Origin of the sequence: Syntrophothermus lipocalidus DSM 12680 (genome assembly GCF_000092405.1) — a bacterium.
Taxonomy (GTDB): Bacteria; Bacillota; Syntrophomonadia; order Syntrophomonadales; family Syntrophothermaceae; genus Syntrophothermus; species Syntrophothermus lipocalidus.
Genome location: NC_014220.1, coordinates 576,532 through 634,202, shown reverse-complemented (window position 1 = coordinate 634,202; position 57,671 = coordinate 576,532). Strand labels below are relative to the sequence as shown.

Here is a 57,671-nt window from a genome sequence, read left to right as displayed (position 1 = left end):
ATTTCCTCTGGATCCATATTCATTCCCATCAATACCTCTAGAACCATGATAGCTCCAGACAATCCATGAGAATACCTGTTAACCAGGTTGCCTATATCATGAAGATAGCCGGCAATAGCGGCCAGTTCCGCTTCCCGCTGTGAATAGCCTAAAGAGTTCAGTATATCGTAACTCAGAAACGAAACCAATTCCGCATGTTTCTGGTTATGCTCTATGGCCCCAATGTTGCCAATAAATTCGTTGCCCCGGGCCATGTATTCGTTGACAACCGTATTGTTTTTAATAGCCTCCAAAGTAATCAAACCATTTTTTCGCAACTAAGGTTCCTCCTCCAGCCGCCTTAAGAGATCCCGAGCCTCAGAGTGGACCCGAGCAGTAGAAGGTATGGAACTCAACAGGCGTTTGGCTTCTTCTTTCTTTCCTTGCTCCACCAGCTTCTTCGCCTTCAGGTAGTCCTCTCTGTACCGTTTCTGCTGCAAGGCTACCGCCATTTTCTCCCTAGCTTTCTCGGGATCGATTTTCTCCATCTCCTTGTACTTGGCAACCGCTTCATCATATTTGCCCTGAGCTAACAAGACATCGCCCTGCATGGTTATCTCTTTCACCCTGAGTTTCTGCGGGAACTCTGCCATCTCGAGGCCGTAAACGGTTAGCAAAACTATCATCCCCAGGCTTGCCAAAATCCACGCCGGGCTAAACCTCTTCAACCGGCGCCACCATGCCAGAAGCAAGAGAAAAGGCAGGCCAAACAAAACCGTAAACTTTATGAAAAAGCGAGTAGGGGTGTAGATACACAGCGCTATCACTACTGCCAATAAAAGCAAGAACAGAACAGGTGATGGTTCTCTTGCCATGTTCTTCACTTCATGCACCTCAACGCTTCAAGGCTCTGTACCCTATGTCGCGCCGGTAATGGACACCCTCAAAATGCACTTTAGGAATTTCTTTATAAACCTGGTCTATGGCAGACTTGATGTCGGGCCGCCTGGCCACGATACCCAAAACCCGCCCGCCGTCCGTAACTAGCCGGCCGTCGGCGGTTTTGGCAGTACCGGCGTGAAACACCAATATGTCAGGAGACAGCTCCTGGAGCCCTGTTATCTCGTGCCCTCGGGCATAGCTTCCGGGGTATCCGGCAGAGGCCAGAACCACACATACACAAGCCTCATCGCTAAATGTCACCTCAGCCTGTTTGAGGTTGCCCGTAGCCACAGCTTCTAGAGCCGGGAAAATATCTGTGTCCATTAAAGGAATCACTACCTGTGTCTCTGGGTCACCGAACCGGGCGTTGAATTCCAGCACCATAGGTCCTCGGTCGGTTACCATAAGCCCAGCGTACAGCACCCCCCTATATGGGATGCCCTCCGCCACCATAGCCCTGGCTGTGGGAACCAGGATGTCACGCATGACCACCCGATGCAGTTCAGGAGTGTATACCGGAGCCGGAGAATAGGCGCCCATCCCGCCAGTATTAGGCCCCTGATCGTGGTCAAAAACCCGCTTGTGGTCTTGAGCAGCAGCCAGGAAAACCACTTCTTCCCCATCCACCAGCGCGAACACACTGACTTCTTCTCCATAGAGACACTCTTCTACTACAACCCTGTCTCCCGCCGATCCGAAGACCTTGTGCACCATAGCCTGTTCTAAAGCCTCGAGAGCTTCTTCCTGATTTTCAGCTACCACTACTCCCTTGCCAGCCGCCAAACCGTCTGCTTTCACTACCAGTCGAAGCCCAGGCTCTTTCATCCGATCACGGGTATAAGCTGCGGCTTCTTCTATCCGCTCAAACACGCGGTATTCGGCGGTAGGAACTCCGTACTTATGCATGAGATTCTTGCTAAATACCTTGCTTCCCTCGATCCTGGCTGCCCGGGTTGAAGGACCAAACACTTTCAACCCTTCAGCCTGAAAAGCATCTACTATCCCTGCCATCAACGGGGCTTCCGGCCCCACAACAGTAAGGTCAATCCCTTTTTCCAGGACAAACTGCATCAACCCTCTAATATCAGTAGGGTTTATGGCGACACATTCGGCCTGCTCGGCTATACCAGCATTGCCGGGTGCCGCGTATATCTTCTCTACGTCGGGGCTTAATGCCAGTTTCCATACCAGGGCATGTTCCCTGCCCCCTGACCCTACTACCAAAACCTTTTTCCCCATACCTTACCCTCTTTTCCCGCTTGATGAGCCTATTATATCCTGACTAATTCTAATGCTTGAAGTGCCGTACGCCAGTGAAAACCATGGCTATCCCGTGGCGGTTGCACTCCTCTATACTTTCCTGATCGCGTATGGACCCACCTGGCTGAATGATAGCGGTAATACCATACTGGGCTGCCAGCTCCACCGTATCCTTAAACGGGAAGAACGCATCCGAGGCCAAAACCGCCCCCTTCGCCCTTTCCCCGGCTTGTTCTAAAGCCAGGCGAGCTGCTCCTACCCGGTTCATCTGGCCAGCTCCGACCCCCAGAGTCAACCCGTCTTTGGCCACTACAATCGCGTTAGATTTGACGTGTTTTACCACTTTCCAAGCAAACAACAAATTCTCCATTTCTTCCGGTGTAGGGACCCGGTCTGTCACGACGGTGAGCTCTGCAGGCAGAAGTTCGTGTCTATCCGCTTCTTGTACGACGAACCCGCCTTCTATCGATTTGACTTCCAGTCCAGACTGGACCTCTACCGGCAAGGCCAGAACCCGCAAATTCTTCTTTCTCCTCAGAATCTCCAGAGCTTCTTCGTCATAACCAGGGGCTACAACCACCTCCATAAAGGGTTCTGCCACCTTTTTGGCGGTATCCGCATCAACCACCCGGTTGAAAGCGATTATGCCACCGAATGCAGACACCGGATCGGCCGCAAAAGCCTTCTCATAGGCAGAAACAAGGTCATCGGCTACCGCGGTTCCGCAAGGATTCGTGTGCTTGATAATCACGCATGCCGGCTTGTCAAACTCTCTGACCAAAGCCACGGCTGCCTGAGCATCGATGATGTTGTTATAAGAAAGTTCTTTACCATTTAGCTGCTGGGCATTGGGTAACCCGTCACCCTGGAGATAGTACCTGTAGAAAGCAGCCTTTTGGTGCGGGTTTTCTCCGTAGCGCAACTCGTAGACCTTTTCTCCTGCGAAGGCAACCTCTTCCGGGAATCCAATCCCTAGAAGCCCAGCCAGGTACGAAGACACCATAGCATCGTAAGCGGCAGTGTGGCTGAATGCCGCGAACGCCAATCTTAAACGATGCTGTTCGTCTAAGTCGCCTTTCCCCTTAAGCTCGTCTAAAACCCGGCCGTAGTCTTCTGGCCTAACCACAACTATCACATACCGGTAGTTCTTGGCCGCAGCCCGTATCATGGCAGGCCCGCCGATATCGATGTTTTCAATAGCCTCTTCCAGGGTTACTCCTGGGCGCAAGACCGTTTCCTGAAAAGGATATAGGTTCACCGCTACGATATCGATGGTTTGAATTCCGTGCATTTGTAATTGTTCAAGGTGATCGGGGCTCCTTTTCGCCAGGATACCCCCGTGCACTGCCGGGTGTAATGTCTTTACCCTGCCATCAAGAATCTCTGGAAATCCGGTAACTTCGGCCACCTTTACCACCTTGATACCCGCCTGCACCAGGGTATCGTAAGTTCCTCCGGTCGACACTATTTCGTATCCCAGCTCCTCCAACCCCCGGGCGAACTCTACCACCCCGTCTTTGTTGGAAACGCTTATCAATGCTCTTTTAGCCATTCTCTCTGCCTCCTTGTACTCATAACCTCACGGCTGCGTATCCTGATCCCCGTGCTCGTCCCCGATGATCCGAACCCGCCTGCCTTCTACGACCACCCTTCCTTCTGCGATGAGTTGTAAAGCCTTAGGATATATACGGTGTTCTTCCTTCAAAATGCGGGCCTCCAAAGTCTCTACCGTGTCGTCGAAGTACACCGGAACCACGGCTTGGAGAATAATAGGGCCGGTATCGACTCCCTCGTCAACGAAGTGCACAGTACACCCGCTGAAGCGGACGCCGTAGTCTAAGGCCTGTTTTTGGGCGTGAAGTCCGGGAAAAGCAGGTAATAGAGCGGGATGGATGTTTACCGTCTTCAGGTGATACTCGTTTAAAAAAGTCTTGCCCAACAACCGCATGTACCCGGCAAGAGCCACTATGTCAGCCTCAACCTCCTGACACGCTCGAACCAAGGCTTTTTCGTATTCAATACGCGAAGCGAAACTTTGAGGATTTATGTACAAAGCTTTAATGCCCCGTTTGCGAGCCCGTTCCAAGGCCTGAGCATTCTCGTTATCGCTTATCAGCAACACGACCTGGCCGTGCAACCTGCCTTCGTCAACAGCTTGGCAAATGGCTTCAAAATTGCTTCCCCGACCTGAAGCCAAAACCGCCAGACGTAATTTGGGTTCCTGAGAATTACGGGTTGTCATCAAATTGTGAGAAATCGTCATTTTATTACTACCCCTTCGATTCCGGGAATAATCTTACCTATTACTATAGGTTTTTCTCCCTCTGACTGCAACAAGCTAACAGTTTGATCAATTTCAGCTTCATCTACTATCAGTACAAAACCTATCCCCATGTTGAATGCGCGATACATCTCTTCTTCATCCACGTTACCGGTTTCTTGTATCAACCGAAAAACCGGCAAAACCGGCAGTTTGCTCTTGTCGATAAGTGCCCCCCATCCCTCGGGGAGAATACGTTTGAGATTCCCCGGAATCCCGCCCCCGGTAATATGGGCCATGCCTTTTACATCCACTTCTGACATGAGCCTGAGGATACTGCGAACGTAAATGCGCGTGGGGGTCAGAAGTTCCTCCCCCAGCGTTTTCCCTAAAATCTCAACTTCTTGGTCCAAACCGAATTTGGCCTTTTCGATAAGCACTTTCCTCGCTAAAGAATAACCATTTGAGTGCAGGCCGGATGAAGGCAACCCGATAACAACCTGCGAACCACCAACCCGACTCCCGTCTATCAACCGGGGACGATTAACTACCCCTACCGCGAACCCGGCCAGGTCGTACTCATCCTCCCCGTACATTCCCGGCATTTCTGCCGTTTCCCCGCCGACCAGGGCACACCCGGCCTCAACACAACCCTGGGCCACCCCTTTGACCAAGGCTTCGACAACTTCTGGAACCAGTTTGCCTACTGCTACATAATCCAAGAAAAACAGGGGTTCAGCCCCGTGGACCAGGATGTCGTTAACACACATCGCCACCAAGTCGATGCCGACGGTATCGTGAATCCCCATCATCTGGGCAATACGCAGTTTGGTTCCTACCCCGTCCGTACCGGAAACCAGAACCGGTTCGGGGAACCGGGCTAGATCAAGAGCAAAAAACCCGGCAAACGCCCCGATATCCGCTAATACTTCCGGCCTGTTGGTCATTTTAACCCAGGGCCGGATAAGTTCTACCGACCGGTCAGCTGCTTCTAAATCCACCCCGGCCTTTTTATAAGTAAAACCGTCCGACATAAGCTCACCCCTCATCTTAATCGTCGACCGGTATCGGGTATTCGCCATTGAAACAGGCTGCACACATTGACTCCCTGCTGTTCTCTATAGCCTCAAACATCCCTTCGACACTGATATAATGAAGGCTATCAGCTCCGATAAACTCTCGAATGGCTTCTACATTCATTTTCGCGGCTATCAACTCTTCCCGGCGAGAGGTATCGATACCGTAATAGCATGGACAAATGGTAGGCGGGGAAGCAACCGCCACGTGTACCTCCTTGGCCCCTGCTCCTTTTAACATACTCACTATCTTCTTGCTGGTCGTACCCCTGACAATCGAATCATCTACCAGGATAACCCGCTTGCCCCGCACCGTCTCTACTACAGGATTCAGTTTTAGCCTCACTCCCGTATCCCGCATTTTCTGAGTAGGCTGGATAAAAGTCCTGCCAATATACCGGTTTTTCATCAGGCCTTCCTCGAACGGTATCCCCGACTCCTTGGAGTAGCCCAAGGCAGCAGATGTCCCCGAATCAGGCACGGAAATCACGATATCAGCTTCAACCCGGTTTTCCCTGGCCAACTGGCGTCCCATGGCTCGCCGCGCCCGGTTCACGTTTGTCCCGTCGATAGTACTGTCAGGCCGGGCAAAATAAATGTATTCGAAAATGCAGTGAGCCCTTCTCGTTGAATACAGGGCCTTGTGTGAAGACAACCCATTGCTGTCGATTATTACTATCTCGCCAGGTTCTATGTCACGGATGAACTTGGCCCCTACGGTATCAAGAGCACAAGACTCGGAAGCAAGAACATAGTTACCCTCCAGTTCTCCCAAGCAGAGTGGCCTGATGCCCATCGGATCCCTGAATCCTACCAACCGATCCTCGGTAGCCAAAACCACCGAGTACGCTCCCTTTATGTCGATCATGGCTTTAACCAGAGCATCTTTCAGCGGATTCTGAGAATAACGGGCTATTAGATTGGCTATTACCTCCGTGTCGGTTGTGGTCTGAAATACCGAACCCAGAGTCGCCAGTCGGGTCCTCAACTCGGTGGTGTTCACAAGATTGCCGTTATGCCCCAGGGCCACCATGCCTTTCAAGTAGCGGAAAACCAGCGGTTGCGCGTTTGACAGGTGGCTTTCCCCGGTAGTGGAATAGCGGACATGGCCGATAGCGATGTGTCCCGCCAGCTTGGCTATCACGTCGGGGGAGAATACTTCGGAGACCAGCCCCATGGCTTTGTGCAAAATAATCTCCTGGCCGTTAGAAACCGCAATGCCAGCGCTTTCCTGCCCCCGGTGCTGAAGCGCGTATAGTCCGTAGAAAGTTATGCGGGCCGCTTCGGTAGATGTGTTGTCCCCATCCTTGAGGTATATACCGAAAACCCCGCAAGCCTCTTTCATCCAGTCGTCTAACTCATGAAACATCTTATAGCTCCCTCCCAAAGCGCTGCTGCCTCCTCTACACCCAGGTTTATTACTTCTCGCTGCCCTTTCCGGAAGAGCAGTCTATCTCCTCCCACCTTGCCCATGACCCTGGCTTCGACCCCGTGACTCTTGGCTGCGGCCAGCACATCATCGAAATGCAACCAAGAGATGGTTATCACCGCCCGCCCCGGGGCCTCGCTGAAAAGGACAGCGTCCGGCCGCCATTCTGGGTCGAGTTGTACCGTAAACCCCAGCCCCCCGGTGATGGCCCCTTCAGCCAAGGCTACGGCTAGCCCTCCATCCGAAATATCGTGGCAGGAATTCACCCACCCGCTCCTAATCACAGCCAATAGGAAATCGATGAGGGCTTTTTCCCGGACGAGATTTACTTCAGGCACCTCACCTGCTACTAACCGGTGCATAACTTTCAAATACTCGCTGCCACCCAGTTCAGTTCTAATTCCTCCGATCAACAGGATTAGGTCGTCATCGTTTTTGAAAGCCATGTCCGTGCGTTTTTCAATGTCATCGATGAGGCCGACCATCCCTACTACGGGAGTAGGGTAGATGGCTTCCCCGTTAGTCTCGTTATAAAAACTCACGTTTCCGCTCACTACCGGTATCTCTAACTCCTTGGCCGCAGCTGCCATGCCTTTTACTGCCTGCTCAAACTGCCAGAAAACATGCGGTTTTTCCGGGTTACCAAAGTTCAAACAATTGGTCAAAGCCAAAGGTTTGGCCCCTGTACAAGCCAGGTTCTGGGCCGCTTCGCACACAGCCAGCATCCCGCCCCGGAAAGGGTCTAAAAATACCATGCGCCCGTTGCCATCCGCGGTGAGAGCCACTCCTTTCTTATGACCTTTGACCCTCATTACCGCGGCATCTGCTTTTCCAGGTACTATTGCCGTGTTGATCATAACTTGGTAGTCGTACTGGGTATATACCCACTCCTTGTTGGCAATATTCGGAGACGCGAGTAGTTGCTTTAACGCAAGGTTGTAGTCCTCAGGCTCAGGCAGGCTCATCGGATCAAAAGCCTTCTTTTCTCGGTAGTAGTCGGGCTCTTCCGCCTGGCGGTAATAGACCGGGCACATCTTGGTCAGTCCGGCTACCGGCACCTCCCCTGCTACCTGGTCTCCCTCCTTTACCCTAAAGATCCCGTCACCTGTCACTCTTCCAATAACCGCCGCATCCAACCCCCACTTGTCAAATATCTCGCGAATCCGGTCTTCCTTTCCTGGTTTAGGACAGATCAGCATCCGTTCCTGAGATTCCGAAAGCATCACCTCATAAGGGGTCATGCCCTCTTCCCGTCTCGGAACCAGCAAAACGTCGATCTCTACTCCCCGGTCCCCTTTGCCCGCCATCTCGGCTACCGCACTGGTCAGTCCTGCCGCTCCCAAATCCTGCATTCCAAAAACCAGGTCTTCCCGGATGATTTCCAAGCAGGCCTCGATCAAAAGTTTCTCCATAAACGGGTCTCCTACCTGGACCGAGGGTCTCTTGTCAGCAGATTCCTCCGAAAGTTCCTCGGAAGCGAAGGTTGCCCCGTGAATGCCGTCCCTGCCGGTCTTAGCCCCGACCACCATCAACGGGCTCCCTATCTCCCCGGCTACGGCCAAAGCGATGTCGTCGATGTTGGCCAAGCCCACACACATGGCGTTTACCAGGGGGTTGCCCTGGTAGCTCTCTTCGAAATAAACCTCCCCGGCTACGGTTGGTATACCTAAACAATTCCCGTAACCTCCGATACCGGAGACCACACCCGAAAAAAGATATCTAACTCGCTCGTCCTCGATTGGGCCGAACCGCAGCGAGTCGAGAATAGCGATAGGGCGAGCCCCCATGGTAAAAATGTCGCGTACAATCCCGCCTACTCCCGTGGCTGCCCCCTGGTACGGCTCTACAGCTGAAGGGTGGTTGTGACTCTCAATCTTGAAAACCAGCGCTTGATTATCTCCGATGTCCACCACCCCTGCGTTTTCACCAGGCCCCTGGATAACCCGAGGACCTGAAGTAGGGAATAGCTTCAAGACCGGCCGGGAGTTCTTGTAGCCGCAGTGTTCCGACCACATGACGGCAAACATACCGAGTTCGAGATAGTTTGGCTCCCGGCCTAAAATGTTCCTAATCTGAGCGTATTCTTCATCAGTCAGTCCCATTTCTCGCCACACCGGCTTGTCCTTCATCACCTGCAAGCCCCCTTGAACCAATTTACCATGGAAGCGAGTATGTAATAGCCGTCGCGCCCGCCGAGAATCGTTTCAGCACACCTTTCCGGGTGCGGCATCATGCCCAGGACATTACGTTCCCGGTTCACTATTCCAGCTATGTTGGCCTTTGAACCGTTGGGGTTGGCTTTTCGGGTTTCGTTACCTTCACGATCGCAATAGGTGAACACAATCTGGCGGTTTCTCTGTAATTCCTCCAGGACCTCATCGTCACAGAAATAGTTGCCTTCCCCGTGGGCAATAGGTACCGTCAGCACTTGATCTTCCTGCAAAAGGCAGGTGAAAGGAGTATCGATTGCCTTAACTCTCAGGTTAACCGGCAAGCACCGGAACTGGAGACTGTCATTTTTCAGCATAGCCCCAGGCAGAAGACCTGCCTCCAGAAGTATCTGAAAGCCGTTGCATATGCCTATCACCAATCCACCTTTTTGGGCAAATTCGATTAAAGCCGGCATTATCGGGGAAAGGCTGGCAATAGCACCGGTTCGGAGATAGTCACCATAGGAAAACCCTCCGGGAAGAATTAAAGCATCGAAGCCAGCCACGCTGGTCTCACGATGCCAGATGTAGTCTACCTCTTCTCCCAGTACCTCTTTTACCACATGGTAACAGTCTGCGTCGCAGTTGGAGCCTGGAAAAACAACCACGCCGAACCTCATATCACTCGACCTCCACCACTTCTACCTGGTACTCTTCGATGACCGGGTTGGCCAAAAGCCGGTCGCACATTTCCACCAGTAGGCGGTAAGCCGCTTCCTTACTCTTTTCGTCTAATTTTACCTCTATATACTTGCCTACCCGAACATCATCAACTCCCTTGTAGCCTAGGACGTGAAAAGACCTTTTAACTGCATCTCCCTGTGGATCCAAAACCCCTTTTTTCAGAGTTACGTGCACTTTCCCCTTATACATTAAGGCTACCCCCTTCCATCCGCTGCAGCACCTCTATATACGCCTCGCGCTCTTTACCCAGGTCCCGGCGAAAACGGTCTTTATCCAGCTTCTCTCCGGTTTGAACATCCCACAAGCGGCAGGTATCAGGAGAAATCTCATCCCCCAGTATTACCTTGCCCTGGTGAACCCCGAACTCGAGTTTGAAGTCAACCAGTTCCAAGTTCCTCTCCCGTAGAAAAGGTACCAAAACCGAGTTTATCTTGAGGGCCATTTCCTTCATCTCTGCCAACTGCTCCGGCGTGGCCCACCCCATAGTCAGAATGTGGTATTCGTTCACCATAGGGTCGTGCAGCTCGTCCGATTTGTAGTAGAATTCGAGAATGGGATTGGGAAGAGGAGCTCCTTCTTCTAGCCCTAATCTAGTAGCCAAGCTCCCGGCTATCCGGTTGCGTACCACTACCTCCACCGGGATTATGCTCAGTTTCTTGGCCAGCATGTTACGCCCGTCCAGCAGCTTGACCAGGTGAGTAGGAATACCGTTATCTTCCAAAATCTTAAACAACACCGAAGTCACCCGGTTGTTGACGATGCCTTTGCTTTCTATAGTGCCTTTTTTCTTGCCATCAAAAGCAGTTGCATCATCCTTATACTCTATCACCACGAGGTTTTCATCGTCGGTGGAGTACACCCTCTTGGCCTTGCCTTCGTAAATCAACTCTCGTTTTTCCATCCTCATCACTCCTGTTCTAGTCTAATCTAGTCCGCATCGCCTGAATATCTCATCGACATGCCTGGTATGGTATGAGTAGTCAAACAGCTGTTCCAACTCGCTGTCTTCAAGTCTCGCCTTTATCTCTTCATCCTCTTCTAGCAGTCGCTTCAACGGGACCTTTTCAGCCCAAGCTCGCATGGCGTTCCGCTGAACCCAGCGATAAGCCGTTTCCCGGAGCACCCCCTTTTCTATCAAAGCCAGCATTACCCGCTGGGAAAAGACCAGTCCCAGCGTTTTCTCCAGGTTGACCCGCATGTTATCTTCATAGACCACCAATCCATCGACCACATTCGTAAACTTGTCCAGGATGTAATGCAGAAGAATGCAACTGTCGGGGATAATCACCCTTTCCACTGAGGAATGGGTTAAGTCCCTTTCGTGCCAGAGAGCCACGTTCTCCAAAGCTGCGAGGGCATTTGCTCTAATGACCCGAGCCAACCCGGCCACCCGCTCGCTCATCATGGGGTTTCGCTTGTGAGGCATGGCTGAAGACCCTTTTTGTCCGGAATAAAAAGGTTCCTCCACCTCCAAGATATCGGTGCGTTGGAGGTTTCTGACCTCGGTCGCCATCTTTTCCAGCGAACTGGCGACTACCGCCAGGGCGGCCATGAATTCTGCGTGCCTGTCCCTCTGGATAACCTGGGTCGAAACCGGGCAAGGTTTAAGCCCCAAGCTGGAACACACATAATCCTCTACCGCCGGGTCGACGTTGGCAAAGGTGCCAACCGCCCCTGAGATTTTTCCATAACTGACCACCTCTCGCGCCTGCTCTACGCGCCGGCGATTGCGCTCCATCTCGGTATACCACAAGGCCATTTTCAGTCCGAAGGTAATCGGCTCGGCATGAACCCCGTGCGTCCTTCCCATCATCAAGGTATACTTGTGCTTCTTGGCCTGCCTTCCAATGGCGTTTGTCAATCCCTCAACTTTCTCAAGAATCAGGTCCGTTGCCTGCCGCATCTGTAAAGCCAACCCGGTATCCAGAATATCCGAGGAAGTAAGCCCCAGGTGTATGTACTTCGACTCTTCTCCCACGTACTCTGCCACACTGGTCAAAAAGGCGATGACATCGTGCCTAACCTCGTTCTCGATCTCCCTTACCCTACGTATATCGAAAGCGGCTTTTGCTTTGATATTTTCAACAGCTTCCTCTGGAATCCGCCCTAGCTTAGCCCACGCCTCGCAAGCTAAGACTTCAATCTTAAGCCAGTTGGCTAGCTTGTTCTCCTCTGACCATACTCTGCCCATCTCAGGCAGGGTGTACCGCTCGATCACCGTCCTACCCCCTCGTTTGCAGGTATCTTTCGATGCCCAGTTCCTTTAACCGGGCGTCTTTGGCCTTTACTTCTTCGGCTTGTCTCTGCCTGAACTCCTCAAGCCGTTCCCTCAGACCCGGATCCTTTAGCGCCAAAATTGATACTGCCAGCAAAGCTGCGTTGGCGCTGGCATTTATACCCACTGTAGCCACAGGTATCCCCCTCGGCATCTGAACGATGGAATACAGAGAATCTACCCCCGAAAGCGTGCTGGTTTTAATCGGTACTCCGATAACCGGAAGCGTGGTAAAAGAAGCAATCACCCCCGGCAGGTGAGCTGCACCCCCTGCCCCGGCGATAATTACTTCAAGCCCCCGGTCAATCGCCGTTTCCGCATACTTAGCGGTCTCCCGGGGAAGACGGTGAGCCGAACACACGGTGACCTCGTAAGCAACCCCAAACTCGTCCAGGATCTCAGCCGCCGGTTTCATCACTTCGAGATCGGAATCACTGCCCATAACGATACCGACCTTAGCCACGTTTTCACCCCTTGTGTCAAGTATCGATAATTCACCTTATTTGCCTCAGCTTGAAACCGAGGGTATAAAACATTTAGCCCACGCAGGTAGAGTTCGCATCGCCTTTTCTTTAGCGAAACCTACCCGCCTGGGCTTCTATCCCTCCGGTGTAACGCAGCGTGCGTCTGTGCCACTTGGACCAGTCCGTGCCCAAAGCACGCGGAACCCTAGGCACACTTTCGCCATATTTGTTTACACCCTGATATTAGCAAAAGCACGGAACCTCTGTCAACGATTCGACAGCAGGCCTTATAAGCTTTCAAGGCGGTTCTTCAGGGCCTGCAACTCCCTCTTCGCTTCCTCGAGGTCATCTGTTGCGCCTGCAACTCTCCCCCATTTGCGCCTCAGCTTTTCCACCTCCTCCTCAAGCTCAGCTACCTGCCGAGCCAAAAGTCGAGCTAATACCCGGTACTCCAATTGCATCGTTTCCCTCCTCAAGTGGCTTCTTGCCTGATACATAGTATTCCCCAAAAACCGCTACCCAGACCAACTCATGGTCATCGGAAGCAGGAACAGAGCAACAGGAGAAAGAACAGTTAAAAGAGGGGGTGGTGACAGCGGCGAGATCACGCTCGGAACAGGAAAAGACATTAAAACAAATACGAGAGGCACAGGACGGGAACACCCAAGCCCGGGAGCTTCTCATTTCCCAGCACTTGGGGTTCATAAAAGCGCTGGTACTGAAAAACGTGGCTTCTAACGAAGATATAATAAACCGGGATGAGTACAGTGTAGCTCTCATTGCCTTTAACGAAGCCATCAGTTCCTACAAACCAGGCCTACGGTCGTTCCAGTCCTTTGCAGCAGACGTGATAAAAAGAAGGCTCATCGATTACCGGCGTTCAACGGAAAAGCATCGAAAGCGCATCATATACGTAGACGATATAAGCAACCCTCTGCCCGACCAAGATGCTCTGGTAAACGGGGAAGAACTCGAAATCCGCATGGAAATGAAAGACTTTGTGCAAAAGCTTGCTCAGTATGGTGTAAGCCTACGGGACCTGGTGCAAGTGACTCCTAAACACCTTGATTCGCGCCGTTTGTGTGCGCAACTAGCCCAAACCATAACCGACAGACCTGATATGCGCGACTACTTCACCAAATATGGTACCATCCCGGTACAACGGCTGTCTGAAGCGAGCGGTATCAGCCCCAAAACGGTGAAGCGCCATCGCAAGTACATAATCGCCCTTTGCCTGGTACTGCTGAGTGATCTGGAAACGATGAAGCGGTATGTAAAGGGCCTGGGGAAAGGCAGTGATGCTCATGCCTAAAGCTATGGTGGTTGAAACTTATCCAGGCCGGGCAGTTATCATGACAGAAGAATGCGAGTTCAAAGAAATCAAGACCACCCGGCCTCTTCAAGTAGGAGAAGAAATCGAATACAACAGGTCCGACATCTTCGTCAACCGGCGAGCGACTATAGCCTTGGCTTGGGCGGCCTCTTTTATCCTATTCTTCCTTTTGATCTACTCGGTAACCGGACGCTTGATGACGGGAAGGCTTTATGCCTGTATAGGACTTGATATAAACCCCAGCCTCGAGCTGAGCGTAGACCGCGGTTTGCAAGTAGTCGAAGCCAGGTCCTTCAACCAGGACGGAGACAGGATCATAGCTGCGGTCAAGCCCAAAGGCCAGGAACTGGGAACTGTCTTGGCCGCTGTTGTCCGCCAGTCTAAGACCGCCGGCTACCTCCGGCAAAGCGGTAACGTTATCGGGATCGGCCTCAGCATGTACTCCGAGCCTGAAAAAAGCGCGGAACTTTTGGCTAGAATTGACCGGGATCTAGAGCAGGAGTTAGCCGCAAACCGCAGTCAAGCTAAAATCTACTACTTCACCATCGATAAAAAAACCAGGGAACAAGCGATTAAAGAGAAGGTGTCCCCGGTTCGCTATCTTCTTCGGCAGAAGGCTCGAGAGCAAGGTCTGTCCCTGCAGCAAAAGGACGTGAGCTTGCACAACCCGTCGGTTGAAAGAATTGCCCGCAAAACAGCAACTAAGATACGCGTCCAGGAACAAGACTCGTCTGTAAGGGTCAAGAAAGGCAAACAGAACCATACCACGCAGAAAAAGCCCCTAACCCGTGGCGAACAGCCGTTGATCCTGAAAAAGGAGTCGCTCGAAAAGAGTAAAGGCTTGAGGCGCAATGCCATAGAAAATTTCACGAAACGGGCTTCGCAAAACATGGAGCCAGGCCGTCCCCGGTTAATCAAGAAGAATGCTCAAGACTGAGTCTTGGGAACATTCTGTATTGGCCGGGGCCCCAAAATTAGCTGTCGTCTACGAAGTAATTAATAGAACCACCCAACAGAGGTGTGGTAATTCTAGGAAAAGGAGATGACAAATCGGTATGTTGAAGCGTGTGTTTATCGTCGCGTTGGTCTTGCTGCTGGTCGGAAACGGAGCGGCATGGGCTAGGCCGGCAGGGCACAACGGTCCGGATAAGGTTGCGGGAACTGTTGCCGTAAGTTCCGAGACCGAAACCGAAGCCTTGGCCCCGCAAGATTCGACAGCTAGTGACCAAGACCTATCAAACCCGGACCAAGAGGCAACAGAACGTTTGAGAGCTACTCTCCGCGAGAGAATTCAATCAATGCAAATGAATCGTGACCGGACTCAGGAAAGCTGGAAAGTCCTCAAACAGGAGTTACAAAGCTTGAGGCACCAGTATACGATCCAGCAAGAGTCTCGGCAAGAGATCAAAAACATGTTTAAGGCCGCCATTCGCTTAGCCCGGGAACAGAATAGGATCCAAGAAGCCGAGCAGTGGCTGAGAGAGCTGGCCGAAATGGATCCAATCGATGCCTCGGTTTACCAGGAACTGGGGCAACTCTTCCGCAGTTGCGGTGACACCCAACCTAAACTCTGGTGTGTGGGCAAACAGGTTTATACCGAAGTGCCCCCGGTGATCAAAACCGGACGAATTCTTGTCCCTATTCGGGCTGTAACCCAGTCTCTAGGAGCAAATGTTGAGTGGAAAGCAGACCAGCAGATAATAGTCATTACCAAAGGCGATATCGTAATCAACCTGCAATTAGGTAAGCGCGTGGCCATCGTTGACGGAAAAGAGTATAAACTCGATCAGCCACCCGAGATCAGCGCTTCCCGAGTTATAGTTCCTTTACGTTTCGTTGCCGAAACCTTGAAAGCTCAGGTGAACTACTACCCCGAAGGGCAGATAGTCGCTATCAATCCTTAGGTCTCCTGCTTGTTAAAGGATACCCCATCAGTATAAGAAGCTTTTGCGAGTATACGCGAAAACAAAGAAGACCCTTGGTGTTCGATTCAAGGGTCTTTTTTTACTGTTCGGGACTTACAGCATCGATTCATTGTGGCCTTTCTTCAGGTATAATATCAGTATGAAAACCCAATCCTTCTTAACTCGAGCCGTTTTGAATTTTCGAATTTGAAACCGCTATTACCTTCAACCAGGTAACACGAAGATACTGGCACTGACGAAGTCAAATGAGGAGTCATTTTCTATGCCAAAAGAAGTTAACCCTCGGGCCGCTAGTTCCGCATACCAAGCAGACCTGACACTGAAATCAGAATACGTCCTCGAATACGCCGAAAAAGAACTTGGCCTGCGCCGGCGGCCAGGACAGCGCGAGATGATAAAGACCGTATCCGCGGTCATAGAAGGCGAAGAAAAGTTCGGAATCATAGAAGCGGGCACCGGAACTGGCAAAACATACGCCTACCTCATCCCCGTCTGCCACCACTGCCTGACCGAGGGTAAAAGAGCGGTAGTATCGACCGGAACCAAGGCCCTGCAGCAGCAGCTTATCGATAAAGACCTGCCTTTCGTCACCAGGCTTTTTGCTGCCGTGACCGGCCAATGCTTGCGTTTTGCTCTGCTCTATGGGAGGGCCAACTACCTCTGTCCCAGGCTGCTCAACGAAGAACTCGACAAGCAAGAAGCAACCTTACAGTTGGTGAAAGACCACGAAACCGAGTTCTACTTGGATCTGGCAGAGTGGTTGGGTGAAGGGGGAAGCGGAGTCTGGGAAGACCTGCCGAGTATCTCTGATAAAAAGAGGAGGTACTGGTTAAAGATATGCGCTGACTCGGAGGATGCCCTCTGCGCAGGCTGCGAAGAACCAGAGTGCCCGTGGTTGAAAGCCCGAAGGCGGGCTGCTTCGGCCCAGATAGTGGTGGTCAATCACTGGCTGGCGGCCGCTGATCTCGCGCTTTTCTCCGAAGCCGACCTCCGCCTGTTCGGTGAAGTTAAGCCTGCGGTTCTGGTCGTCGATGAAGCCCACCATTTCAGGGAAGTCGTAAAGATGACGGGACAAATGGTGTTTTCGCAAAGCTATCTCGGGCTTATCCTCCAAGGCTTGGAGCAGGTTGAAAAGCGAATGCCTGTTCCAACAAAACATATCACGGGCGAAACGCGCCAAGCCTGGGATTTAGCTTCCCAGGCAGTCTACGAGCTCGAGGATTGGGCTGGAACCTTCCTGGGTTCCAATGCGATAAAACCGTTGAAACCGGGGCTTGTTCCTTCAAATATTATGAATAAACTCCAAGCCCGGCTGCAAACCTTCCTGCAGATGGTACAAGAGAGAGTGGAGGGCTTCCGCCAGGAGCTGGACTCTCTAGACTCCGGTCAAGTGGACTTCGAGGAAAGCGGTATAAACGAAGAAAAGCTAAAGATCCTCAACCGGCTTGATCGCCTCGCGGAAAAAATCGAAAACATAGCCAGTGCTTTCGAACGCGGGGTCAGGACCTCGAACCACTACCTGGTCTCCGGGAGCTCAGGTGATGTCTGCTGCGTGGAAAGAAGCCAGGGTATCCGGTTTGTGTCCTGGCCTTTTGACCCCGTACCCGCTTTACAGGCTCTGTACGAGCTTTACGACAAGGTTGTTTTTACCAGCGCCACCTTGTTTCCTTCTGCATCTCCCGCTGGTGTCGAATGGTTTTTGAAAAGAAGCGGCATCCCCGGCTTGAAGGCAAAGATTGCCCGCGTCTCGAGTCCTTTCGACTACGAAAGGCAGATGAAGGCCTTTATCCTGACCGACGGTGCTCTAATGCCAGACCCAACAAATCCCCGCCGTCTCGAAGCCCTGGGGCAGGCAGTTCTTAAAGCGGTTGAAGCTACCGAAGGCGGGGTTCTCGTCCTGTGCACCTCGTATACCGAGCTCAGAGCAGTGGCCGCGCACCTGGCTCAGCACCTGCCCAAGACGAGGTGCCTCTTCGTGCAGGGAGAAGCGGGGAAGTCAGAACTGCTGCAGCAGTTTCGTGACCACGGCCAGGCTGTGCTGGTAGGAGTAGCCAGTTTCTGGCAAGGGGTGGATGTGCCCGGAGATGCATTAAGAACCCTGATCATAGCCCGCATACCCTTTCCTGTCCCCGATGATCCTGATGTCCAGGCCGAGTGCTACTTTGCCCGTCACCGCTGGTGGCAAGAGGTGTTCGTCCCCCAGGCTTCCCTGGCAATGAAACAGGGCATCGGCCGGCTTATCCGGACCGAATCTGATACCGGGATGGTAATAATCGCCGACCCCCGGGCAGCCAGGAGGCACCGGCAGCTGGTCGAAGCGTGCCTACCAGTAACGCCGTCGGCAGTAGCGTTATTTGACGCTGATTAACGCAGATTTACATTGATTATAAGAAATTCTGCGCAAGAGCCAGAAATCATACTTAGGCCGAGCTTATTCCCACTCTATAGTGCCGGGGGGCTTAGAGGTAATATCATATACTACGCGGTTGACGTGTTTGACCTCGTTCACTATGCGGCGGGCTATTACGTCCAGAACCTCATAGGGAAGGCGAGCCCAGTCCGCGGTCATGGCATCTTCGCTCACCACCGCCCGGACCACGATAGGATAAGCGTAGGTCCTTTCGTCTCCCATTACTCCTACGCTGCGCACGGGGGGCAAAACCGCAAAATACTGCCATAGTTCCCGATCCAGCCCGGCTTTTCTTATCTCCTCAGTGACGATGGCGTCTGCTTCCCTGAGAATCGCGACTTTCTCGGGAGTTACCTCTTCCAGCACCCTCACCGCCAGGCCTGGACCTGGGAAAGGCTGTCTCCAAACTATCTCAGGCGGGAGCCCCAATTGTTCGCCTATACGACGAACCTCGTCTTTGAACAGTAACCGCAAAGGCTCAATCAATTCGAATTGCATATCTTCCGGCAGCCCCCCCACGTTGTGGTGGGTCTTAATGGTGGCAGCGGTAGCAGTTCCGCTTTCGATAACATCAGGGTACAGGGTGCCCTGTACCAGGAAATCGATCTGGCCGAGCTTTCGCGCCTCTTCTTCAAAGACCCGAATGAACTCGTGTCCGATGATCTTTCGTTTGAGCTCGGGGTCCGCTACTCCTTGGAGTTTGTCCAAAAACCGCTGGGCCGCATCCACGTATATGAGGTTCATCCCTCTTTCCTCACGGAAAGTCCTAACCACCTGTTCGGCCTCCCCTTTACGCAAAAGCCCGTGGTCTACGAAAACACAGGTCAAGTTTTTACCCACGGCGAGATCCACCAGAGCCGCCGCTACCGAGGAATCCACACCCCCGCTCAAAGCACACAGCACCTTTTTCTGCCCTACCCGCCTTTTTACCTCCTCAACCGTCTCCTGAACAAAATCCTGCAAATTCCAACTGCCGCTACATCCGCAAATTCGAAACAAAAAATTCTTCAGTATCTCGTCCCCCAGGGGAGTATGCCTTACCTCGGGATGAAACTGAACACCATAAAGTTTTCGTTCAGGATCGCTCATCGCCGCCACCGGGCAATCCCCGGTGCGGGCAGTAACTTGAAACCCCTCGGGGATATTGACTACCAAATCCCCGTGACTCATCCATACCTGCATTTGAGTCGGCAGGCCAAAAAAAAGCGCGTCTTCCCGGCACTTCTCCAGGAACGACTTTCCGTATTCCCTCACCGCAGCCGCTCTCACTTCCCCCCCCAGTTGCGACGCCATAAGTTGCATGCCGTAACAGATGCCCAGTATCGGAATTCCCAGTTCATAAATCCCGGGGTCGCACACCGGAGCACCGGGAACATGTACGCTGGCCGGACCTCCTGAAAATATAATACCTCGCGGGTTTTTGACCTTGATTTCGGCCAGTGGGGTATAATAAGGTATCATTTCGCTGTATACCGATAGATCCCTGACCCTCCGCGCGATCAATTGATTGTACTGGCCACCAAAGTCAAGCACCAAGACTGTTTCCCGTTCCACTCACTCATCCCCTCCCTGGCCCTTGGCCTTCTTCAACTCTAGTATCCTGATATCCGGTAAATTCCGGTACTTCCCTGCGTAGTCGAGCCCGTAGCCCACGACAAATTCGTCGGGAATAACAAAACCGCAGTAATCCGGAACAAACGCGGTTTTTCGGCGCGAAGGCTTGTCCAAAAGAACACACACCTTAAGACTCTGGGGGCGCCTTTTCTTAAGGACTTCGACCACGTATGTGAGCGTCAGTCCCGTATCCACGATGTCTTCCACCACCAAGACGTTCTTGCCCTCTACCGGCATCTCCAGGTCCTTCAATATCCGGACTTCTCCTGAGGACTCGGTCAAGGCCCCGTAACTCGATAGACTCATGAAATCGATGACCACAGGCACATCAATAGTTCTCACCAGGTCGGCCAAAAAAATAAACGAACCTGTGAGGATACCGACAACCACCAGTTCGTGCCCAGCATAATCGTAGGTTATGGATTGTCCGAGTTCTCTTACTCGCGATTGAATCTGCTTCTTGGTCAGCAAGACTTTGGAAGCACCCACAAGCCAAGTCCACTCCTTTTGCCTGGATTATATCAACCCCTGTTTGAAAGTGTCAAAAAAATTGAGGCCGGTTTGGCCTCAATTCAATTCAGACTTCTGTACTCGTATATCTTGATTGAAATCAAAAAACTCCACTTTCATGGTTAGACGAGCGTTGGGGTTATTCTTGCTGACCGCGCTTAAAGTAGCTCTTCTGATATATTTTTGCCTGTAGTCTACCCAGAGTTTGTAACGGAAATCCTTCAATGCGACTTCCATCAGCTCATTCTCGATGCTAGGCCTGCAGCTTATGATGAAGCACCTGGTACCTCCAACCTTCTCGAAGCCCAACTTCTCCACCTGAGAAATACTCTTAAAATTGAGGTTCGACAGTGGATCCAGTTCTGCTATTAAAACGTCCCTGGTATCGGCTTCTGCATCTTTAATGACTAGCCATTTCTTACTAGAACTATCCCAGTTGTAAGTGGTGTCTTTGATGTGATAAATGTCGATTGGTGTCTTTACCATCTCCCCCTTTATATGAGTACTTCCGGAGTCATCTTTCTCCCCTTGTATCCGGCTTACCACCTCCCTTCGGTCGTCGATGGTTAAGGTGGATTCTAGTTTGTATCTAAAACTTTTAGCCGCGGCCATATTTTGTAGGGTTTCCTCTAGTAACGTCTGGGGCTCAATGTCCCTTTCCTGTTTAGCCAAATACAACCAGTAAATGACCCCGATTATTGCAAGACTTATAAATCCAATCAACAACCAGCGCCATCTCTTGCCCATAGCCCCCGCCCTTCTTTTTGCTACATTGTATTAGCGTGACTGCCGGAATATAACCGGTTTATAGACATGGATAGAATTCCATTAAGGCGTAGACCATTATGCTTTGTTCATACTGTTGAGCGGAGCACTCCGAATCCCGCTTCTGTTCTCACCGAAGGCTCTGCATTTCATCAGCCGTAGAAGCAATTTCCTCAACAGAACCGGCAATCTGGTTGATAGCCTGGTTTTGTTCTGTCGCGGTTCGTGAAGCCTGTTGTATCTGAATGGCCTGATCAGCTATCTTCTTCGCCAGCAAGGCTATCCCCTCTGTCGCCTCGTCAATGGCCGCGCTCATATCTTCTGTAGCTGCTTTTACCTTAGGGCGATGTGAATTGATTAGAGCAAGCGATTGCTCGACAACATCGTTTCTCTTGCCAGCCGCCATTATAGCCTTATCCGCTTTACGCGCAATTTCCTCCGATTGCATCAACTCGTCCCTAATCTTATTTATTTGGTTTTCGAGCCCTTCTACCAAGTCTTTAATTCTCTCGGCATTGTCTGCAGTCTCACTTGCCAAGCTACGAATATCGCCAGCCACCACTGAAAAGCCACGCCCGTGCTCCGCAGCCGTTGCCGCCTCGATGAAGCCGTTAACAGCAAGCATGTTTGTCTGAATAGAGACATTCTCGATTGAATTAACAGTCTTGCCAATTAGTCTAATCCGCTCGCTTAGAGCCGCGATCGATTTTGCGATTTCGGGGTAACGTTCTATACATGCTCGTAAGTCCCCCCATACTCCTTGTCGCGCGTCCTTTCGCGTTGCCTTAAAAAGCTCTTCTAGTTCCTCCAGGACTTGGCTGGACTGCTCTATGTAAGACCTCATGTTCTTAACCCCTTCTTGATTAGCTTGTGTGAGCCGGACAGAAGCTTGTATTCGACTCGAAGCGCTGTCAATGGCGCCGGATATTTCGGTCAAAGCTCCCGCGATCTCATCCGCCGTCCCCCCGACTTCCTCGATACTAGCCGACAACTGCTCCGCCGTCGCTGCTACTTCTTCAGCCAGTTTGTCTAGATCAATGGTGCTCTTTAATTCCTCCATCATTTCAGCCAAAGCCTGCGTCCCGTTACTGATTTCCGCCATCGCCTTGCTCTGTTCTTTTATCGCCGTTGCCGACTCCTGGCAGCCTACTTTGATCTGCTCGCATGACACTGCTACTGTGCTGCAATTGCTGGATAATTCGTCGGCTCTGGCCTTCAAGCCCTCTATCACCTGAAGTGCATCGCCCATTATCTTAGCGTATAACTCGAACAATTCAGCGACCCGAGCAAAGTTTTGATTATTCCTTCCTGTTCGATCGTGTATGCTTTGAAACTGCTGTACCATATTCCTGATAATTCCGACAACGTCGCTGACTTCCTTCTGAAATTCTTGGACTACCGTCGTGATTTCACGAGCAGCACTGTCCGAAACTTCCGCCAAGTTACGCACCTCATCTGCCACAACCGCAAAGCCAAGTCCGTGTTCGCCTGCCCGCGCAGCCTCTATGGCAGCGTTTAAGGCTAAAAGGTTTGTCTGGTCGGCAATCATCACCACTGTTTGCACAATTTCCCCTATTTCCGAGGAATTCTGTTCCAACTCACCCACTCGCTCACCCAGCCTCGCGCTCATTTGAGCCGCTTCAGCAAGGTCGGTAAGCGTTGCATCAAGGGCAATTATTGACTGTTGCATAGACGTAACCGCCTCGTCAACGAAACCACGCAGCTCTGACGAGGTGTTCATAATCTCGTCACAAGCATTGCTCTGGCGAACGGTAGTGTTTTGAGCAGATTCTGCAGTTTCAGCCAACTCGACTGTGCTTTTCGCCAACACCTCCATCTGCCGGGCGAACTGACTCGAAGAAGCTGCAATTTCCTCAATCCCAGCTAAAAGCTGCTCGGAGGCAGCAGCAATTCTCTCGGCAGTCGCCTGTCGCTTGGCTATCGCGCGAGCCCGTGCTTTTTCTTTGCGCATTCTGCCTCCAAGATCACGCTCTGAAGCCTCGGTACGTCCCTGGGTTTTTGAAATAATCCCAGTTCTTTCTGCGGTTCCTTCAGGTGTCTCAAGTGTTCGTTTCATGCAAACCCTCCTAACCAGACAGATAAAAGCTTGTAACTCGTCATACCGGAGATCATGTACCAAACAGAATGCAGGCGACGGCAACCACCATGCCATCGCCCTTGAAACTAAGAAGGATAAGGAGGTAAGTGGTAGAACTGGAACTCAAATCCTGGTAAAGCTATCGCATTAATCTAAGTTACGGCAGTTGTGGACCGTTCGACTGTACTGAGTCTTCTTGGCCCCTTCGAGTATCAAAAAGAATCGCCCCAGGGGGGAGCCTAAGCCCCCCAAGGGCTAGGCGAGGGAGTTCGCTACTTCAATTCGTGACTCTAGTCCAGTCTATACTTCGGGCCTACTTTATTCAGCTTCGAATACTTACGTACATATTACGTACATATAAAGTGGAAACAAAACCATCGCGTCTCAGCCCATTTTGAATAATTGGAAACCGATTTTGAATACAAAAAAAGTTCAACCCTAGTTTTATTAGAGTCCCAAGCTGATAAGATCCATACCAATGGAAGGAAAACGAATACTGTTACCTATCAACTTATTGTTGTGTGAGTAGCAATAACCGTGCCAGAATGACCGCAAAAACTAGGACGGATGTGTGTAAACGTCGGCCATCCCTGCATTACATGTCTTGACAAGCACCCGCCATTAGGTCCGCAAATACCCAGTTGTTGTGTTTTCCTGACAATATAGCTGCATAACTCCTACTCCAGGTCGTTGCTGATTTGGCACACTGTAGTGGTGTTACAACCGCGTATCTTGAATTACTCTAGTAATTGAGAAGGCAGTCTCGGTTAGAGACAAACGTAGGCTGAGAAGAAAACATACACAATCACCCATAAGCGATCCTCTCTTCGCAACACGCCGGCCAGTCGGCGGCAGCTGAGTCTGCATTTATTCACAATGCCCTAAACGAATCGGGCCGGAGCAGGCTTCCATTCTTCTTTTCCAAAACGTAGTCGACAATTGCCAGCATCGCTTGCTTGTCTTCTTGCAGTCTCCCCTTAATTGGCAGATAGTTTGAAGCATGATTGCTTCTGAACTCACACCCATCTATCTCTAGGCCTTCGATTAGAATTCTCATCTCCTTTATAATATCCATGGGAGATGCCACCTTGAACTCTCCAGCCTGGACCTTCTTATGTAACACAGTCCCCGGAACAATTATCAAGGTCAGAGCCGCCAAGTAATCAGGCTTTATTTCGTTGCAAATTCTGGCCGTTCCTGCTGCGTGCGCATGAGCTCTTTCACCGGATCCAGCCAGGCCCAGCAACACCGTAACGGACAACTTGATCTTCGCCTCCACTATCCTTTTCCCGACCTCGACCATTTCATCATAAGTTACTCCCTTATTGATTTCCTGCAGTAGCTCCTCGTCTCCCGTTTCAACTCCTAGATAAGCTATCGTAAGCCCCGCATCCCTTAGGGCTCGCAGTTCATCTTTCGACTTTCGGAGAATACTCTGAGGCCCTGCATAGATGCCGACGTGATATAGGCTAGGAAAGGTGCTGTACAGAAACTCAAGAACCTCTAGGAGGTCAGGTGTGTCCATAGCCATCGCATCCCCATCAGCTAAGAATACTTTTCTAACATTTCCATAAAATATCTTTGCCATGCGTATATCGGTTTTGATTTCTTCTAGGGATCTTACCCGGTATTTCTTCCCCTTGTATGAACCGCAGAATGTGCACCCGTTGTGCGAACATCCTATTGTGCACTGCAATATATAGCTACGTGCTTCACTAGGTGGGCGGTATATGTCGCCTTCGTATCTCATGCGTTCTCAATTCCTCCCCAATCACAGCGATTGTAGTTCTTAATTGCAGCGGCGATACCGATTCCTTGCCTGCTCCCATGTTTAGCGGCAGATACCTCAAAGATTGTGTGTTTAGGTACTGTTCCTTGCAATTAACGTGCCAGCGATTTCTAATCACCTCAAATTTGCACCGCCGATTTTACATGGCAGATGCTACCGGGCGATAGAGGGTACATACTGTTACCCCCGAAAACCGAAACAGCCGTTCAAAAGGTCCCGTGCATGCAACAACTTTCACATTGAGCAACCATGTTCGGTTGCCGGCCGCCAACTCCCATCCCTAACCCGTTATGACCATGCTAGTCCCATTACCGCAAGGCCCTCTGGCCGAAAACTCGCTTTGAAACGACAGCAGCAAGATGCCATGACGTCATGCCGAACGAGTCGTACCGAAATTTTCGGCGGCCGCGCATGTTCTAACCTTCACATCCCAACCCAAGAGGGACACGTCAGTTGTTGTTTTGCTACGGCTTACCCTATCTGCGACAACTGTTGGTTGCTATTTTGCACCCATGCAGCTATCTCCGGTCCTCTTCCAAGAGGAGTTGCTAAAAAGATATCGGTCCGCATGCCTTCTGTCGGTCATTGAGGCATATCCAATAATCCGCGCTTTCTTTGGCACAATTATTGCTTTTACGACTCAAACAGAGGACAATCAGCCCTGAGTAGTCAGAGACGGGTATGGGGTTGACCTGGTATTGGAAGAGGGCTTGCCCCAAGTTCTGAAATGCTCTTGACTCGGAGCACGGGCAGGCCTATATGCCTGATAAGGAGGTGCAGACTAGGTCTTAACGTTTACCAAGAACAAAGCTGCCAGGTATCTAGAATCTCCGGGACGGGTAGGACCGTTAGGTCCTACGTTACTCTAAACAACCGGTGTTGTCAAAAGTTGGTGTCCCGACAAAAATTCTCCGAAAAGGGGTACGATGTATCTTATGTCTTCTTTCTTCCAAGATACATCGGTCTTCAAACAACGGGGAGATAAGTTTTCTATTGCTTTCCATTGTTGACTAGAGAGGGGGGACCCGTATTGTATGCAGAGCAACTTCTTAACCAAAGCGGGTACGTGTTAGAAGCTGTGGAAGGAAAAGCCGATTTATCAGATGCCGACAACATTACTAAAGAAGACCTGGTAAATATCTTGATGCGCAGCTACGACGCCATTCTTATAACCGACAGTCACGGTACAGTCGTACTGGTGAATCAAGCAACTGCTGATTGCCTGGGAGTGCAAGTCGAAGAGCTTATAGGACAAAATGTTAATGACTTGGTCAAGAGCGGGCTGTACAGCCCGTCGCCCACGATGGAAGCAATCAAGACCCGTTCTGTGGTAACGGCGTTGTTAAAAGCTCGTAACGGAAACCTTCTTGTAGCCACAAGTGTTCCTGTTCTCGACCCTCAAGGGGAAGTGCAATGGGTGGTAACTAACACACGTTTTAAGAGTTTGGTAGATAACTACATCGAGGCACTGGAATTAGAGAAGGCAAAATCAGACCGTTACAAAATGGTACTGGAGTACCTCTCAAGTGCCGTGGCTGGTGATACTAAGAGCATCGTCGCCCAGAGCCCCAAGATGCGCCAGGTGTTGAACGTCTGTGATAGTGTGGCCAGGACGGACAGCACAGTGCTCATCGTCGGTGAAACCGGAAGCGGCAAGGAGGTCCTCGCGAGATACATCCACCGCATCAGCGCTCGGGCCCAGGAACCTTTCATCCCTGTTAATTGTGCGGCCATCCCTCACGAATTGATGGAATCCGAATTCTTCGGTTACGCCCCCGGAGCCTTCACAGGAGCAAGCAGCACGGGTAAGCCGGGGTTGTTTGAGATGGCCGACAAGGGCACTCTTTTTCTAGACGAAATCGGAGAACTACCTCTCTCGATGCAGTCTAAGTTACTAAGAGTGCTGGAAACACAGGAAGTCCAACGCGTCGGAGGAACGTCTCTCCAAAAAGTTGACGTGCGCCTGATTGCCGCCACCAACAGGGATCTAAAATCAATGGTAGAGCAAAAGGTCTTCCGAAGCGATTTGTACTACCGTCTAAACGTAATTCCTTTACACATCCCACCGCTCAGAGAGAGGCCGGAAGACATAATTGTTCTAGCCAACAAGTATCTGGAAGAGCTTAACAGGAAGTACGGCTTCAACAAAAAGCTGAGCCTGCAAGCTATTCAGGAATTTCTCAAATACAACTGGCCTGGCAATGTCAGAGAGCTGCGTAATGTAGTTGAGCGAATGGCAGTAACGTCTGTCAGCGATCTACTTGGAATCGAAGGCGTTCAGTTTGCACCCAAAGCTAATGTTGATGAAAGCGAAGAAGTAGGTCGTGTTAGTTCCTTATTGAAGTCTCCAACCAGGCTTCCCTCAACACACTCCGGGACATTGAAAAGTGTGCTCGAAGCAGTGGAACAGGAATACATCAAACAGGTCTTAGAGGAGTGTGGCGGACGCATTGGCATGGCAGCCAAGCGTTTGGGCATCCACCGGACTGTCCTTTACCGGAAAATGAGGGCAAAAGAAATAAACAAAGGCAAAAAATGACGTCCTGTGGCTACTTGGGTTGATCTGGTTTTCCACTAGCGGATAACCCTCTCGGTAACAAGTGGAAGTTCTCAAGCGTTAAGTTGATACTATGAATTATCATATCACAACATGAGGAGGAGTTATTCTATGAATAAAAGAAACAAGGGTTGGATAGTGACGGTCGGCGCGATGGGAGTCAACCTCGCCCTAGGTTGTTTCTATTCATGGAGCATAATCGCGGCGGCCCTCGTTAAAGAGCTCGGTTACACGAAAACCCAAGCATCACTCCCTTTTACTGCCCTAATCCTGTTGTCTGCACTGATGATGGTACCCGGAGGCCGTATTTTTGACAGATATGGGCCTAGGGTATGCGGGGTAATAGGCGGTATATGTACTGGAATCGGGTTCCTGCTCTCCGGCTACGCGACCTCTCTGCCCATGCTGGTCGTTTCCTTTGGCTTGATATTTGGCATAGGGTTAGGAGTAGGATATGCAGGCACGATACCCGCAGCAGTGAGCTGGTTCCCTCCGCAGAAGAGGGGCATGATCGGAGGGTTAGTGGTTGCTGCGCTAGGCTTCTCCTCAGTTTACGTCGCCCCGTTGACCCAGTATCTGTTAGGTAACGTCGGCATCCAAAAGACGTTTATTATCGAGGGAATTGCCTTCATGATCGCAATCCTCATATTCGCGCAATTCCTCTCCCGGCCGACGGCTGGTTACAAAGCAGAAGAAGCTTCAGATTCCTCGCCAAGTGTACTCCCCAATCCGCAGCGGCAATATACCCCTTCTGAAATGCTTTCTACTTATCAATTCTATCTCATATGGTGCATGTACGCTTTCGGTGTCGTAGCAGGCCTTATGGTAACGAGTCAAGCAGCCATGATTGGGAAAATGCAAGCCAACATCGAATGGGGATTCGCCCTCGTTTCTCTCCTCGCTGTTTGCAATTGCTTGGGCCGTTTCCTGGGCGGATGGTTATCGGACAATCTCGGGCGCGAGAAAACCCTGATGCTTGTCTTCATGGTTCAGATGATAAACATGCTACTGTTCAGGTTCTACACTAACTTCAGCCTCTTGGTGTGTGGCATCACAGCCTGCGGGATATGTTGGGGTTCTTTGCTCGGTATTTTCCCTGCTATGACGTACGATTATTATGGCCTAAAGCATAGCGGTATGAACTACGGCCTAGTGTTTACCGCATATGGAATCGCCGGAGTAATCGGTCCAATCACGGGCGGCCGAATCGTCGATTATACGAATTCGTATAATGGAGCATACCTGGTGGCGGCTGCATTCCTGGCTATCGCTTTGGTCATGTTGCGGTTCCTCAAGAAACCGGTCGACAACCCGCTTAACCACGAAGCCGACGCACTCAGTGCATAGATCAATAGCGATATCATTACAGTAGCCTGTACCATTACGAAGTAGCCCATCCTAAAATTACCTCCTCCATATAATAGTACGGCGATATCCTTCATCTTGTCGCCGTACTTTTTTGCGTTCATCGGCGGGACCGACCGACAGGCCATTCAAGTCAAGAAGAAGGCTCCATCTTTGGATACGGCGTAAGGGCCATCTTTCCATGAAAAATTCTACCCCCCCTGGATTAAGGACGCCCAATCGCGGGTTGGTAGTGAGATCACAGAATGACGTACCCCTACCATGTTTGTAGTGGTACGTCTTACGTATAAATTAATTGAATTTGCGGGAAGTTCCCCTGGTGTTCCCCTGAGCTTGAGCTCGCGAGTACCCGAACAAATTTGACCCTTACCACCGCCGGACATAAGAAACCATATACACTTGTCTGGTTTAGCTTGCGGGTAGCAATCTCTTTAGGATTTTCCCTGAGGGGCTCTTCGGCAACTCGGGTACAAATTCCACCTGACGCGGTACCTTATAAGAAGCCATTCTCTGCGCGCAGAATTCTAGTAGTTCTTGCTCCGTCATCTCCTCGCCCTCGTTCAGTCGGACAAAGGCCTTGGGAATCTCGTTTCTAGCCGAATCTCTAACGCCCACAACGGCAGCTTCCGCGACCTTTGGGTGTTGGCAAATAACCTCTTCGATCTCCCGAGGATAGACATTGTATCCACCGCAAACTATCATCTCCTTCTTCCTTCCAACAATGTACAAGTACCCTTCCTCATCGTATTTCCCAAGGTCACCAGTGCGATACCACTCCCCGTCGAATGCCTCCCTGGTTGCCTCCGGCATTTCCCAGTAACCCTTGAAAACTCCGGGTCCCTTCACCAGTATCTCGCCAACTTCACCGACCCGGGCCTGGTTTCCGGCCTCGTCCACCAGCTTCACTTCGGTCCCCTCAGCCGCGAGCCCAACTGATCCCTTCTTACCGTGTCCGATCCTATTATACGTTACCGTGGAGGTAGTCTCGGTGAGACCGTACAGTTCTGCAAACTCTACTCCGAACTTCTCTTCTACTTCCTTAATATATTGGACCGGCATAGAAGCTCCCGCAGCATACGCATACTTCCAAGACGTGAGGTCGTATTTATCCTCTTCGAAATGATGCAGCATGTATATAAACATGGTAGGAACACCGGTGAAGTGAGTGACCCGGTAGCGCGATATCAGCTCCAGTGCCTTGTCCGGACTGAATCTCCGCATAGTCACTGAGCAGGCTCCTACATTCAGAGGCCCCAGCGCGCTCAACACAAAACATATATGACAGAAGGGAGTCGGCGTCAGCAGAACGTCTTGGTCGTCAATTCGTAAGATTCTTGAGCTCAGTGTCCCGATGGCCATCAAATTCCCGTGACTGTGCATAGCTCCTTTCGGCTGTCCGGTGGTGCCCGAGGTGTAAAGTATAGATACTATATCATCAGGGCTGCAGTCAACCACATCGAACGCTTCTGGAGCACGCGACACCAACGCATGGAAATCGAGGCTTCCATTTATCCGTTCCCCCACTGTAATGACCTTTTCTAGATGAGGCACGTCACCCCCGGCGCCGGCAAGGTACTCTCTCGTCTCGGCCGAAGCACCAACCAGCACCTTGGCCCTTGAATTGTTGAGGACATACGTTATTTCTCCGCTTCTGAACAAAATGTTAAACGGAACGGCTATGGCTCCTATCCTTGCTACTGCGAAATACGTGAATAAAAACTCCGGCGAATTCGGCAGGTAAATTGCCACCCTATCCCCTTTTTCCACCCCCATACTTGCCAGGGCATTGCTGAATCTCGTGACCATCTTCTCAAACTCGGACCAGCTATATATCCTCCCGTCATCACCGCAAATAATAGCCTTACTGTGCGGGCGAAGCGAGGCATTTCTACTTACTAGCCCGCAGACGTTCATTACCATTTTCACCTCCAACCCTCAATGATAAGACCAGTTACCCGCTCCAACCTTTAACACACCCGATTCGTGATCGCCGCTACCTTCCCCCCTCTCAAGCGCTCTACGAAAGATAACCGAAGCCCAATCCCCGATAGCCCTCGTGGTTACCTCACCACCGAAAAAATATCCACAATTCTCCCCTGTCCCCGGCGTTCGTGACAAACCTTTTGCCCTAGCGAGATAAAACAAAAAGGGCAACCGGTCCTAAGACCGGTGCCCTCGTAGTTAGGGACATAATTGCGTCAGAATCGCATATTTCTCATTCGCTCAATCTGATTCCGCGCCGACTTCGCTTCAGGGGCTAGGTGTCCATACCCCGGCCAGGCCAAGGACCCGGTACTTTATAGGACCTTCTCGCGCCGCGAAACTCGGACAATCGCAGCCACACTCCCATAACACTGCCCTGGTCTCCCTAAGGCATACGCCCCTTTCATTTGACTCGCCAGCCAACCCCGCGGGGGGCGACTTACTCCTTACTACAACGTTCCTGCCACTAAGCTTTCCTAAAGACCGATGCACGAGCGCCTACCGTTAGTCCTCTAGGATCCGGTTCCTGAGTACACCTTTCACCTTAATCCTTTAAAATGGGTCCCGGGCAGGGATATACCTCTCGTCCAAAGACCCCGTTGACGACTATGCAGGCCCCTAGCCACAGACCGAGTAAACCCGCGATTAGCATGAGCCACCCAATAATAGGAGCAACCGTCGGAGCCAGGATGCCTAGCTTCATCAGAGTAAGCATTGGACAAGCAACATCCATAAACACTATCGCTGCGAACAAATACAGCGGCGCCTTGAGATAAGCCGGTGTCCAGAATAATAACGATAACGTCAATGCTGCCCAGGCCCACCCTTCTACGGCACCACTCATATGCCAGTTAAGAGAATGCCCGAGATACTCAAAAAGGAAGACACACCCGGTAGTGAACATAAAGAATGCGGCGAACCAAGTGAATATGTTACCTCCCGGAAGATTACCCTCTCTCAGCTCAATGACGCCTGTCACTATCTGTACAATGAACCCGCCGAGCAGCCAAAAAGCCATAACCGGTGTGGTCGAGTGGTCTACCCTTCCCGTTAACAGTGCAAAGAACGCGAAGCAAGCCATTGATAGTGCCACCAGACCCGCAGGGGTCGGATTAGCGAATCCTGCGCCCGAATTATTTCCCGACATTCTCCATCTCCCCCTTCACATTTATTCGACTCCCAGTGAACTAAACCAACGCCAACACATGCCTAGGCTACTGCCCCAAGCTATTCTCGACGGGTTACCCTTGGGGTCTCTCTTTCTACCTCTCAGACTGAGCCGAATGAGAGAATCCTTTGCTACGGCCACCCTACGCAACATACCTAGCCGCCGCCGAGACAGCCGCCGCAATTTCCCGTCTCATAGCTATGGTGTTGCTCGGCGTGTACTGGCACAACTTCTGCAAGTCCGCCAGGAGCCCAGCTAATTCCTCACCGCTGGCAAGTCCTGCCAAGACCTCTCTGGCCAAGTTAAATATGGTGCCAATAGCGGAATTGATAAAGACTCTCGCCATGTTTAGCTTAATTCTTGCGTCCGCCTCGCCAGTATTGGCTAATGCCTTCTGGGCACGGAGCCAACCGCTCTCCATTCCAAAGGTAAGCATGGCCATGTCCGCGATTTTCCCGACAATCTCTTGATGCTTGAGCAGACCCTGACCATACTTATCAATGCCCACACCCAAGCTCAACAGCAGCATGTCTTTCGCAGCCTGTACCAATTCGCCTTCGTTTTGCCGTGGTCCAATTCCGGATGCTAACCTGGCCCGTAATCCTTCAATGGCCTCCTTGAGCGGAATGTCTCCCTTCAGTCCGCGGCGGACCAAGGTACTCGTTATGACAGTCCGGTTAATCTCATTAGTGCCCTCGAATATCCGATATACCCTGCAGTCTCTGTACAGCCTTTCAATGGTGTACTCCGACGTGAATCCGTACCCTCCATGAATTTGTACGCCTTCGTCCATAACATAACCTTGAACCTCAGTGGCAAAAACTTTGTTCATTGAGCACTCCAATGCATATTCCTCAATCCCTTTGGCTGCCACCTGGCCGCTGTCAGGACCAGACAAATCCAACGTGTGCATCATCTGGTCCAGCAATCCTCCCGTACGGTAGACCATGCTCTCGGCGATGTACGTCCTGGTATTCATTTCGGCTAGTTTTTCCTTTATAAGACCGAACTCAGCGATTGGTTGGTTGAACTGCCTGCGATCATTTGCATATTGTGCAGACAGCTCAATGGCGAACTTACAGTTACCTACGGCATTGCCCGCCAGCTTATAGCGTCCCATGTTCAGAATATTGAAGGCGATTACGTGTCCCTTGCCAATCTCGAAAAGAACGTTTTCAACCGGAACCTTTACGTCTTCAAGTATCACCGTCCTGGTCGACGAGCCCTTGATCCCCATCTTGTGTTCCTCGGGACCGGTAGAAAGGCCTTCGGAGTCGGCTTCTACGATGAAGCCCGTAAACTTGTCCCTGTCTATCTTGGCAAAGACAATGTACAGGTCAGCAAATCCGGCGTTGGTGATGAATTGTTTGGTGCCATTCAAGATGTAGTACTTTCCATCCGGGCTGAGGACCGCCCATGTCTTTCCAGCCAAAGCGTCTGAACCTGCCCCCGGTTCAGTCAGGGCGTACGCAGTAACTTTTTCGCCGCTGACAATCCCTGGCAGGTACTTCATCTTCTGCTCATGGGTGCCAAAATAGACAATAGGCAACTGACCAATACCCGTCTGCCCCCCATGGGTCATGGCAAATCCACCCGCACGTCCCATGCACTCCGCCACAATGCTGGTGCTGATCTTGTCCATGGCGAATCCGCCGTATTCCTCCGGAACATCGGTCCCCAGAAGTCCCAGTTCTCCAGCCATTAGTAGAAGTTCCCTGTTAAGGCCTTCCTTCTTGGCTTCAAGGTCATCCATTACGGGCAGGATTTTGTCATTAACAAACCCTAACGCCGTCCGATAGACCATCTTGTGCTCTTCGGTAAAGTCCTCCGGAGTAAACACGCTTTGAGGATCGGTCTGACCGAAGAGAAAGGTTCCCCCTTTGGGTAACTCGCTCATTCCCTTCACCTCACATTTCCATCGTGTATTGTCTATCATCTACTTGTCCGTATAGTTCGGTTTTCGCTTCTCCACGAACGCTGATAGGCCCTCCTTGCCATCCGCACTGGCAAAAGCGATGACAAAATTCTGAATCTCCGCTTCCAAGCCAGAGGTAAGGTCAACATTCCCCCCCAGGTTAATAGCGGCCTTAGCCATCTGTATGGCAACTAAGGGCTTCTCCGCCAATTTATTGGCCATCCTCATGGCCTCTTCCATGAGGGCATCCGCCGGCACCACTTTGTTTACTAGCCCGATTCTCTCTGCTGTAACAGCGTCAATTATGTCGCCCAGAAAGATTAGTTCTTTGGCTTTGGTCGCCCCGACCAGCCTAGGCAGTCTCTGTGTCCCACCACCACCGGGAATTATACCTAGGCCAGTTTCCGGAAAGGCAAACTTCGCGTTGTCCGCCGCAATACGAAAATCGCAAGCCAACGCTAACTCGCAACCACCACCAAACGCCACCCCGCTTACAGCGGCAATAACAGGTTTATTCAGGTTCTCCAGCTTCGAAAAGGCTATCTTCGAGCCCTGGCAGAAACTGTATACCTCCACAGGGGTAAGAGTAGCCATTTCCGAGACGTCTGCCCCAGCCGCAAATGCTTTACCTCCAGCCCCAGTAATAATAACCGCCTTCACTCTGGCATCGGTGCTGAATTCGTCCGCTGCTTTAGCTAAATCCCTGAATACCGCGCTGTTCAAGGGATTCATGGGAGGGCGGTTCAGGGTGATGACCGCCACCTTGCCTTCTCTGGTTACCTGAATCGCTTCGTAGGACATGGGCAACTCCCCTTTCGTTCGTCAGATCCTAGATTTCGCCCCAATTGCAAGTGCTGCACTAATTCCTAGCAGGAGGGCCCTTTCCATGTAAAAGGGCCTCTCCTCCTAATCTATTCAGTCTATTCTCTATCCCTTGGGCTCTCCAGCCCGTCAGTGCACCCCTTGCAACTCTCTATCCTTTCCCTGAACCCTTCTTAATAGTCAAAGATGAACCCTTACTTGCTATAGTCGTACCATCCCGCTCCGGTCTTCCTGCCCAGCTTACCAGCCCTGATTATAGCCTTCAGAGTATAGGGAGGAGCCCAGAACGGATTCTTGGTTTCCTCGTAGAAGTAATCGAGAACGAACTTTGAGATATCGATTCCGGTGAAGTCCATCAAGGTAAAAGGCCCCATCGGATAGTTGAGACCCAGGGTCACTGCGGTGTCGATGTCCTGCGGAGTAGCAACCCCTTCCTCAACCAGGCGAATAGCCTCCAGGAACTGAGGCATCATTACCCGATTTACGATGAATCCTGGGGTGTCCTTCTTGACTTCAACAGTGGTCTTGCCAAAGGCCTGAGCAAGCTCAGAAGCTATTTTCACGGTTTCATCGCTGGTCTTGTAGCCGCGGATGATTTCGCAAAGCCTCATAACCGGAACTGGATTGAAGAAATGCATACCCACAAATTTTTCCGGCCTATTGGTGGCAGATCCCAGAACCGTGATAGACATTGAGGAAGTGTTGCTAGCCATGACGACATCGGGTTTTAATACCTTGTCAACCTTCGCTAAAGTAGATTTCTTGATCTCGAGGTCCTCGACAATGGCTTCTATGAAGTAGTCAACGGTGGCAAAATCATCTAGGTTCGTGGTAAGAGTGAAGCGGCCCATGATAGCATTCTTTTGTTCAGCGGTCATTTTGCCCTTTTCTACGTTCTTGTCCAGAAGCTTGCCTATATTGGCCACCGACCTCTCGACGAAGGCCATCTCAACATCACCCAGGACTACTTCATAACCGGCCTGTGCCGCAACCTGGGCTATACCTGTCCCCATTGCGCCGGCTCCCAACACGCCTATTTTCTTGATTGTCATGATAAATACCCCCTATCATTTGTTTGTGACTTTACAGTCAGCTACCCTACCTGAACCTCTTGGCGGTTCAGGCCTAAATGAGCTCACGCTCCGAAAGCCAACTCCCAGACGATTCAACCTCCGCTAAGTTCCCCCGGTGCAACTGTCCCCTATGGTGGTTCGCACGACATCACGTCAGTTTCCCTTGCGCCGACTCTAGTCGATTATGCCTCTCCCTTTGAGTGATTCGATCTCGACGTCGGTGTAGCCGAGAAGTTCGCTGAGTATCCTCTCGGTGTCATAACCGATGTCCACCTGCCCGCGCCACACCTGGCCTGGAGTGTCCATGAACTTTGGAACGAAACCGAACGCTTCGACCTCTCTGTCAATGGCAGGGACGTAGTACCTAATGAAGTTCCCCCTGGCATGCCAGTGGGGATCGGCATAGATATCCTTTGGAGTCTTAACGATAGCCACTGGCGTCTTATACTTGTCCATGTGGTCCTGAGCCTCTTGCGCGGTGCGCTCGCTGAACCACTTGTCTATATATTCATACAGAGCCCGGCCTTTTTCAGACTCGAGCGCCTCCTTTGACTGACCGCACTCCTCCCACTTCCATTCCTCGCGCTTCAAACCCAAGCCATCTATGGCACGGTAATAGGCCGCTTCACCGAAGGCCCCTATGAACGCATAGCGACCATCCTTGCACTTGTGCATCGAAGCAGGCTGGAATATGGGAACCCGGTTGCCGACACGGCTTTTCTCTACTCCAAGGTTGATATAAGCAGCCCAGTGATCGTCAAGGTTACGTGCCTGGGTCTCTACCTGCGCTATGTCAATCTCCTGTCCTTTTCCGCCTTTAAGCACGTGGATATAGGCGGCACAAATTGCTCCAAACGCATAGGTAGCAGTCAGATAGTCATTGACAAAGGGTTGTGCGTACATCGGCGGGCCGTCTGGAAAACCAATCATATTAGCCAGTCCACCCTCGCATTGACCAACCGGGTCATAGGAGGGCCGGTTGCATATGCGCGGGTCGCCACCAAACTGAGGACGTCCAAAACCACTGACATGCACGATGATAAGTTTGGGGTTTATTTCCAATAGCTCTTTGCAGTCAACACCCAGTTTGTCTAGCCACACCATATTCTCAAGCCATACGTCACATTGCTTGATCAATGAATAGAATATTTCCTTGGATTCCGGGATGCTAAGATTGTGGTTGAGGGCAAAGCTCAACTTATTGCGTTTCTGACAATATGCTGCAGCCATGGCCTTTGTTCCGTCTTCACTTGTTATCACTGGTTTCTGAGTACGATAGGTGTCTCCTATTCTGGGCATTTCAATGTGAATTACTTCCGCGCCAAAGTCGGCGCACAACTGGGCAGCAAACGGTGCCGCTACTATACTACCGGAAAGCAGCAACCTCATCCCCGATAGGGGTCCAAATGTGGGGATGAAATGTGGTGCTGGAATTCTCTCCAGTTTCTCCCATCTCGCTGGCATACCTTCATCTCCTCCTTCGAAAAAGACAGTAATAGGAGCACATGCTATACGTTCATTGGTTTACATTAATTCCGGCGACATCCTGACCGCAGTTCCGTTACACTTGTACGTGTGTGGAGCGTTTCGCCTTAGCGCCTCGCGCCTCGTTGGACAACTCGGCGCCAAGGACAATCTCATTTACGCTCCTCACCTGCGAAGCTTGGTGGCGAAATCCCGTGTTTTGACTCCGGCTCCTAGCTCACTTTTATTACCATTGAGGCGGCTATATCGCCTGCTGCACATCCTGTGAACGCGCCATAACCTCCGCCCTGCACCGCCAATGCTTCGATCAGCTCGATAATGGCCCTTCCAGCAGTCGGTGCCTGGGGATGCCCGTAAACCATTGAGGATCCGTAATTGTTAATCATCTTCTGGTCTATTCCTAATTGCCTGCCGGTATTTATGTCATTTACGATGAACGGATTATGGGTTTTTACTTGACTGAGATCGCTTACGCTTAACCCCGCGTTCTTTAGGGCTGCCGCTAATGCAGGTGCCGGTGCCCCTGCCATACGTCCCGGAGCAACCCTTACTACCGCGTACGAGAGGATTTGTACGGTTATATTCGGATCCGAACTCAATTCTTTGGCCTTTTCTTGGGTTGTGACTATAATCCCACAATTGCCGTCGGCAGGATGAGTCTGGCTGCCGAAGGTCAGCACTCCGCCGGGTTCCATGGGTTTTAACTTAGCAAGTGCCTCTTTCGAAGTAGACGTTATCCCTTCGTCCTCCTCGATCAGCTTCACGCTCTTGCCAGCCTTTATTTCCACCGGGAACATATATCTCTTTTGGAATGCCCGATCATTAGCTAGCGCGTCGTTATACTGCTCATACCTTAACAAAGCTACTTCGTCACATTCTTCTCTGGTAATACCAACTTCTTTAGCCACTGCCTCAGCCGTCTGATACATCTTCAAACCTGCCCCCGGTGAAGGGTCACGGTCGAAGTTGTCGAGAACGATGTTCTCTATGTCCACTCCGCCAGTCTTGGGGTTGGGCGTCAGTACTATAGCGTGACTTGAAGTACGATCACTGGAAAGGCAGAAGACTGCTTCGTGCATTCCAAGCTCAACATCGTTAGCTGCCAACGCCAGGCTTGTTACCGACGTTGTACAAACTTGATTCAAGCCCATGGCGGGTATATCTTTCACCCGATCGAGAATCACTGCAGCAGCATAAACATGGCCAAAAAACGTTAGGGGACTGGTAACTGTCTGCCCATAGTACAGAAAATCAAGCACGGTCGGGTCGATCTTCTTTTCCACAAACCAGCGTCTTGCAGTGGCAGCCCCTAGTACAACAGGGTTTTCCCCTTTCAGCGATCCATTCCAGCGGACAAATGGCGTTGAATAATATCCTCCGTAGGGGATAAAAGCTTTGGTATACGGCATATCGAAATACCTCCTTCTTTTCTCTGGGCGAAGATAATTGTCGGACACAGACCCCTAGACTGAACGATTACTTCATAACCGCCAAAAGAGCGAGGAAGACACTGCATGCAGGGACTTGTTCGTTAACCATCTTCGCGTTGACAAACAGGCCGATTTTGACGTTTAGCTCATCTTGATAACGTATCAACTGATTTGTCTAGTTGACCCCCCCTTTCCTGAGATCCCCTTTTACTCGGCATACCTTCGTCTGGTATGCTTTCATTTTTGTCTTTGGAGCAAAATGCATGCCACAGACCTACCTCACCCCAAAAGAAAAAGCCCGAATCCCCCTTAATATAAGGGGAATTCGGACTCTCTTTCCCATTCAATTACTCAGAAGTCTGAGAGTTGATTGCCAATAAAGGTTGCAGAAAGTCTATTCGCAAGGTTGCACTCTGTGTCATGGTGTATCCGCAGCGCAACCTTCCTTACTCTTGCTTGCTGTTGATCATTCCTTCTCTGGATTACGAATTATGTTCGACATAATCCGACATCGCCAGCTATAATTAATATTAGGTAGACAAGATATATGAAACTCCAAAACAGTGTGATCCAGACTAGGAGAGCAAGCAACAAAACCGTTACACATTGCTCACAATGAGGGGCTTTTTCCCCTCCTGCGGAGGACGAAACATTTAGTCAGGTAGTGCATAAATTACTCCTCCGTCTTGCTCAATTTTTCGCAATACATTCACATGTACTAAATGCTCCAAGTGAGCAATAGCCTCGCCGGTGGCGAACCATTTTTGAAAACTGGGAATTTGTTCCCAGGAATCGTATGTCAAGTCCCAATGCATGAGGCTCGCAACCTGGTAGGCACTCATGGGACCATCTTGAAGAATGGTCTGAACCTCTTCCAGCCTCTTTTTATGATGAAGCTTAAGTTCTTCAATTCTTCGGTGATGGTTTCTTATAATACTTCTGTGGCCGGGCAGAACCAAATTTATATCCATAGCATTTATTTTTTCCAAGCTCTTGAGATACTGTCCGAGAGAATCGTTCCACCCTGGCCTACCAGTGATATTGGAGGTAATGTCAGCGAGAATGTGATCACCCGATATCAGAAACTTACGTTCAGGCTCGTAAAGGCACATGTGCCCCGGAGTGTGCCCTGGAGTGCTTATGCAGACTAGGTGATAACCGCCGTATTCCAAACAGTCGCCTTCATTTACATATTTAAAATTGATGTCGGTTCCAGAGACATAGCTCCTAAGGGTATCTCCTTGATCTAGTTCATGGGGTGGGTAACCATGCATGAGATAAAATGAATTAATCTCTTGCCAATAAGCGGTGGACCTGTTGGCCTTGATTATGTTGGCATCAACCTCGCTGCAATAAACTACTGATTCCTGTCTTGCCAGGTCATAGACCAGCCCGAAATGGTCCCCGTGTAAGTGAGTTACAAAAAAGTCTATCTCTGCCCAATCTACTCCCAGGGTTTCAATTCCCTTAAGCAGGGCTTCCTTACACTCAGGCCAGTTGAAACCAGTATCGACGAGGAGACTCCTCGCCTGGCCTCCAATCAGGTAGGAATTAATGGCTTTAAGAGGATTCCTGGGCAAAGGCACCTTCAACTGATAAATGCCAGGCAAAAGCTGTTTTATCATAATTATATAATGCCCCCTACTATCAGGATTCGTATCGGCTTTGAGAAGCTCCAACTATGGCTTTTGTCTACAGGCAAAAGTACATAGTCGTGCCGTGAACTCAAACACTGTGTTCCATACTGTATACCTGAAGTATCACTCAACATTTATTATACTGTTGTTCCGCCGTCTACCACTGGATAAGCTTTTTGGAGTAATCGTAAAGTATTCGGTGACGTCTTATACGCCCCTATAAGAAGTGATTAACTAGCGGCCAAGAAAAAGGAACGCACGACTATCTTGGAAAATTTGGAAATAGCCCCAACACCACTCAATAGGGAAGTTGCACCTACGAAAAGAATACCACCAGTAAGCGAATCAAGCAAGAATAGTACCAGTTTTTGTGTTCGGACACAAACGGCAACCAAGACATGCTGGATTTCCCATTTAGAAAGATAAGGGAATTTGTTCCTGGTGGACTCTACATATTTTGGGGAAGGAGGGGGTTAAGCAATATCAGTATAAGTCAACCGCTGCGGCAATACAAGAAAACCGCTCTAGATCATGTGTGAACAATTCGTGTCAGCAAACAGTATGATTTACAGATCGGAATGGAGTAATTTTTCGAATTCAACAAACAAAGACTTTTAGAAGGTTTTTTTGAAAAAGGAGGAGTTATATGGCTTGGGAAAGCTCGGAAGTCGCAGTAGTCTGTTCACGAGAAGAATTGATTCAGGTTATTATCAATTCCTACGACGCCATACTTGTTACCGATAAGTCCGGCAATGTACTGTTGGCTAACCGCTCCACGGGAAGATTGCTAGGAGTTGATCATAAGAAGCTGGTAGGGAAAAACGTCAGGGATTTGGTTAAAGAAGGGTTGTATGATCGCTCGACAGCATGGGAGGCTACCGAAACTCGCTCAGTAGTTACCGGCCTCATCAGGAGCAAGTACGGGACTACTCTGATGGCCACCAGCACGCCCGTATTGGACAAGAATGGCGACGTTGTTATGGTTATCACCAACTCACGAGATCAACACTTGTTCGATAAGTTTATGGAGCTTCTGGAACGTGAAAGATCCAACGCTAATCGATATAAAAAGGCGATGGAATATTTAGCAGAAGCAGATTCCGAAGGGAAGGAGATAGTGGCTGAAAGCCCCCAAATGCAGCAGGTCATGACTGTTGCCAGTGCCGCTGCCAAAACTGACAGCACAATAATGCTGTTCGGGGAATCAGGAACCGGTAAAGAAGTAATGGCAAGGTATATACATCGCAACAGTCTACGTGCTAAAGAACCGTTCATTCCGGTGAATTGTGCTGCAATACCCAGTGAACTTATGGAGTCGGAGTTTTTCGGGTATGTTGCTGGCGCGTTTACAGGTGCCAGCACCCAAGGGAAACCAGGACTGTTCGAGATCGCCCATAAAGGAACACTGTTTCTCGATGAAGTCGCGGAATTGCCGTTACCCGTACAATCCAAGCTGCTGAGAGTCCTAGAGACAGGTGATGTGCAACGATTGGGCAGCACGAGTATTCACAGAACTAATGTGCGCCTTATCGCCGCCACCAATAGAGACCTAAAAACCATGATGGCACAAGGTCTGTTTCGAAGAGACTTGTATTACCGTCTCAATGTGGTACCGATAAAGCTGCCGCCTCTGAGGGAAAGACCCGAGGACATCCCTATTCTCGCTAATAAGTTTCTGGATGAATTGAATAGGAAGTACTCTTTCAAAAAGACATTTACCAAGCAAACACTCGAAGCATTCACGAATTACAACTGGCCCGGAAACGTGCGCGAGTTGCGCAACGTTGTCGAAAGACTAGTTGTTACCTCCACCAGTGACTATTTGAATTTTGAGGGCGATCAATCCCTGCCAAATAGCAGTCGTCGTTCAAGCGATACGAGCCACCTACGCCAGACAAGTACAGTCTACAGAGGAACCCTAAAGAGCGTATTGCAAATGGTGGAAAAGGAGTATATAAATCAGGTGATATCGGAATGTGAAGGTCGGATAAGCGAAGCAGCACAACTGCTGGGAATTCACCGCACAGTGCTCTACCGAAAACTAAGAGACTAGGACGGTATAAAGTTGCTTACTCGATACAGTGTACCGGTTTAGATACCTAAACTCGTAGGTTCCTGACAACCTCATGTAGCATCGGCTACTTGAGGCAACAACATCAAATCAAGTTTTGTTCGAAAGCCGAGGTGTATCAGGGAAACCAGGCTTTTTTATTTTTTGTGAACGTTATATCAAGGCGTGGCACGAATCTTGCTTTTACATTGGTCCAGAGATGCCCTGCTAGATTACAAGACGAACGTGTGGTCGCTATTCTGTCCAAAATGGAGAATTATTTGGTTGCGTTGTTTTATGTTTAACTGGTGAAGCAGGAGATGCCGTCTCAGGGTGAAGAATATTCTTACTATGTAGGAGCAAGGAGGTAGAGGAATATGTTGGAGATACAAGTAACGAAAGTCAAAGGATTTTGTTCCGCCGGGTATCAAGTAGGGCAAAAATTTGTCTTCGAAGACCCACTGGTAGTTCCTCAAGGTGAATCTCCCCTTTGCCTTTATGCATTGTCGGCCATGTTCCCGTATCTAGCAGCCGCTTGCCGGCAAACTTCCCCAGAAGATTGGATCAACTCGGTTGTTGAACTTCAGTGTCCCGACAGCGCTAATGCCGTGTTGTTTTCGATAAAAAGAACAGAAACCCCGTAAACAGCTGTAAACAAGTAGGGTTTAAACAAAAGTATAAAATCTGAGACAAGAAACCACCAAAGCCGCCTATAAAAAAGAACCCCGGAACGGGGTTCTTTTTTGTCTTTATATTCTCCTATGAGGGGAGGGAGCCTTTACATCATGTCCGGCATTCCGCCCCGAGGCAGGGGTTCTTCTTTCGGCACTTCTGTAACGAGGGTTTCGGTCGTGATCAACATTCCGGCAATACTGGCCGCGTTCTGCAGAGCAGACCGGGTAACCTTGACCGGGTCTATTATACCCGCCTTTATCATGTCTTCGTACTCGCCTGTCAGAGCGTTGAAACCGATTCCGGCCTCCAGTTCTTTCACTTTTTGTACGACCACTGACCCTTCGATACCAGCGTTGTTGGCAATCTGCCGCAGCGGCTCTTCTAGGGCCTTCATCACCAACAGTACGCCGGTACGCTCGTCTCCATTGGCATCGATGTCTTCCAGCTTCTTCATAATGTTGATAAGAGCCGTTCCTCCGCCGGCCACGATACCCTCTTCTACGGCAGCCTTGGTCGCAGCCAGCGCGTCTTCGATACGGTGTTTCTTCTCCTTCAGCTCTGTTTCGGTAGCCGCACCGACTTGAATGACCGCTACGCCACCCGCGAGCTTAGCCAGCCTTTCTTGAAGTTTTTCCCGGTCGTATTCCGACTTGGTTTCTTCGATCTGCTTCTTTATCTGGTTGATGCGCTCTTTGATGGCCTGCTCGCTGCCAGCGCCGTCAATGATGATGGTCTCGTCTTTCTTGACCCTTACTTGACGCGCCCTACCCATCATGTTGAGGGTAACATTCTCCAGCTTCACTCCCAGTTCTTCGGAAGCCACTTCACCGCCGGTAAGGATTGCGATATCCTGCAGCATAGCTTTTCTTCTTTCACCAAATGCCGGAGCCTTGACCGCGACACAGGTGAAGGTACCCCTCAACTTGTTGACCACCAAAGTAGCAAGGGCTTCTCCTTCCACATCCTCTGCAATCAGCAAAAGCGGCTTGCCGGTCTGTACAACTTTTTCCAGCACGGGCAGGATATCGTTAATGGAAGATATCTTCTTATCGGTAACCAGAATGTAAGGCTCGCTCAGAGTAGCCTCCATTTTGTCCGGATCGGTAATCATGTAAGGAGAGATGTAGCCGCGGTCAAAATTCATACCTTCGACTACTTCCAGAGAAGTTCCTACCGACTGGGATTCTTCTACGGTTATGACCCCGTCGCGCCCAACCTTTTCCATGGCATCGGCTATCAGGTCCCCGATCTCCGTGTCTGCTGCTGAGATCGAAGCTACCGAAGCAATCGCCGCCTTGCTTTCTACCGGTTTGCTGATCTCTTTTAGAGCCTCAACTGCTACTTTAACCGCCTTGTCGATACCCCGCTTCATGATCATCGGGTTGGCTCCGGCCGCCACGTTCTTCAACCCTTCTTTGATCATGGCCTGGGCCAAAACTGTTGCCGTGGTCGTGCCGTCACCGGCAACATCGTTAGTCTTGGTAGCGACTTCTTTAACCAACTGGCAACCCATGTTTTCCCACGGATCTTCCAGGTCGATGTCCTTGGCGATGGTTACCCCGTCATTGGTAATGGTCGGGGACCCGAATTTCCTCTCCAGAACCACGTTTCTACCCTTGGGCCCGAGTGTGACCTTGACCGCGTTTGCCAGGGTATCTACCCCTTTTTCCAAGGATCTCCTGGCTTCTTCGCTGAACCGTAACTGTTTTGCTGCCATTTCCCTATACCCCCTTCACTTCTCGTCTCATTAGGCTTCGACCTTAGCCAGAATGTCTCTTTCGCTGATTACCAGCAGCTCCTGTCCGTCGATCTTTACCTCAGTACCTGCATACTTTGAGTAAATGACCTTGTCCCCAACAGCAACCTCCATCGGAATCCGCTCGCCGTTGTCCAGGATTCTCCCTGGGCCGACTGCCAATACCTCACCCTGTTGGGGCTTCTCCTTGGCGGTGTCGGGAAGGACGATCCCGCTTGCGGTTTTTTCCTCCGCTGTTTCGATAACCTTCAGAACAATACGGTCGCCTAATGGCTTGAGGTTCACTGCTATACCCCCTTCGCTGATTCTTTGATGATCTCATAACATTATTGTTAGCACTCATTTAACTTGAGTGCTAACATTCACTAATAATATTAGACTACCCGCGAAAACCTGGCAACCTATTGCTTTTCTTTTATCTCTTTGATACTCTCGATTACTATTTTGTACCTAATTCTTTCTCGTTATACCTTCTTTTAACTTCTTCTTTTAAGTTTTTTCTGTCGTCGATCACGCTTGCCCGCATTCGTTTGCCCGTCCCTGTAAAGTTTCCAAGGCATGATCCAAAGCCGGTATGACAGCTTCCAGTGATTCCCTGGCCCCTTTAACGCTGCCCGGCAGGTTTATTATCAGGGTTTTTTTGCGGATCCCGGATATTCCTCGTGAAAGCATAGCCCTAGGCGTTTTTTGCAGGCCGTAGGCTCGCATCGCCTCCCCTATCCCCGGAATCGTTCGCTCCACCACTTCCGCCGTCGCTTCCGGGGTGACATCGCGCGGGGATAACCCTGTCCCGCCGGAAGTTAGGATGATATCTAACCCAAGTTGATCACACCAGGCAATGAGTTTATTGACTATGAGCTCCTTTTCATCGGGAAGAACCTCATAAGCCACCACTTCCGCCCCGATCGAGCTTATCATTTCTTTAATAACCTGGCCGCTCTTGTCCTCCCTCTCTCCTTTTGCCCCTTTGTCGCTTAAAACCAAAATCCCTGCTTTAAACATTTTGAATCACCTCAATTGTATCGCCGGTCCTGACCCAGCCTTCCTCCAACACCCGGGCAAATATACCTTCGCGGGGCATTACACAGTCACCCACTTGCACCCTTATGGCGCAACCTTGGTGACACTCCTTGCCGATCTGGGTAACCTCCAAAAGCACCCTTTCCCCCACCCGCAGTCTGGTCCCGACCGGCAAGTGAAACAGGTCGATCCCTTCTACAGTCAGGTTCTCGGCAAAATCGCCCGGGTTCACATCTACCCCTTTGGCCCTCATCTTGTTGATGCTCTCGATCCCCAGTAAACTGACCTGCCGGTGCCAGGACCCGCTGTGAGCGTCGCCTGCTAAACCGTGGTCCTTTTTGAAAAATCCTTCACCTATGTCGTTCTTTTTTACGCCCTTTTCCTCGCTCCGGCACACTGCTAAGATCTTCCCCTGCACCTCAATACCTCCTTTTCGCTTCTTTCCCCACCCTAAACCACAGGACGGTTCTTGTGGTTTCTTCCATTTCCAATCCCAACCCTTCTCGAAAACCTATGACTTAACCATCCTCGTTGTTATCGATCCCGCGTACAAGGTGCCCGCTCTTTCCACCCGTTTTCTCTATCAACTTGACTTCTTTTATAATCATCCACCTGTCCACCGCTTTGCACATATCATAGACGGTCAGAGCCGCAACCGCCGCAGCGGTAAGCGCCTCCATCTCTACCCCTGTTTTGCCTGTGGTTTTGACCTCTGCGGTTATCAGTATCCGTGAGTTCTGCTCGTCAAAACTAAACGTGATATCAACCCCGGTCAGCATGAGAGGATGGCACATCGGTATCAAATCAGGCGTCTTTTTAGCCGCCATAACGCCCGCTACCTGAGCAACGGCCAGCACGTCTCCTTTCTTTACCCCTCCAGTCATTATCAACCGCAGGGTTTCCGGCTGCATTTCCACCATGGCCTGAGCCACTGCCACCCTTACGGTATCCCTCTTTTCGGTAACGTCCACCATCCGGGCCCTTCCCTGTCGGTTGATGTGAGTCAGTTGCAAAGGTCACCCTCCTATCTGGTACATCTTACGGTTTTTTGACCCCCAGCTGGTTTGTCCCATTTTGTGTTCGTTCGGTTTAAGGTTGATAGCCTTGATGAAAAGCTGGAGTATTTCTTCATCGCTCCCGCCCTGTCTCAAAACCTGTTTCAGGTCTATTTCCGTCCGGTCATACAAACACCCGCGCAGTTTGCCATCCGCCGTGAGTCGCAGGCGGTTGCATTCGTGACAAAAATGGTTGCTCATCGGTGATATGAACCCTATCGATCCTTGTCCACCCTCGAGACGGTATGATTTGGCCGGCCCGTTGCCCCGCGAGAGTTTCCAGGGGCTAAGCCGGTATTCCCGTTTAATCATCTCCTGAATCTCGTCACAGGTTATAACCTTGTCCCTGCTCCAAAAACCAAGCTCGCCCACTGGCATGAACTCGATAAACCTGACATGAAGACGGTGGTTGTATGCCAACCGGCAAAAGTCCATGATCTCATCATCGTTTATGCCTCTCATCACTACCGTATTAATCTTCACCGGGTGAAACTCCAACGCCAGAGCGGTTTCGATCGCTCTCAAGGCCTGTTTCAAGCTGCCGTTACGGGTAATAAAACTGTATTTTTCGGGATTCATGGTGTCCAGGCTGACATTCAAACGGTGTAAACCCGCTTCCTTAAGTTCGCCTGCCATTTCCGGAAACAGAAGGCCGTTAGTGGTAATCGCGACATCGTCGATCAAGTCGATGGTGCGGATCATTTGCACCAAACGGGACAGGTTTCGCCTGACCAATGGCTCACCACCGGTCAGCCGGACTTTGCGTATGCCAACCCGGGTTCCGACCTTAATTATCCGGTGGATCTCTTCTAGGCTCAGTATCTCGGAGTGCGGTTTCAGCTCCACCCCTGCCTCAGGCATGCAATACCGACAGCGCAGGTTACAGCGGTCGGTAACCGAGACCCGCAGGTAGTTTATCTCCCGCCCCAAACTGTCCAACAATTTCAGTCGCCCTCCCATATCACCTGGCCTGCCAGGCTCATATCATACCCGCCGAACTTCATGACTTCTTCCCTGAATTCCGGACTGCTGATGGTATGTAAAAGTGCGTCCAATGTCTCCTCCTCAATTGCCCCCTTCAAAAAACAAAGGTCATACCTTTCCTGCAGCAGGGGAATGAAATCGAGGTCCAGGGCTCGGGCAGCCGCATATATGCCAACGGCTACGTCAGCCGCATCGTTTTTGACCGCCGCCGCCACTGCCAGGTGGGAGAACTCCTCCCGGTCGTAACCGTTGATGAGGCCGGGATCAATTCCCACCTGCTGCAAGAGGTGGTCGAACAAGACCCTGGTCCCTGACCCCCTTTGCCGATTAACGAACCTGACACCTGACCCGGCCAGATCGTCCACTCCTCGAACGCCCAGAGGATTTCCCTTCTTCACCAAGAGCCCCTGTTCTCGCAGTACCAGGTTTACCAACACAGGTTTGCTCCCACCCAAATACCTGTTTACATAACTCACGTTGTATTCTCCCGTTTTGGGATCAAGAAGATGCATCCCGGCAAAATGGGATTCCCGGTGCTTTAAAGCTACTAGTCCGCCCATGCTCCCTACATTGGTACAAGCCAGCCTGAGCCCGAATTTACGGTTGAGGATGTCACCTAACCAGTCGACAGCGATGTCGTGGCTCCCGATTACGATCAACGTCTTCTCTATAATGTCCCAGTCGCGCTTCAGACTCACAGCCACTTTTTCCCCGGCCTCGAACCCCTCGACCCCTCGTGGAACCCGTACAACCCCATCGGCTTTGACCAAAGTGGTGGTCAAACCTGCCCCCCGTCCCAGCGGGTACGCTATCAGTTCCCCTCCTACCTTCCCCAAGTTTACCTGAACGAATTCATCCACCCCCATGCTCGAAGCCAGTTTCCTGGAGATCTTGGCTTCGACCTCCTGATTGGGAGGCGTTCGCAAGCCTTGTTTACGGTAGATAAGAGGACGAGCCAAAAGCTCAAAAACCAATGCCGCCGAGACCGGGTAACCCGGAACCCCTATAACCGGTTTTCCCTCAATCAAGCCCAAAATTGCCGGTTTCCCCGGTTTGGTAGCTAACCCGTGCACGAGAAGCCGTCCCGCTTCTTGGACTATTTCCGCGGTAAAATCCTCTCGCCCCGCAGAAGAACCAGAACAGACTACGATGATATCCGTCTGGCTGGCACATCTTAACACGGCTTCCTTTATCTTTTCCTTGTCATCAGCCACCAGTGGATAGCGGCACGGTTCTGCTCCCCATTTTCTGCACAACGAGGCCAGCATGCGGCTGTTCGATTCGATAATCTCTCCTGGCTCCGGTTCCTTCCCTCCTGGTTCGACCAACTCGGTTCCTGTGGGGATTATGCCTACCCGCGGTTTCTTCACTACCTGAACTTTTGTCACTCCTGAAGTGAGCATAGCTCCGATCTCGTAAGCTCCAATAACGTACAAAGAAGGGATAATCATTTGAGAAGCGATAACATCTTCGCCCACGGAACGGATATGCTGCCAAGGAACAGCAGGGGCTATGATCTCTGCTTCATCATGGCTTAAAAAGTTCACGTCTTCGATCATTATGACCGCGTCAAACTCTCCAGGAACGTAGTCTCCCGTATCAACCTCTATGAACTGTTCTCCCCGCTTAAGGACAATCGGACTGGTATCGGACGCGGAAAAGGTATCCTTCGCCTTAACAGCGATACCATCCATGGCTGACGCGCTGTAGTGTGGGGAAGATCTTTTGGCAACCACAGGAACAACGGTAATACGCCCCAGAGCATCCTCTACATCAACCTCTTCTCCCTCAAGCACAAAAAAGCCCGCATTTTCTAACTCCGTCCATAAGAGCGCAAATGCTTCTTCCAGCGGCTTGTTGTCGATGTACACTCTTCTAACCATAAGTCCGTCTCCCTGCTTTCAGTGTTGGTTCAACCTAAAACAAGGTCACCACAACCGGCTCCCCCGCCTTAATCCCTTGTTTCTCATACGGAATATGTACATATCCGTCTGCCCGGGCCATGATTTTGATCAAACCCGATTTACCGTAAACCGGCGCAGCCACCAGGCCTTCGCTTTCATCCCTCAGTGATACCCGCAAGTAATCGTCTCGACCGGCCTGAGAAGCTACGGCAGATTTCATCACAGCCCGCACCTTTACAGGATCAGGTGCTCCCAGAAGCGGCCGGCATAGCAACAAGAACATCATGTAGCAAGCGACTGGGTGACCTGGCAACCCTACCACCAGTCTATCATCGACCCGTACCGCCATGGTCGGCTTACCGGGGCGAGCGGCTATGCCATGAAACAAAAGTTCCGCTCCAGGTAATGACATCAGGATTTCCAAGCTGAGATCGCGGTACCCCACGGAACTCCCGCCAGATAACAGCACCAAGCGGTTATCATGTAGAGCCTTGCCCAACACCTCGCGCAGTCTCCCCGCATCGTCTGGGATAATGCCATACAATTGTGGGCGACCCCCAGCCTCCAGGACCGCTCCCTTCAAGCTGTAAGAGTTGACGTCCCTAACCTGGCCCGGCCCCGGTACTTCCTCTATTGGTAGGATCTCGTCACCGCTCGATATTATGCCCACGCCTTCCCGGCAAAAAACGGAGACGCGCACTATGCCTAACGAGGCCAGGACACCTAAATCCTGCGGTCGTAGCCAGTGCCCTCCCCGACAAACAACCTCCCCCTGCCTGACGTCCTCTCCTACTCTAACCACGTTCTCGCCGGGACCAACCGGCCTGTTGATCAGAACCGTGTCGTCTCCCAAACGCTCGGTATATTCCACCATCACCGCCGCATCTGCTCCAGGTGGCAACATACCGCCTGTCGGTATCCAGGCACACTCGCCGGTTTCGACAGCGATATCCGGTTCCGCTCCCATAAGAATTTCTCCCTTATAAGTCAAAAAGCCGGGCATCGATTCGCTGCTCCCGAAGGTATCTTGTGCTCTCACTGCATACCCGTCTACGGTCGACCTTGGAAAAGAAGGAATATTCTCCCGGCTGACAACATCCGTGGCCAAAACCCGCCCCAAGGCCTCGCCTAACTCAACCTCTTCTATCCTCGGGGAAGGGAAACTCGATCTTAATAAGGCCTGAGCTTCCTCAATCCGGACCACCTTAAAAAACTCCGGCAACTCTTGTCCACCTTTCTGCTTGAATTAGCACCTGATAGACGCAGACCTTTATGACTCTTATCCGAGTCACCGCTAGAGAACGAAAATGCGACCGTGGAGGAGTGTTAGCCGGGCGAAGCGACGTATGACGAGCCGTTGCAACACACGGTGAAACTGAGGGCTGCGAAGCGGAGCGAGAAACAGGAGGTTTCGAGCAGCGAGGGACTGAGTTCCGGCACTCAGGATGAGTCTGGCTTGGGAGACCTTTTCGTAAGCAGCGATTTCCCGGAGCATGCCATTCCCTGAGTGCCGGACGAATCCCGAGCGGTCCGCTTCGCACCGAAGTGAGCCGATGTGTTGCAGGCGAGGAGTCTTGGAGCGAGCTGGCTAACACTCCTCCCGCCAATCGATTTTTGGGGCAGATGAACGCTGATTTGCACCGACGTGAACAATTATTAACGTTTCATGCCCAAATAATCTGTGCCTTGGTCTGGCCCAATGTCAACCAGACTAACGCCGATTCCATCTGGTTTACTATGCACACCACGTTAATAGGCAGCCACCTTCACTTCGATTTATACGCTGACCTAATCCCTCTTGCTGTAACGCTACACTAAAAGCATCCCAGTTCACAGGCGAAGATCTTTATTTTGAGTTCATCGCATATCTCCCCTACTTCCCGCGGAGACACCTGTAACTCTTCTGCCACCTTACGGGCCTGGGTACAGCTAATCCGCCCGCCGGGAGCTACTTCCCTCAATTTTTGGGCAATCTCGGCTTTCCTGTCCATTCCTTACCCTCCTTGCAAAAAAATAGACACTCGGAAAGAGCGCCCTCAGTTTACCAGCGGCTCCTTTCCATATGGGAGGCTTACCCGTTTCCAGGTAAACCCTATCGCCCGGTTGCCATAGCGGCAAGGCACCCGCCTTAGGACCACCGGGTCGGAGACCGAGTATCCATTTTTCTGCATTATACTACAAAAGTCGGATTGGCCCAAGCCAAACCCGAAAATGAGTCCTGACTGCCCTCGAGTTGATTATCCTGCCCACCAGCCTTAGAATATCGATAGCAGCTACTATCGGTATAAGTTTGAGAGGCCCAAAGACCCTCAAAGATGAAAAAGCGAAGGCAAGCCTCTCTGCAGGGTAGGATAGGAATTTTGGCTGCGTGGGAGTAGTTGATACTTTATGAGGACAACTCGTCTGTTGATAATAGCGGTTATTATCCTGCTTTACGGGATTATGAACTATTACATCGGCAAGCGGCTCTGGGCGCTTGCGTCCCCTTTACTTTCACCCGGTTCCCCGGTACTTTTCTGGTCATTTTTCTGGCTGGTTGCCTTCTCCTATCTTGCGGCCCGGGTAGCTGGCCCGTACCTGCCCCCGCGCCTTGCGTCTGCTCTGGTCATCGTCGGTTCGTACTGGTTGGCTGCCATGTTTTACCTCTTTCTCCTCCTGGGACTGGGGGATACAATTCGCCTGATAGGATCCTACGCCGGATTTGTTAGCCCGTCACCCTCCGAAGCTCACCTTACTACCTCGGTTGCCCTCTTTATGACCTTAGGAATTGTAGGATATGGGGTCTGGAATGCTCAGAACCCACGCGTCACCTATCATGAGGTAAGAATCCCTAAAGCTAGTCCTGAGCTCGATAAACTGCGTATAGTGATGGTATCAGATGTGCACCTGGGAACCATAATCGGTCCCAAAAGGCTCTCCCATCTGGTAACTACGGTCAACCACTTAGATCCCGACCTTGTCCTTCTCCCGGGAGACATTGTCGATGACCATCCTGGACCTTGGCCCGAGCACAACGTAGTAGAATTACTGAGCCAGCTTAAGACCAGGTACGGAACCTACGCGGTTCTGGGCAATCACGAATACATCGGAGGTAGGGTTGAAGAAACCATCAATCTCCTCGAAAAGGCTGGAATAACTGTCCTCTGCGATGATGTCGTCCTGGTCAAAAACAGCTTTTATCTGGCCGGGCGTAATGAAAAACTTGCCCGGATAATGGCTGGCAAAACCCGCCTTCCTTTGGCCCGGATCCTTGCCGGAATTGACCGTTCTCGCCCGATAATCCTGATGGACCACCAGCCCATTGACCTGGACGAGGCCTTAAATGAAGGGGTTGACTTGCAAGTTTCCGGCCACACCCATCTGGGTCAGCTGTTTCCCAACCGGTTTGTAACCCGCAGGGTGTATGAAGTCGACTGGGGCTACCTGCGTAAGGACAATCTTCAGGTTATAGTGTCCTGTGGCTTCGGGACTTGGGGGCCTCCTATACGCGTGGGCAACCACCCTGAGATTGTCGTGATCAATGTGAGGTTTGGTTGTAACTAGGCAGGCTTTACTGAGTCTTGGTTATGGCCTTGTGCGACTTTCTTTTTCTGACGCTATGGTGTTTGAAATCACATGTCGTCCATGCTACGCCTACCGATGTCCATTTTCGCACGGAATTACCCCCCGTTCGGTGACCAGATAAGCCAAGCGGTGGTCATGGGGATAGTAAGGAATCTCGTCGGCTACCTGCAGGCTGTGGGCCACCCCTATGGTCAGAGTCCCTGGTCTTAACTCGGGAAGGAAACGGTCATAATAACCCTTGCCATAACCCAAGCGGTACCCGCGCATATCAAAAGCGAGCCCAGGTACTATGACGGCATCAATCAATTCTGGCGGAAAAGCATCCCCTTCAGGCTCCATAAGACCAAACCTTCCTTTTCTCAAGCCCTCTTCGCCGATGAATCTCACCGCCACCAAACGGTTCGTGACCGTTTCTATTCGCGGCAAAACGACCACCTTACCCTGACTCAAGCATTGCTCCAAAAAAGGCCAGACATCTATCTCGTTGTCGATGGCGATATATCCCATGATGACAGAAGCCTTGAGCAGGGGTGTCATGTGTGATAGGTGCTCAACCACGGCCCGGCTGTTTCTTTCAACTTCCGTCGTAGATAAACCCTCGCGCAGCCGCCGTTTTTCGCCGCGTATGCTCTGTCGCCTGTTTTCAGCCATGCCGAATGCCCCGCTTTAGCACCATGTAAAAGGGCAGCGTTAACAATATTGCCGCCAAGCCCATAACCTGGCCTACGGTCAAACCTGCCCACAATACCAGGTTCTCTCGCCAGAACTCGATAATAAACCTTATCAGGGCATAGCCAGCCACGTAGCAAAGAAATACCTGTCCGGAGAAATGTCGCCGGGAGTAGAGCCAAGAAAGAAACACGAAAAGGCCCAAGGCCGCTAGGGAACTGTAGATCTGGGTCGGGTGTCGCGCTACTCCACCAATCCCCGGGAAAACGACCCCCCACGGCAAACTGGTCGGCTTGCCGTAACAGCATCCGTTTAAAAAGCACCCTACGCGTCCGATAGCATAAGCCAGAGCCAGATAAGGAGCAGCCATGTCGGCCACCTCCCAGAAGGGCATCTTTTGTCTCCAAAGATAGACAATCCCACCAACGAGACCACCTAAGAAGGAGCCGTAAAACACCAGCCCTCCCCCTTGCAAATTAAAAAACATCAGCGGGTTTTCTAAGAAAGCGTCCCAAGCGTAAAAAACGACGTAGAACAGGCGAGAACCGATTAACCCGCTTATAACCGCAACCAGAGCCAGGTCATAAAGCTTCTCTTCCGGATACCCGTTCTGTTTGAACATCCTCCGCATCCCGACAACAGCCACGGCAATGCCTAAAGCCATCATGAAGCCGTACGAGTAAACGGAAACCTTTCCTATTCTGAACAAGATGGGGTGCATCTCAGATACTCCTTTGTTTCACAGATATTCACAGGCAAAAATCCCTACATTACTGGGCAAACGACTGTTTAGTGAAAAACACTGTCCCAAAGTCTTTGCCAATAGCCAACAAGAGTTATTAACAGAGTTATCCACAGTATCCACAGACTTTCCTCACAAGGATCAAAGTCCTGGGTATGCATTCAAAGTCAACGCCGCAGGTTTATCCAGTTCCAGCCGATATGCAGCACAGGATGCGATCATGGCCGCGTTGTCAGTACACAGGGCAATCGGAGGATAAAACAAGTTCAGACTCGTTTCCTGACACCGGTTCGACAGCCTTTCCCGCAGCAATCTGTTGGCCGCTACCCCCCCGGCCAAAAGCACGGTCCTAACCCCTCGAGACCTGGCTGCGGCTACCGTCTTCTCTACCAAGACCTCGACCACGGCCGCTTGAAACTCGGCCGCCAGGTGATTGACGTTAAGCTCTTGCCCCGATTTCTTCAATTTGGTCCAAAGGTTCATGGTGGCGGTTTTAAGCCCGCTGAAACTGAATTCGAACTCGTCTTTTCCCAGGTATGCCCTTGGGAGATGGTAAACCCCTTCGCTTCCCTGCTGGGCCGCTTTCTCTATCGCCGGCCCCCCAGGATAGCCCAAATTCAAAAAGCGGGCAATCTTGTCAAAAGCTTCGCCCGCAGCATCGTCCCTGGTCTGTCCCATCACCTCCATATCCCCGTGGGTTCGCATATAAACCAGGCTGGTGTGTCCACCCGAGACTATCAAACACACCAAGGGGAACTCTATCCCTTCATGTTCCAAGAAATTCGCATAAATATGCCCTTCCAAATGGTTTATAGCCAGCAAAGGCTTATCCAACGCGTAGGCAAGGCCTTTCGCGAAAGACACACCTACTAGCAACGCCCCGATCAGCCCAGGACGGTTGGTAACCGCGATGACGTCTACGTCCTGATAGTTAAGGCCGGATTTTTTCATGCATTCTTCCACTACCGGACCTATATTCTCTATGTGTTTACGCGAAGCCACTTCTGGTACAACCCCGCCAAATCTCTGGTGCACTGCCACCTGCGATTGCACAACGTTAGCCAGGATCTCCCGCCCACCTCTGACCAACGCGGCCCCGGTATCGTCGCACGACGTTTCAATCCCTAAAATTACCAGTTCTTTCTCCACCACTTATAATCCCACCACCCACCACTGTCTACACGAACCCATCTGGCAAAAGCAACTTCTCCATGACGATGGCATCTTCTCCTGTATCGGAATAATACTGCCTACGCAAGCCTATAGGCAAAAAATTTAGCTTCCTGTACAACCTCAGGGCTGGCAGGTTGCTGGGCCTAACTTCCAAAGTCATTCTCTGGACTCCGCGAATCATGGCCAAAGCAATAAGAGCATTCAATAAAATCTCTCCCACTCCTTGCCCCCGCCAGTCAGGGTGAACCGCCACGTTTGTGATATGCCCTTCATCGATAATCAGCCATATCCCCGCATACCCCACTACCTGTCCTTCGTGGTCACCCACTATATAGTGAGCCAAACGGTTCTGCATCTCCCCTTCATAGGACTCCCTCGACCACGGGGTAGGAAAAGAGACCTCCTCGATTGACATAACCTGGTCAAGATCCTCGGGCTCCATCTTTCGAATCTCCACGCAGAACCACCTCACATAGCTCCCAACCCCAGCCGGGTCTCTGCCTCCGACAGTCTTATGTAGACCGGCACGATCGACCTGGCATCGTCGATCCCACCCCCGCGCAACTTGTGCCAAGCTAACAACCCCACGCTTGAAGCCCTGGGAAAAGCCAGGTTGCCAGGTACCCATACAGCTACATCCCCGAGAGTCTGCTGGAGAAATTCCCGGTACCTGACAGCTCCATCACCGAGAAAAACCACTCCATCTGTTGCCCTGGTTCTCACATCATCGACCAAGGCCCGGGGTGAACATACCCGATACCTGTCCACCAGTTCCATGCATGACCCATCGCTTTTATAAAAAGCAGTATACACCTCATCTTTGCGCGCATCCAGCACCGGGCAAACCGTACCCCGGAAAAGACAAGCATTATAGGCCAACGCATCGAGGGTCGGTATCCCTACGATCGGTTTCCCGCTGCCCATAGCCAACCCCTTAGCTGTAGCTAAGCCGATACGGAGCCCGGTGAATGAGCCCGGGCCGATGCTGACAGCTACCGCATCGATCTGGTTCAGGCCAACTTCGCACTCCTTTAAGACCTCGTCTACCATGACCATTAGGGTCTGGGAATGGGTCTGCCGGTAATGCAGGAATATCTCCTTTTGCACCTTCCCCTCACTGATCAGGGCAACCCCCGCTACCCGGGTCGCAGTTTCCAAAGCCAACACTAACAATTGTCTTCAACTCCTCCACTCTACCCTCATACCTCTTGCCTTTCCCAGTTATAGTCACTAAGCGTGGTCCTTCGTAATCATCGTCCACCAAATCAATCTTTATAAGTAACGCCCTGCCGGGCAATTCTCTCGACAACCGCTCCGGCCACTCTATTAGGACTATACCTTCTTTCTCCAGGTAGTCTTCGATCCCGATATCATAAAAGTCCTTTTCTTCTAGACGATAAAAATCGCAATGATATACAGGAATTCTTCCCTGGTAAACGTTGATTAGCGCAAAAGTTGGGCTGGTCACTCGTCCCGCATAGCCTAGCCCTCGAACTATACCCTGGGCCAGAGTAGTTTTGCCTGCCCCTAACTCGCCCATCAAGTAGACGGTGTCTCCCGGCACTAACCTTTTGGCTATTAGCTTTCCTAGTTGCAGCATGGATTCGGTGTCTCGTACCAA

51 protein-coding genes and 2 riboswitches (2 of these 53 only partly in view) are annotated in these 57,671 nt (G+C 51.0%); of the genes, 9 read left to right on the top strand and 42 right to left on the bottom strand.

Annotated elements, in window-relative coordinates:
- The 14 genes from SLIP_RS02960 to SLIP_RS12700 form a co-directional block, all read right to left on the bottom strand.
- Positions 1–317 carry the 5' end (the start) of an HD domain-containing protein gene (locus SLIP_RS02960; RefSeq protein ID WP_013174794.1) on the bottom strand. Its footprint begins 361 nt before the window's first position, so only the first 317 of its 678 coding nucleotides appear in the window; it begins with the start codon at positions 315–317; the stop codon falls past the left edge of the window.
- Entirely contained in the window at positions 318–854 is a 537-nt protein-coding gene (locus tag SLIP_RS02955) for a tetratricopeptide repeat protein (RefSeq protein ID WP_242649141.1), read from the bottom strand.
- 19 nt (positions 855–873) lie between these two features.
- The gene (gene purD, locus SLIP_RS02950) at positions 874–2,160 is read right to left on the bottom strand and encodes a phosphoribosylamine--glycine ligase (protein ID WP_013174792.1); all 1,287 of its coding nucleotides are present in this window, start codon (positions 2,158–2,160) and stop codon (positions 874–876) included.
- Positions 2,161–2,209: 49 nt separating this feature from the next.
- Positions 2,210–3,733, bottom strand: a complete 1,524-nt coding sequence (gene purH, locus SLIP_RS02945; protein ID WP_013174791.1) for a bifunctional phosphoribosylaminoimidazolecarboxamide formyltransferase/IMP cyclohydrolase — start codon at positions 3,731–3,733, stop codon at positions 2,210–2,212.
- A gap of 27 nt (positions 3,734–3,760) precedes the next feature.
- On the bottom strand, positions 3,761–4,444 hold the full coding sequence (gene purN / locus SLIP_RS02940; RefSeq protein ID WP_013174790.1) for a phosphoribosylglycinamide formyltransferase: 684 nt from the start codon (positions 4,442–4,444) through the stop codon (positions 3,761–3,763).
- Positions 4,441–5,475 carry a phosphoribosylformylglycinamidine cyclo-ligase gene (gene purM, locus SLIP_RS02935; RefSeq protein ID WP_013174789.1) on the bottom strand — a complete coding sequence of 345 codons (1,035 nt, stop codon included), beginning with the start codon at positions 5,473–5,475 and terminating at the stop codon, positions 4,441–4,443. Before purM ends, purN begins: the two co-directional genes overlap by 4 nt.
- Positions 5,476–5,491: 16 nt before the next feature.
- Complete coding sequence (gene purF / locus SLIP_RS02930) at positions 5,492–6,886, bottom strand: amidophosphoribosyltransferase (RefSeq protein ID WP_041432658.1); 1,395 nt, start codon at positions 6,884–6,886, stop codon at positions 5,492–5,494.
- A complete protein-coding gene (purL, locus tag SLIP_RS02925) occupies positions 6,871–9,075 on the bottom strand; it encodes a phosphoribosylformylglycinamidine synthase subunit PurL (protein WP_013174787.1) in 2,205 nt (734 codons plus the stop codon). The genes purF and purL overlap by 16 nt, the downstream gene beginning before the upstream one ends.
- The gene (gene purQ / locus SLIP_RS02920; RefSeq protein ID WP_013174786.1) at positions 9,075–9,776 is read right to left on the bottom strand and encodes a phosphoribosylformylglycinamidine synthase subunit PurQ; all 702 of its coding nucleotides are present in this window, start codon (positions 9,774–9,776) and stop codon (positions 9,075–9,077) included. The genes purL and purQ overlap by 1 nt, the downstream gene beginning before the upstream one ends.
- 1 nt (position 9,777) lies before the next feature.
- On the bottom strand, positions 9,778–10,029 hold the full coding sequence (gene purS, locus SLIP_RS02915) for a phosphoribosylformylglycinamidine synthase subunit PurS (RefSeq protein ID WP_013174785.1): 252 nt from the start codon (positions 10,027–10,029) through the stop codon (positions 9,778–9,780).
- Positions 10,022–10,741, bottom strand: a complete 720-nt coding sequence (gene purC, locus SLIP_RS02910; RefSeq protein ID WP_013174784.1) for a phosphoribosylaminoimidazolesuccinocarboxamide synthase — start codon at positions 10,739–10,741, stop codon at positions 10,022–10,024. Before purC ends, purS begins: the two co-directional genes overlap by 8 nt.
- A 21-nt stretch (positions 10,742–10,762) precedes the next feature.
- A complete protein-coding gene (purB, locus tag SLIP_RS02905) occupies positions 10,763–12,058 on the bottom strand; it encodes an adenylosuccinate lyase (protein ID WP_013174783.1) in 1,296 nt (431 codons plus the stop codon).
- Positions 12,059–12,062: 4 nt separating this feature from the next.
- On the bottom strand, positions 12,063–12,578 hold the full coding sequence (gene purE / locus SLIP_RS02900; RefSeq protein ID WP_013174782.1) for a 5-(carboxyamino)imidazole ribonucleotide mutase: 516 nt from the start codon (positions 12,576–12,578) through the stop codon (positions 12,063–12,065).
- A 122-nt stretch (positions 12,579–12,700) separates the two neighbouring features.
- Positions 12,701–12,799: riboswitch (guanidine-I (ykkC/yxkD leader) on the bottom strand.
- A gap of 67 nt (positions 12,800–12,866) precedes the next feature.
- On the bottom strand, positions 12,867–13,040 hold the full coding sequence (locus SLIP_RS12700; protein WP_013174781.1) for a hypothetical protein: 174 nt from the start codon (positions 13,038–13,040) through the stop codon (positions 12,867–12,869).
- 128 nt (positions 13,041–13,168) lie between these two features.
- Between SLIP_RS12700 and SLIP_RS02895 the strand changes: the two genes are divergently transcribed.
- The 4 genes from SLIP_RS02895 (at position 13,169) to SLIP_RS02880 (ending at position 18,205) form a co-directional block, all read left to right on the top strand.
- Positions 13,169–13,891, top strand: coding sequence for a sigma-70 family RNA polymerase sigma factor (locus SLIP_RS02895; RefSeq protein WP_013174780.1), 723 nt, complete (start codon positions 13,169–13,171; stop codon positions 13,889–13,891).
- The gene (locus SLIP_RS02890) at positions 13,878–14,849 is read left to right on the top strand and encodes an anti-sigma factor domain-containing protein (RefSeq protein ID WP_041432656.1); all 972 of its coding nucleotides are present in this window, start codon (positions 13,878–13,880) and stop codon (positions 14,847–14,849) included. The genes SLIP_RS02895 and SLIP_RS02890 overlap by 14 nt, the downstream gene beginning before the upstream one ends.
- A 118-nt stretch (positions 14,850–14,967) precedes the next feature.
- Positions 14,968–15,816, top strand: a complete 849-nt coding sequence (locus SLIP_RS11935; protein WP_013174778.1) for a copper amine oxidase N-terminal domain-containing protein — start codon at positions 14,968–14,970, stop codon at positions 15,814–15,816.
- 283 nt (positions 15,817–16,099) lie between these two features.
- Entirely contained in the window at positions 16,100–18,205 is a 2,106-nt protein-coding gene (locus SLIP_RS02880) for an ATP-dependent DNA helicase (protein WP_013174777.1), read from the top strand.
- A gap of 63 nt (positions 18,206–18,268) precedes the next feature.
- On the opposite strand, the gene guaA is transcribed toward SLIP_RS02880, so the two are convergent.
- From guaA to SLIP_RS02855, 5 genes are all read right to left on the bottom strand, one after another.
- Complete coding sequence (guaA, locus tag SLIP_RS02875; protein WP_013174776.1) at positions 18,269–19,801, bottom strand: glutamine-hydrolyzing GMP synthase; 1,533 nt, start codon at positions 19,799–19,801, stop codon at positions 18,269–18,271.
- Positions 19,802–20,350: a hypoxanthine phosphoribosyltransferase gene (gene hpt, locus SLIP_RS02870; RefSeq protein ID WP_013174775.1), complete on the bottom strand. Its 549-nt coding sequence runs from the start codon at positions 20,348–20,350 to the stop codon at positions 19,802–19,804. It lies immediately after the preceding gene.
- A 78-nt stretch (positions 20,351–20,428) separates the two neighbouring features.
- Positions 20,429–21,118 (bottom strand): hypothetical protein, encoded by a 690-nt coding sequence (locus SLIP_RS02865; RefSeq protein ID WP_013174774.1) that lies wholly within the window; start codon positions 21,116–21,118, stop codon positions 20,429–20,431.
- Positions 21,119–21,266: 148 nt separating this feature from the next.
- Positions 21,267–23,213, bottom strand: coding sequence for a methyl-accepting chemotaxis protein (locus tag SLIP_RS02860; protein ID WP_013174773.1), 1,947 nt, complete (start codon positions 23,211–23,213; stop codon positions 21,267–21,269).
- Positions 23,214–24,105: 892 nt separating this feature from the next.
- Positions 24,106–24,984, bottom strand: a complete 879-nt coding sequence (locus SLIP_RS02855; RefSeq protein WP_013174772.1) for a radical SAM protein — start codon at positions 24,982–24,984, stop codon at positions 24,106–24,108.
- Positions 24,985–26,053: 1,069 nt separating this feature from the next.
- Here SLIP_RS02855 and SLIP_RS02850 point away from each other — a divergent pair.
- On the top strand, positions 26,054–27,562 hold the full coding sequence (locus SLIP_RS02850) for a sigma-54 interaction domain-containing protein (protein ID WP_013174771.1): 1,509 nt from the start codon (positions 26,054–26,056) through the stop codon (positions 27,560–27,562).
- 129 nt (positions 27,563–27,691) lie between these two features.
- Positions 27,692–28,927: an L-lactate MFS transporter gene (locus tag SLIP_RS02845; protein ID WP_013174770.1), complete on the top strand. Its 1,236-nt coding sequence runs from the start codon at positions 27,692–27,694 to the stop codon at positions 28,925–28,927.
- Between the two features lie 426 nt (positions 28,928–29,353).
- On the opposite strand, the gene SLIP_RS02840 is transcribed toward SLIP_RS02845, so the two are convergent.
- The 8 genes from SLIP_RS02840 to SLIP_RS02805 all read right to left on the bottom strand — a co-directional run bounded on the left by SLIP_RS02840 (position 29,354) and on the right by SLIP_RS02805 (position 40,446).
- Positions 29,354–30,865: a class I adenylate-forming enzyme family protein gene (locus SLIP_RS02840; protein ID WP_013174769.1), complete on the bottom strand. Its 1,512-nt coding sequence runs from the start codon at positions 30,863–30,865 to the stop codon at positions 29,354–29,356.
- Between the two features lie 607 nt (positions 30,866–31,472).
- A complete protein-coding gene (locus tag SLIP_RS02835; protein WP_013174768.1) occupies positions 31,473–32,075 on the bottom strand; it encodes an acetate uptake transporter family protein in 603 nt (200 codons plus the stop codon).
- A gap of 163 nt (positions 32,076–32,238) precedes the next feature.
- A complete protein-coding gene (locus SLIP_RS02830; RefSeq protein ID WP_013174767.1) occupies positions 32,239–33,993 on the bottom strand; it encodes an acyl-CoA dehydrogenase family protein in 1,755 nt (584 codons plus the stop codon).
- Positions 33,994–34,032: 39 nt separating this feature from the next.
- Positions 34,033–34,812: an enoyl-CoA hydratase/isomerase family protein gene (locus SLIP_RS02825; RefSeq protein WP_013174766.1), complete on the bottom strand. Its 780-nt coding sequence runs from the start codon at positions 34,810–34,812 to the stop codon at positions 34,033–34,035.
- 215 nt (positions 34,813–35,027) lie between these two features.
- The gene (locus tag SLIP_RS02820; protein WP_013174765.1) at positions 35,028–35,885 is read right to left on the bottom strand and encodes a 3-hydroxyacyl-CoA dehydrogenase family protein; all 858 of its coding nucleotides are present in this window, start codon (positions 35,883–35,885) and stop codon (positions 35,028–35,030) included.
- A 195-nt stretch (positions 35,886–36,080) separates the two neighbouring features.
- Positions 36,081–37,370: a CaiB/BaiF CoA transferase family protein gene (locus SLIP_RS02815; protein ID WP_013174764.1), complete on the bottom strand. Its 1,290-nt coding sequence runs from the start codon at positions 37,368–37,370 to the stop codon at positions 36,081–36,083.
- Between the two features lie 233 nt (positions 37,371–37,603).
- Positions 37,604–38,800, bottom strand: a complete 1,197-nt coding sequence (locus SLIP_RS02810; protein ID WP_013174763.1) for a thiolase family protein — start codon at positions 38,798–38,800, stop codon at positions 37,604–37,606.
- Positions 38,801–39,474: 674 nt separating this feature from the next.
- Entirely contained in the window at positions 39,475–40,446 is a 972-nt protein-coding gene (locus tag SLIP_RS02805; protein WP_013174762.1) for an MBL fold metallo-hydrolase, read from the bottom strand.
- Positions 40,447–41,104: 658 nt separating this feature from the next.
- Between SLIP_RS02805 and SLIP_RS02800 the strand changes: the two genes are divergently transcribed.
- Together SLIP_RS02800 and SLIP_RS02795 are read left to right on the top strand one after the other, a co-directional pair.
- Positions 41,105–42,511, top strand: coding sequence for a sigma-54 interaction domain-containing protein (locus tag SLIP_RS02800; RefSeq protein WP_013174761.1), 1,407 nt, complete (start codon positions 41,105–41,107; stop codon positions 42,509–42,511).
- 374 nt (positions 42,512–42,885) lie between these two features.
- Positions 42,886–43,152 (top strand): TIGR04076 family protein, encoded by a 267-nt coding sequence (locus tag SLIP_RS02795; protein ID WP_013174760.1) that lies wholly within the window; start codon positions 42,886–42,888, stop codon positions 43,150–43,152.
- A 134-nt stretch (positions 43,153–43,286) separates the two neighbouring features.
- Here SLIP_RS02795 and groL read toward each other — a convergent pair whose 3' ends face one another.
- The 9 genes from groL to SLIP_RS12695 form a co-directional block, all read right to left on the bottom strand.
- Positions 43,287–44,900, bottom strand: coding sequence for a chaperonin GroEL (gene groL, locus SLIP_RS02790; protein WP_013174759.1), 1,614 nt, complete (start codon positions 44,898–44,900; stop codon positions 43,287–43,289).
- A 30-nt stretch (positions 44,901–44,930) separates the two neighbouring features.
- Entirely contained in the window at positions 44,931–45,224 is a 294-nt protein-coding gene (gene groES / locus SLIP_RS02785) for a co-chaperone GroES (protein ID WP_013174758.1), read from the bottom strand.
- A gap of 225 nt (positions 45,225–45,449) precedes the next feature.
- On the bottom strand, positions 45,450–45,941 hold the full coding sequence (locus SLIP_RS02780; RefSeq protein ID WP_013174757.1) for a MogA/MoaB family molybdenum cofactor biosynthesis protein: 492 nt from the start codon (positions 45,939–45,941) through the stop codon (positions 45,450–45,452).
- On the bottom strand, positions 45,934–46,377 hold the full coding sequence (locus SLIP_RS02775) for an MOSC domain-containing protein (protein ID WP_013174756.1): 444 nt from the start codon (positions 46,375–46,377) through the stop codon (positions 45,934–45,936). Before SLIP_RS02775 ends, SLIP_RS02780 begins: the two co-directional genes overlap by 8 nt.
- A gap of 100 nt (positions 46,378–46,477) precedes the next feature.
- On the bottom strand, positions 46,478–46,972 hold the full coding sequence (gene moaC / locus SLIP_RS02770) for a cyclic pyranopterin monophosphate synthase MoaC (RefSeq protein WP_013174755.1): 495 nt from the start codon (positions 46,970–46,972) through the stop codon (positions 46,478–46,480).
- A 3-nt stretch (positions 46,973–46,975) separates the two neighbouring features.
- Complete coding sequence (gene moaA, locus SLIP_RS02765; RefSeq protein ID WP_013174754.1) at positions 46,976–47,956, bottom strand: GTP 3',8-cyclase MoaA; 981 nt, start codon at positions 47,954–47,956, stop codon at positions 46,976–46,978.
- 2 nt (positions 47,957–47,958) lie between these two features.
- The gene (locus SLIP_RS02760; protein ID WP_013174753.1) at positions 47,959–49,881 is read right to left on the bottom strand and encodes a molybdopterin biosynthesis protein; all 1,923 of its coding nucleotides are present in this window, start codon (positions 49,879–49,881) and stop codon (positions 47,959–47,961) included.
- Between the two features lie 34 nt (positions 49,882–49,915).
- The gene (locus SLIP_RS02755) at positions 49,916–51,124 is read right to left on the bottom strand and encodes a molybdopterin molybdotransferase MoeA (protein ID WP_013174752.1); all 1,209 of its coding nucleotides are present in this window, start codon (positions 51,122–51,124) and stop codon (positions 49,916–49,918) included.
- A gap of 592 nt (positions 51,125–51,716) precedes the next feature.
- Positions 51,717–51,893 carry a hypothetical protein gene (locus tag SLIP_RS12695; protein ID WP_013174751.1) on the bottom strand — a complete coding sequence of 59 codons (177 nt, stop codon included), beginning with the start codon at positions 51,891–51,893 and terminating at the stop codon, positions 51,717–51,719.
- Between the two features lie 44 nt (positions 51,894–51,937).
- Positions 51,938–52,062: riboswitch (molybdenum cofactor riboswitch) on the bottom strand.
- Positions 52,063–52,290: 228 nt separating this feature from the next.
- On the opposite strand from SLIP_RS12695, the gene SLIP_RS02750 reads away from it, so the two are divergent.
- Positions 52,291–53,445 (top strand): metallophosphoesterase, encoded by a 1,155-nt coding sequence (locus SLIP_RS02750; RefSeq protein ID WP_013174750.1) that lies wholly within the window; start codon positions 52,291–52,293, stop codon positions 53,443–53,445.
- 90 nt (positions 53,446–53,535) lie between these two features.
- On the opposite strand, the gene SLIP_RS02745 is transcribed toward SLIP_RS02750, so the two are convergent.
- The 6 genes from SLIP_RS02745 to tsaE all read right to left on the bottom strand — a co-directional run.
- Entirely contained in the window at positions 53,536–54,117 is a 582-nt protein-coding gene (locus SLIP_RS02745) for a 5-formyltetrahydrofolate cyclo-ligase (RefSeq protein WP_013174749.1), read from the bottom strand.
- Positions 54,110–54,856: a prolipoprotein diacylglyceryl transferase gene (gene lgt / locus SLIP_RS02740; RefSeq protein WP_013174748.1), complete on the bottom strand. Its 747-nt coding sequence runs from the start codon at positions 54,854–54,856 to the stop codon at positions 54,110–54,112. The genes SLIP_RS02745 and lgt overlap by 8 nt, the downstream gene beginning before the upstream one ends.
- 162 nt (positions 54,857–55,018) lie before the next feature.
- Positions 55,019–56,029, bottom strand: coding sequence for a tRNA (adenosine(37)-N6)-threonylcarbamoyltransferase complex transferase subunit TsaD (gene tsaD, locus SLIP_RS02735; RefSeq protein WP_013174747.1), 1,011 nt, complete (start codon positions 56,027–56,029; stop codon positions 55,019–55,021).
- 25 nt (positions 56,030–56,054) lie between these two features.
- On the bottom strand, positions 56,055–56,507 hold the full coding sequence (gene rimI, locus SLIP_RS02730; RefSeq protein ID WP_013174746.1) for a ribosomal protein S18-alanine N-acetyltransferase: 453 nt from the start codon (positions 56,505–56,507) through the stop codon (positions 56,055–56,057).
- A gap of 11 nt (positions 56,508–56,518) precedes the next feature.
- Complete coding sequence (tsaB, locus tag SLIP_RS02725) at positions 56,519–57,217, bottom strand: tRNA (adenosine(37)-N6)-threonylcarbamoyltransferase complex dimerization subunit type 1 TsaB (RefSeq protein ID WP_242649139.1); 699 nt, start codon at positions 57,215–57,217, stop codon at positions 56,519–56,521.
- Positions 57,165–57,671, bottom strand: partial view of a tRNA (adenosine(37)-N6)-threonylcarbamoyltransferase complex ATPase subunit type 1 TsaE gene (gene tsaE, locus SLIP_RS02720; protein WP_013174744.1) — the 3' portion only. It continues 3 nt past the right edge of the window; 507 of the gene's 510 nt are visible here — the last part of the coding sequence; the start codon falls outside the window, past its right edge; it ends in the stop codon at positions 57,165–57,167. The genes tsaB and tsaE overlap by 53 nt, the downstream gene beginning before the upstream one ends.

Bases quoted from the DNA above. Each gene is read 5' to 3' on its own strand.
- SLIP_RS02955 (WP_242649141.1), bottom strand. From the start codon at position 854: ATGGCAAGAGAACCATCACCTGTTCTGTTCTTGCTTTTATTGGCAGTA.
- purD (WP_013174792.1), bottom strand. From the start codon at position 2,160: ATGGGGAAAAAGGTTTTGGTAGTAGGGTCAGGGGGCAGGGAACATGCC.
- purH (WP_013174791.1), bottom strand. From the start codon at position 3,733: ATGGCTAAAAGAGCATTGATAAGCGTTTCCAACAAAGACGGGGTGGTA.
- purN (WP_013174790.1), bottom strand. From the start codon at position 4,444: ATGACGATTTCTCACAATTTGATGACAACCCGTAATTCTCAGGAACCC.
- purM (WP_013174789.1), bottom strand. From the start codon at position 5,475: ATGTCGGACGGTTTTACTTATAAAAAGGCCGGGGTGGATTTAGAAGCA.
- purF (WP_041432658.1), bottom strand. From the start codon at position 6,886: ATGTTTCATGAGTTAGACGACTGGATGAAAGAGGCTTGCGGGGTTTTC.
- purL (WP_013174787.1), bottom strand. From the start codon at position 9,075: ATGAAGGACAAGCCGGTGTGGCGAGAAATGGGACTGACTGATGAAGAA.
- purQ (WP_013174786.1), bottom strand. From the start codon at position 9,776: ATGAGGTTCGGCGTGGTTGTTTTTCCAGGCTCCAACTGCGACGCAGAC.
- purS (WP_013174785.1), bottom strand. From the start codon at position 10,029: ATGTATAAGGGGAAAGTGCACGTAACTCTGAAAAAAGGGGTTTTGGAT.
- purC (WP_013174784.1), bottom strand. From the start codon at position 10,741: ATGGAAAAACGAGAGTTGATTTACGAAGGCAAGGCCAAGAGGGTGTAC.
- SLIP_RS12700 (WP_013174781.1), bottom strand. From the start codon at position 13,040: ATGCAATTGGAGTACCGGGTATTAGCTCGACTTTTGGCTCGGCAGGTA.
- SLIP_RS02890 (WP_041432656.1), top strand. From the start codon at position 13,878: ATGCTCATGCCTAAAGCTATGGTGGTTGAAACTTATCCAGGCCGGGCA.
- SLIP_RS11935 (WP_013174778.1), top strand. From the start codon at position 14,968: ATGTTGAAGCGTGTGTTTATCGTCGCGTTGGTCTTGCTGCTGGTCGGA.
- SLIP_RS02880 (WP_013174777.1), top strand. From the start codon at position 16,100: ATGCCAAAAGAAGTTAACCCTCGGGCCGCTAGTTCCGCATACCAAGCA.
- SLIP_RS02865 (WP_013174774.1), bottom strand. From the start codon at position 21,118: ATGGGCAAGAGATGGCGCTGGTTGTTGATTGGATTTATAAGTCTTGCA.
- SLIP_RS02860 (WP_013174773.1), bottom strand. From the start codon at position 23,213: ATGAAACGAACACTTGAGACACCTGAAGGAACCGCAGAAAGAACTGGG.
- SLIP_RS02855 (WP_013174772.1), bottom strand. From the start codon at position 24,984: ATGAGATACGAAGGCGACATATACCGCCCACCTAGTGAAGCACGTAGC.
- SLIP_RS02845 (WP_013174770.1), top strand. From the start codon at position 27,692: ATGAATAAAAGAAACAAGGGTTGGATAGTGACGGTCGGCGCGATGGGA.
- SLIP_RS02840 (WP_013174769.1), bottom strand. From the start codon at position 30,865: ATGGTAATGAACGTCTGCGGGCTAGTAAGTAGAAATGCCTCGCTTCGC.
- SLIP_RS02835 (WP_013174768.1), bottom strand. From the start codon at position 32,075: ATGTCGGGAAATAATTCGGGCGCAGGATTCGCTAATCCGACCCCTGCG.
- SLIP_RS02830 (WP_013174767.1), bottom strand. From the start codon at position 33,993: ATGAGCGAGTTACCCAAAGGGGGAACCTTTCTCTTCGGTCAGACCGAT.
- SLIP_RS02825 (WP_013174766.1), bottom strand. From the start codon at position 34,812: ATGTCCTACGAAGCGATTCAGGTAACCAGAGAAGGCAAGGTGGCGGTC.
- SLIP_RS02820 (WP_013174765.1), bottom strand. From the start codon at position 35,885: ATGACAATCAAGAAAATAGGCGTGTTGGGAGCCGGCGCAATGGGGACA.
- SLIP_RS02815 (WP_013174764.1), bottom strand. From the start codon at position 37,370: ATGCCAGCGAGATGGGAGAAACTGGAGAGAATTCCAGCACCACATTTC.
- SLIP_RS02810 (WP_013174763.1), bottom strand. From the start codon at position 38,800: ATGCCGTATACCAAAGCTTTTATCCCCTACGGAGGATATTATTCAACG.
- SLIP_RS02805 (WP_013174762.1), bottom strand. From the start codon at position 40,446: ATGATAAAACAGCTTTTGCCTGGCATTTATCAGTTGAAGGTGCCTTTG.
- SLIP_RS02800 (WP_013174761.1), top strand. From the start codon at position 41,105: ATGGCTTGGGAAAGCTCGGAAGTCGCAGTAGTCTGTTCACGAGAAGAA.
- SLIP_RS02795 (WP_013174760.1), top strand. From the start codon at position 42,886: ATGTTGGAGATACAAGTAACGAAAGTCAAAGGATTTTGTTCCGCCGGG.
- groL (WP_013174759.1), bottom strand. From the start codon at position 44,900: ATGGCAGCAAAACAGTTACGGTTCAGCGAAGAAGCCAGGAGATCCTTG.
- SLIP_RS02780 (WP_013174757.1), bottom strand. From the start codon at position 45,941: ATGTTTAAAGCAGGGATTTTGGTTTTAAGCGACAAAGGGGCAAAAGGA.
- SLIP_RS02760 (WP_013174753.1), bottom strand. From the start codon at position 49,881: ATGGTTAGAAGAGTGTACATCGACAACAAGCCGCTGGAAGAAGCATTT.
- SLIP_RS12695 (WP_013174751.1), bottom strand. From the start codon at position 51,893: ATGGACAGGAAAGCCGAGATTGCCCAAAAATTGAGGGAAGTAGCTCCC.
- SLIP_RS02750 (WP_013174750.1), top strand. From the start codon at position 52,291: ATGAGGACAACTCGTCTGTTGATAATAGCGGTTATTATCCTGCTTTAC.
- SLIP_RS02745 (WP_013174749.1), bottom strand. From the start codon at position 54,117: ATGGCTGAAAACAGGCGACAGAGCATACGCGGCGAAAAACGGCGGCTG.
- lgt (WP_013174748.1), bottom strand. From the start codon at position 54,856: ATGCACCCCATCTTGTTCAGAATAGGAAAGGTTTCCGTTTACTCGTAC.